Origin of the sequence: Psychrobacter sp. ASPA161_9 (assembly GCF_051970275.1) — a bacterium.
Taxonomy (GTDB): Bacteria; Pseudomonadota; Gammaproteobacteria; order Pseudomonadales; family Moraxellaceae; genus Psychrobacter.
In genome coordinates this window covers 57672-115342 of the sequence record NZ_JBEFNI010000007.1, presented here as the reverse complement: position 1 = coordinate 115342, position 57671 = coordinate 57672, and the positions used below count along the sequence as shown (strand labels likewise).

Annotated in this window: 54 protein-coding genes (1 of these 54 only partly in view); 17 read left to right on the top strand and 37 right to left on the bottom strand. The window is 42.0% G+C overall.

The window, feature by feature from the left end; all coding sequences use genetic code 11:
* Positions 1-359: 359 nt before the first annotated feature.
* The gene (locus ACTQ9S_RS09525; protein WP_440454806.1) at positions 360-1184 is read right to left on the bottom strand and encodes a hypothetical protein; all 825 of its coding nucleotides are present in this window, start codon (positions 1182-1184) and stop codon (positions 360-362) included.
* 523 nt (positions 1185-1707) lie between these two features.
* On the opposite strand from ACTQ9S_RS09525, the gene ACTQ9S_RS09520 reads away from it, so the two are divergent.
* Positions 1708-2880 carry a MalY/PatB family protein gene (locus tag ACTQ9S_RS09520; RefSeq protein ID WP_440454805.1) on the top strand — a complete coding sequence of 391 codons (1173 nt, stop codon included), beginning with the start codon at positions 1708-1710 and terminating at the stop codon, positions 2878-2880.
* Between the two features lie 190 nt (positions 2881-3070).
* On the opposite strand, the gene ACTQ9S_RS09515 is transcribed toward ACTQ9S_RS09520, so the two are convergent.
* The gene (locus ACTQ9S_RS09515; RefSeq protein WP_440454804.1) at positions 3071-3514 is read right to left on the bottom strand and encodes a BCCT family transporter; all 444 of its coding nucleotides are present in this window, start codon (positions 3512-3514) and stop codon (positions 3071-3073) included.
* Between the two features lie 31 nt (positions 3515-3545).
* On the bottom strand, positions 3546-4079 hold the full coding sequence (locus tag ACTQ9S_RS09510) for a cupin domain-containing protein (protein WP_440454803.1): 534 nt from the start codon (positions 4077-4079) through the stop codon (positions 3546-3548).
* Between the two features lie 281 nt (positions 4080-4360).
* On the opposite strand from ACTQ9S_RS09510, the gene guaA reads away from it, so the two are divergent.
* The 3 genes from guaA to ACTQ9S_RS09495 all read left to right on the top strand — a co-directional run bounded on the left by guaA (position 4361) and on the right by ACTQ9S_RS09495 (position 7755).
* A complete protein-coding gene (guaA, locus tag ACTQ9S_RS09505) occupies positions 4361-5980 on the top strand; it encodes a glutamine-hydrolyzing GMP synthase (RefSeq protein WP_440454802.1) in 1620 nt (539 codons plus the stop codon).
* 118 nt (positions 5981-6098) lie between these two features.
* Entirely contained in the window at positions 6099-7232 is a 1134-nt protein-coding gene (locus ACTQ9S_RS09500) for a DGQHR domain-containing protein (RefSeq protein WP_440454801.1), read from the top strand.
* A 4-nt stretch (positions 7233-7236) separates the two neighbouring features.
* Positions 7237-7755: an HNH endonuclease gene (locus ACTQ9S_RS09495; RefSeq protein ID WP_440454800.1), complete on the top strand. Its 519-nt coding sequence runs from the start codon at positions 7237-7239 to the stop codon at positions 7753-7755.
* Positions 7756-7984: 229 nt separating this feature from the next.
* On the opposite strand, the gene ACTQ9S_RS09490 is transcribed toward ACTQ9S_RS09495, so the two are convergent.
* The 6 genes from ACTQ9S_RS09490 to ACTQ9S_RS09465 all read right to left on the bottom strand — a co-directional run bounded on the left by ACTQ9S_RS09490 (position 7985) and on the right by ACTQ9S_RS09465 (position 13590).
* Complete coding sequence (locus ACTQ9S_RS09490) at positions 7985-8986, bottom strand: YhdH/YhfP family quinone oxidoreductase (protein ID WP_440454799.1); 1002 nt, start codon at positions 8984-8986, stop codon at positions 7985-7987.
* A 226-nt stretch (positions 8987-9212) separates the two neighbouring features.
* Positions 9213-10190 carry a zinc-binding dehydrogenase gene (locus tag ACTQ9S_RS09485; protein ID WP_440454798.1) on the bottom strand — a complete coding sequence of 326 codons (978 nt, stop codon included), beginning with the start codon at positions 10188-10190 and terminating at the stop codon, positions 9213-9215.
* Positions 10191-10361: 171 nt separating this feature from the next.
* Positions 10362-11000, bottom strand: a complete 639-nt coding sequence (locus tag ACTQ9S_RS09480) for a GDYXXLXY domain-containing protein (protein ID WP_440454797.1) — start codon at positions 10998-11000, stop codon at positions 10362-10364.
* Entirely contained in the window at positions 10997-12112 is a 1116-nt protein-coding gene (locus ACTQ9S_RS09475; RefSeq protein WP_440454796.1) for a DUF4401 domain-containing protein, read from the bottom strand. The genes ACTQ9S_RS09480 and ACTQ9S_RS09475 overlap by 4 nt, the downstream gene beginning before the upstream one ends.
* Positions 12105-13244 carry a DUF2157 domain-containing protein gene (locus ACTQ9S_RS09470; protein ID WP_440454795.1) on the bottom strand — a complete coding sequence of 380 codons (1140 nt, stop codon included), beginning with the start codon at positions 13242-13244 and terminating at the stop codon, positions 12105-12107. The genes ACTQ9S_RS09475 and ACTQ9S_RS09470 overlap by 8 nt, the downstream gene beginning before the upstream one ends.
* Before the next feature lie 91 nt (positions 13245-13335).
* A complete protein-coding gene (locus ACTQ9S_RS09465) occupies positions 13336-13590 on the bottom strand; it encodes a DUF2798 domain-containing protein (RefSeq protein WP_068033581.1) in 255 nt (84 codons plus the stop codon).
* A gap of 266 nt (positions 13591-13856) precedes the next feature.
* On the opposite strand from ACTQ9S_RS09465, the gene ACTQ9S_RS09460 reads away from it, so the two are divergent.
* Positions 13857-14597, top strand: a complete 741-nt coding sequence (locus ACTQ9S_RS09460; RefSeq protein ID WP_068033584.1) for an aspartate/glutamate racemase family protein — start codon at positions 13857-13859, stop codon at positions 14595-14597.
* A gap of 110 nt (positions 14598-14707) precedes the next feature.
* Here the strand turns inward: ACTQ9S_RS09460 and ACTQ9S_RS09455 are convergent, their stop codons facing one another.
* Positions 14708-16276, bottom strand: a complete 1569-nt coding sequence (locus tag ACTQ9S_RS09455; RefSeq protein ID WP_068033587.1) for an MATE family efflux transporter — start codon at positions 16274-16276, stop codon at positions 14708-14710.
* Between the two features lie 425 nt (positions 16277-16701).
* Here ACTQ9S_RS09455 and ACTQ9S_RS09450 point away from each other — a divergent pair, with 425 nt between their 5' ends.
* Positions 16702-17649 (top strand): alpha/beta fold hydrolase, encoded by a 948-nt coding sequence (locus ACTQ9S_RS09450; protein ID WP_440454794.1) that lies wholly within the window; start codon positions 16702-16704, stop codon positions 17647-17649.
* Between the two features lie 4 nt (positions 17650-17653).
* On the opposite strand, the gene ACTQ9S_RS09445 is transcribed toward ACTQ9S_RS09450, so the two are convergent.
* Positions 17654-18697: an NAD(P)H-dependent flavin oxidoreductase gene (locus tag ACTQ9S_RS09445; protein WP_440454793.1), complete on the bottom strand. Its 1044-nt coding sequence runs from the start codon at positions 18695-18697 to the stop codon at positions 17654-17656.
* Between the two features lie 224 nt (positions 18698-18921).
* Between ACTQ9S_RS09445 and ACTQ9S_RS09440 the strand changes: the two genes are divergently transcribed.
* Positions 18922-19830, top strand: a complete 909-nt coding sequence (locus tag ACTQ9S_RS09440) for an abortive infection family protein (protein WP_440454792.1) — start codon at positions 18922-18924, stop codon at positions 19828-19830.
* 109 nt (positions 19831-19939) lie between these two features.
* Here ACTQ9S_RS09440 and ACTQ9S_RS09435 read toward each other — a convergent pair whose 3' ends face one another.
* The 4 genes from ACTQ9S_RS09435 to ACTQ9S_RS09420 all read right to left on the bottom strand — a co-directional run bounded on the left by ACTQ9S_RS09435 (position 19940) and on the right by ACTQ9S_RS09420 (position 22954).
* On the bottom strand, positions 19940-20317 hold the full coding sequence (locus ACTQ9S_RS09435; RefSeq protein WP_068325313.1) for a DsrE family protein: 378 nt from the start codon (positions 20315-20317) through the stop codon (positions 19940-19942).
* A 168-nt stretch (positions 20318-20485) separates the two neighbouring features.
* A complete protein-coding gene (locus tag ACTQ9S_RS09430) occupies positions 20486-21028 on the bottom strand; it encodes an acyl-CoA thioesterase (RefSeq protein ID WP_440454791.1) in 543 nt (180 codons plus the stop codon).
* 48 nt (positions 21029-21076) lie between these two features.
* On the bottom strand, positions 21077-22246 hold the full coding sequence (locus tag ACTQ9S_RS09425; RefSeq protein ID WP_440454790.1) for a YheT family hydrolase: 1170 nt from the start codon (positions 22244-22246) through the stop codon (positions 21077-21079).
* 111 nt (positions 22247-22357) lie between these two features.
* The gene (locus ACTQ9S_RS09420) at positions 22358-22954 is read right to left on the bottom strand and encodes a YigZ family protein (RefSeq protein WP_440454789.1); all 597 of its coding nucleotides are present in this window, start codon (positions 22952-22954) and stop codon (positions 22358-22360) included.
* A 136-nt stretch (positions 22955-23090) separates the two neighbouring features.
* On the opposite strand from ACTQ9S_RS09420, the gene ACTQ9S_RS09415 reads away from it, so the two are divergent.
* Complete coding sequence (locus ACTQ9S_RS09415; RefSeq protein ID WP_068033601.1) at positions 23091-23795, top strand: pseudouridine synthase; 705 nt, start codon at positions 23091-23093, stop codon at positions 23793-23795.
* Positions 23796-24246: 451 nt separating this feature from the next.
* Positions 24247-25323 carry a disulfide isomerase DsbC N-terminal domain-containing protein gene (locus ACTQ9S_RS09410; RefSeq protein ID WP_440454788.1) on the top strand — a complete coding sequence of 359 codons (1077 nt, stop codon included), beginning with the start codon at positions 24247-24249 and terminating at the stop codon, positions 25321-25323.
* 136 nt (positions 25324-25459) lie between these two features.
* Here ACTQ9S_RS09410 and ACTQ9S_RS09405 read toward each other — a convergent pair whose 3' ends face one another.
* Positions 25460-26119 carry a DUF2939 domain-containing protein gene (locus tag ACTQ9S_RS09405; RefSeq protein WP_440454787.1) on the bottom strand — a complete coding sequence of 220 codons (660 nt, stop codon included), beginning with the start codon at positions 26117-26119 and terminating at the stop codon, positions 25460-25462.
* 502 nt (positions 26120-26621) lie between these two features.
* On the opposite strand from ACTQ9S_RS09405, the gene dnaJ reads away from it, so the two are divergent.
* From dnaJ to ACTQ9S_RS09390, 3 genes are all read left to right on the top strand, one after another.
* Positions 26622-27758: a molecular chaperone DnaJ gene (gene dnaJ / locus ACTQ9S_RS09400; protein ID WP_068033607.1), complete on the top strand. Its 1137-nt coding sequence runs from the start codon at positions 26622-26624 to the stop codon at positions 27756-27758.
* 183 nt (positions 27759-27941) lie between these two features.
* Positions 27942-28772, top strand: coding sequence for a 4-hydroxy-tetrahydrodipicolinate reductase (gene dapB, locus ACTQ9S_RS09395; protein ID WP_440454786.1), 831 nt, complete (start codon positions 27942-27944; stop codon positions 28770-28772).
* 72 nt (positions 28773-28844) lie between these two features.
* Positions 28845-29756, top strand: coding sequence for a hypothetical protein (locus ACTQ9S_RS09390; RefSeq protein ID WP_440454785.1), 912 nt, complete (start codon positions 28845-28847; stop codon positions 29754-29756).
* Between the two features lie 128 nt (positions 29757-29884).
* Here the strand turns inward: ACTQ9S_RS09390 and ACTQ9S_RS09385 are convergent, their stop codons facing one another.
* The 8 genes from ACTQ9S_RS09385 to erpA all read right to left on the bottom strand — a co-directional run bounded on the left by ACTQ9S_RS09385 (position 29885) and on the right by erpA (position 38580).
* On the bottom strand, positions 29885-31060 hold the full coding sequence (locus tag ACTQ9S_RS09385) for a type III PLP-dependent enzyme (protein WP_440454858.1): 1176 nt from the start codon (positions 31058-31060) through the stop codon (positions 29885-29887).
* Between the two features lie 94 nt (positions 31061-31154).
* On the bottom strand, positions 31155-31709 hold the full coding sequence (gene def / locus ACTQ9S_RS09380) for a peptide deformylase (protein WP_440454784.1): 555 nt from the start codon (positions 31707-31709) through the stop codon (positions 31155-31157).
* 220 nt (positions 31710-31929) lie between these two features.
* Positions 31930-32184, bottom strand: a complete 255-nt coding sequence (locus tag ACTQ9S_RS09375; protein ID WP_440454783.1) for a GlsB/YeaQ/YmgE family stress response membrane protein — start codon at positions 32182-32184, stop codon at positions 31930-31932.
* Between the two features lie 411 nt (positions 32185-32595).
* On the bottom strand, positions 32596-34128 hold the full coding sequence (gene mpl, locus ACTQ9S_RS09370) for a UDP-N-acetylmuramate:L-alanyl-gamma-D-glutamyl-meso-diaminopimelate ligase (protein WP_440454782.1): 1533 nt from the start codon (positions 34126-34128) through the stop codon (positions 32596-32598).
* A gap of 268 nt (positions 34129-34396) precedes the next feature.
* Positions 34397-35032, bottom strand: coding sequence for a copper resistance protein NlpE N-terminal domain-containing protein (locus ACTQ9S_RS09365; RefSeq protein ID WP_440454781.1), 636 nt, complete (start codon positions 35030-35032; stop codon positions 34397-34399).
* 614 nt (positions 35033-35646) lie between these two features.
* Entirely contained in the window at positions 35647-36168 is a 522-nt protein-coding gene (locus ACTQ9S_RS09360) for a disulfide bond formation protein B (protein WP_440454780.1), read from the bottom strand.
* A gap of 66 nt (positions 36169-36234) precedes the next feature.
* Positions 36235-37809: a glutamate--cysteine ligase gene (gene gshA, locus ACTQ9S_RS09355; RefSeq protein WP_440454779.1), complete on the bottom strand. Its 1575-nt coding sequence runs from the start codon at positions 37807-37809 to the stop codon at positions 36235-36237.
* Positions 37810-38199: 390 nt separating this feature from the next.
* Positions 38200-38580 carry an iron-sulfur cluster insertion protein ErpA gene (erpA, locus tag ACTQ9S_RS09350; RefSeq protein WP_021813277.1) on the bottom strand — a complete coding sequence of 127 codons (381 nt, stop codon included), beginning with the start codon at positions 38578-38580 and terminating at the stop codon, positions 38200-38202.
* A gap of 575 nt (positions 38581-39155) precedes the next feature.
* Here erpA and ACTQ9S_RS09345 point away from each other — a divergent pair.
* Complete coding sequence (locus ACTQ9S_RS09345) at positions 39156-41189, top strand: ATP-binding cassette domain-containing protein (RefSeq protein ID WP_350657152.1); 2034 nt, start codon at positions 39156-39158, stop codon at positions 41187-41189.
* A gap of 103 nt (positions 41190-41292) precedes the next feature.
* Here ACTQ9S_RS09345 and ACTQ9S_RS09340 read toward each other — a convergent pair whose 3' ends face one another.
* Complete coding sequence (locus tag ACTQ9S_RS09340) at positions 41293-41655, bottom strand: septal ring lytic transglycosylase RlpA family protein (RefSeq protein ID WP_068033623.1); 363 nt, start codon at positions 41653-41655, stop codon at positions 41293-41295.
* Between the two features lie 713 nt (positions 41656-42368).
* On the opposite strand from ACTQ9S_RS09340, the gene ACTQ9S_RS09335 reads away from it, so the two are divergent.
* Positions 42369-43391 carry a DnaJ C-terminal domain-containing protein gene (locus ACTQ9S_RS09335; protein ID WP_440454778.1) on the top strand — a complete coding sequence of 341 codons (1023 nt, stop codon included), beginning with the start codon at positions 42369-42371 and terminating at the stop codon, positions 43389-43391.
* Positions 43392-43452: 61 nt separating this feature from the next.
* Complete coding sequence (locus ACTQ9S_RS09330; RefSeq protein WP_440454777.1) at positions 43453-43776, top strand: chaperone modulator CbpM; 324 nt, start codon at positions 43453-43455, stop codon at positions 43774-43776.
* Between the two features lie 102 nt (positions 43777-43878).
* Here ACTQ9S_RS09330 and sstT read toward each other — a convergent pair whose 3' ends face one another.
* The 4 genes from sstT to ACTQ9S_RS09310 all read right to left on the bottom strand — a co-directional run bounded on the left by sstT (position 43879) and on the right by ACTQ9S_RS09310 (position 48506).
* Positions 43879-45081 carry a serine/threonine transporter SstT gene (gene sstT / locus ACTQ9S_RS09325; RefSeq protein ID WP_068033629.1) on the bottom strand — a complete coding sequence of 401 codons (1203 nt, stop codon included), beginning with the start codon at positions 45079-45081 and terminating at the stop codon, positions 43879-43881.
* 312 nt (positions 45082-45393) lie between these two features.
* Positions 45394-45867, bottom strand: coding sequence for a DNA polymerase III subunit chi (locus tag ACTQ9S_RS09320; RefSeq protein WP_440454776.1), 474 nt, complete (start codon positions 45865-45867; stop codon positions 45394-45396).
* Between the two features lie 7 nt (positions 45868-45874).
* Positions 45875-47545 (bottom strand): leucyl aminopeptidase, encoded by a 1671-nt coding sequence (locus ACTQ9S_RS09315; protein ID WP_440454775.1) that lies wholly within the window; start codon positions 47543-47545, stop codon positions 45875-45877.
* Positions 47546-47900: 355 nt separating this feature from the next.
* A complete protein-coding gene (locus ACTQ9S_RS09310; protein ID WP_350657156.1) occupies positions 47901-48506 on the bottom strand; it encodes a cysteine hydrolase family protein in 606 nt (201 codons plus the stop codon).
* Positions 48507-49035: 529 nt separating this feature from the next.
* Here ACTQ9S_RS09310 and ACTQ9S_RS09305 point away from each other — a divergent pair.
* On the top strand, positions 49036-50325 hold the full coding sequence (locus ACTQ9S_RS09305) for an LPS export ABC transporter permease LptF (protein ID WP_440454774.1): 1290 nt from the start codon (positions 49036-49038) through the stop codon (positions 50323-50325).
* Positions 50325-51524: an LPS export ABC transporter permease LptG gene (gene lptG, locus ACTQ9S_RS09300; protein WP_068325348.1), complete on the top strand. Its 1200-nt coding sequence runs from the start codon at positions 50325-50327 to the stop codon at positions 51522-51524. Before ACTQ9S_RS09305 ends, lptG begins: the two co-directional genes overlap by 1 nt.
* 176 nt (positions 51525-51700) lie before the next feature.
* On the opposite strand, the gene ACTQ9S_RS09295 is transcribed toward lptG, so the two are convergent.
* The 8 genes from ACTQ9S_RS09295 to ACTQ9S_RS09260 all read right to left on the bottom strand — a co-directional run.
* A complete protein-coding gene (locus ACTQ9S_RS09295) occupies positions 51701-52309 on the bottom strand; it encodes a class I SAM-dependent methyltransferase (RefSeq protein WP_068325351.1) in 609 nt (202 codons plus the stop codon).
* 217 nt (positions 52310-52526) lie between these two features.
* Positions 52527-53663: a YecA family protein gene (locus ACTQ9S_RS09290; RefSeq protein ID WP_440454773.1), complete on the bottom strand. Its 1137-nt coding sequence runs from the start codon at positions 53661-53663 to the stop codon at positions 52527-52529.
* Positions 53664-53665: 2 nt separating this feature from the next.
* The gene (gene xerD, locus ACTQ9S_RS09285) at positions 53666-54604 is read right to left on the bottom strand and encodes a site-specific tyrosine recombinase XerD (RefSeq protein WP_440454772.1); all 939 of its coding nucleotides are present in this window, start codon (positions 54602-54604) and stop codon (positions 53666-53668) included.
* 24 nt (positions 54605-54628) lie between these two features.
* Complete coding sequence (locus ACTQ9S_RS09280) at positions 54629-55831, bottom strand: methyltransferase (protein WP_440454771.1); 1203 nt, start codon at positions 55829-55831, stop codon at positions 54629-54631.
* A gap of 106 nt (positions 55832-55937) precedes the next feature.
* A complete protein-coding gene (gene tusA, locus ACTQ9S_RS09275) occupies positions 55938-56264 on the bottom strand; it encodes a sulfurtransferase TusA (protein ID WP_440454770.1) in 327 nt (108 codons plus the stop codon).
* Between the two features lie 29 nt (positions 56265-56293).
* Positions 56294-56824 (bottom strand): hypothetical protein, encoded by a 531-nt coding sequence (locus ACTQ9S_RS09270; protein WP_440454769.1) that lies wholly within the window; start codon positions 56822-56824, stop codon positions 56294-56296.
* A 91-nt stretch (positions 56825-56915) separates the two neighbouring features.
* Positions 56916-57437 (bottom strand): Holliday junction resolvase RuvX, encoded by a 522-nt coding sequence (gene ruvX / locus ACTQ9S_RS09265; protein ID WP_068033660.1) that lies wholly within the window; start codon positions 57435-57437, stop codon positions 56916-56918.
* A 92-nt stretch (positions 57438-57529) separates the two neighbouring features.
* A protein-coding gene (locus ACTQ9S_RS09260) for a YqgE/AlgH family protein (protein ID WP_068033662.1) crosses the window boundary here: on the bottom strand, positions 57530-57671 show its end. 422 nt of this gene lie beyond the right edge of the window; 142 of the gene's 564 nt are visible here — the last part of the coding sequence; its start codon lies beyond the right edge, outside the window; the stop codon is at positions 57530-57532.

The following is a 57671-nucleotide window of genomic DNA, read 5'->3' as shown; positions in this document are numbered from 1 at the left end:
CAACGCTAAATAGTTTATGAAAATTTGGTTTCTATGTATAAGTAGAATGGCGATACTGTTAACTTGAATATAGGTAATAATGACATGATGACTATGAGGCAATGACAAAAATCTGTAGTCTGAAGTTATTTAATTAGAGTCTGTTGAACATTCATGGCTATTTTCTATCTTTGTTTTATTTATGAGTTGTTGAGAGGTCTACAGTTGAAAGATATAGTATTGAGTTTAGAAAGAAGTGTTTTTTGAAGGAAGTTCGTAATCAATTATTTCATGTTAAAAAACCCCGCAATAGCGAGGTCTTATTATCTTATCGAGTATTACTGGTTATATTTGTGCCAGCGTTAGCAGTTTGACTATGACTATTTAGCTGATTTATAGTAATCAACGAGCATAGTGCCTAAAGTGCCGTTATCATCGATAGTGACTATTCTGACGGTACCTGACTGTGACGCAGTACTTGATTGAACTTGTCCGGCATTGCCTAAGACGACTTGGTTGTTTTTAGTCGCCTTTGCTTCGTTACCGATAGCGATGCTGTTCATGCCGCCTGCCATAGATTTATTGCCTACGGCTACCGAATTTGCACCTTGTGCTGCTGCCGCCTCACCCACTGCGGTAGAACGTACCCCACTAGCGTTGGCTATGTGACCAAAAGCTTGCGCACGTTCGGCAGTGGCTTTAGATTGCCAACCGATAGACGTCGAGCCTAGACCTGCGGCATTAGCTTCACCACCAACGGCGGTTGCTGAGTTCAGACCTGCATTGGCTTTATTACCGACAGCGACCGTGTCATTTGTGCCACCAGCCATGGCCGCTTCACCCACTGCGGTAGAGCGAACGCCACCAGCATTGGCTAGATGACCAAAAGCTTGCGCACGTTCAGCGGTGGCTTTGGATTGCCAACCGATAGACGTTGATCCTAGACCTGCAGCGTTGGCTTGACCACCAACAGCGGTTGCTGAATTAAGTCCTGCATTGGCTTGATTACCGATAGCAACGGTATCATTCGTACCGCCAGCAGTTGCGGTATTGCCAAGAGCGAGGGCAGTACTGCTAGTAGCATTTGCATTCATTGGTTGAGGCTCAGTGCTTGTTGCCATAGTCGTGCATGAAGCGACGCCTACGATTGCTAAAGTAAGGGCACTAATTTTGAGTGCTAAGTTTGGTAAAAAGTCCATTTTCATAATGCTAAATCCTTTTAGAAAAGCCATCTTGGCTTAGTAGGTGGTTTGGGTGGATGCTTATAGAGCATAATCCATGCAATATCAGCGCACTCTGGCATAAATAACTCAATTATATGTAGAATTCGCAATATTAATGTAACACTAATTTTTAACCATTATTCAAATAATGATAGTGTTATATTTTTAAAGGTTATTTAAGCTGATGAATGAACAGTTATAGTCTATAAACACGCTAGCTTATTAGCTTATTAAATTAAGCAGCAAAAATATACTTATTGCGCAGTGATATTGTGAGTCAGGTATTGGTAGATGCTATGACCAGTGCCACCAATAAGCAGTAGCGTCACTTAAGAAAAATTGATTTTTCTTAAGTGACGCTACTAAAGATTGAAGTAACAGTAGTCGCAGTAATGATAAATCCTTGTATATATTACCTCTCGAATCATTATGCTATGAGTGGCTTAGAGCATAAAAACCACTGTAATATTTGGACTATAATAAATTAAAGCTACCGTAAAGGAGAATGCTGGTGTTATACAACTTTGATGAGATAATTGATAGGCGTGATACGGGGTCACTCAAATGGCATTATAGCGATGACACAATTCCGCTGTGGGTGGCGGATATGGACTTTAAAGCCGCCCAGCCTATCTTGGACACGATTGAACAAGTAGCGCAGCACGGTGTATTGGGTTATACCAAACCTACTGCGGCTTTGTATGAGTCAATTATTGAGTGGCATGGCAGTCGTTATGATTTGCGGCTGGATAAGCAAAATATCTTGTTTTCTCCGGGTGTTGTGCCAAGCTTGGCACTAATGATGAATATATTTACCGAAGTAGGTGCGGCGGTACTGGTCAATGATCCTATTTATACGCCTTTTATGACCAAGGTTGAGCAAAATGGTCGTAAGCTTGTGACCTCTGCACTAAAGGAGGTCGAAGGACAGTATCATTTAGATTTGGCTGATATCGAAGCCAAGATAGTCGAGCATGAGGTAAAGCTTTATTTGTTATGCAATCCGCACAATCCTGGCGGACGCGTGTGGACGAGGGATGAGCTTGAGGCGTTGCTGTCGATTTGCAAAAAGCATAATGTGGCGATTGTCAGCGATGAGATTCATCAAGATTTGACCTTGAGCGGTCATACGTTTACCTCTTTTTTAACGCTAGCAGAAGGTTACGCGCATAAAGTAGTCAGCCTGACCTCAATGACCAAAACCTTTAACGTAGCAGGTATTAAAGGCTCGATGATATTTGCTAAGGATGAAGCATTAATCAAAAAAATTAGTCAGCAGCAGCACTTAAATGACGAGTACGAGTTGAATTTGTTTGCTTATGAGGTGATTCGTAGTGCTTATAAAGAGGGCGATGAATGGTTGGAGCAGGCACTGGTTTATATTGAAAAAAATATCGAATTAACGCTAGACTTTTTAGCAGGGCATTTGCCTGATATCAAGGTCATGCGCCCAGAGGCGTCGTATTTGATATGGCTGGATTGCTCGGCGTATGGGCAAGATGATCAAATGCTGTATGACAAGTTGAGAGAGGCCAAAGTTGAGCTGAGTGCAGGGATTAAATATGGCGCGGAAGGGCATCTTAAAATGCGCCTCAATGTGGCGTGTCCTGAAGCGCTATTGCGAGAAGGGTTGAATCGTATTTATAGGGCTTTTAGTGATGTCGTTAAGGACTCATAAAGCTGGCAAAAAATTCATTCCATTGGCACTGTTTCTGTTTCTACCTTTATATCTAGCTCTGTTGCTAGCCCATTTTTAAAGTAGATTAATTATCATAGATAAAAACAGCAAAAAGGCTGGGCTACCAACGTAGCCCAGCCTTTTAATTTGATTTTTTAGAAAAAGCTTAAATACAGTCACTTTTCATAAGCTACTTCTCACTTCCATTGTTTTCAGTATCCTCGCGCATTTGCTCCCATTCCTCATGCTGATGCATGATTGAGCCTTCAAGTGATACTGAGGTTTCGCCTACTTCCCACGGCGCATTATCGGGCAGCTCTTCGATATGAATGGTTTTTATATTGTAATCAGGCTGATAAGCGAGATCATAACGCGCAGCTTTAATTACCGAGACCATCATCATGGAGAGAATGATAATGAGCGGCGCACCAGCGATGATAGAAGCGGTCTGCAAGGTTTGCAGGTCTCCTAAGAACATCAAAATAGCGGGCAACAAACACAACGTGAATGCCCAAAATAGGCGATTCCAACGGTGCGGCTCATCGTCTACTTCTACTTGCACGACGGACGCCAAGATATAAGAGATGGAGTCAAAGGTCGTGGCGGTAAAAATGGTGGCTAAAGAGTTACCCATGTTGTTTTCTCTTTATATTGAACGTTATATTTTATACCCCACCTAGATTTTCTAAGTCTACAAATTCCTTTTTACCGTGGATAGTATACATTTTGCGATTGATGTCTGGATAATTGCAAATATCAATCGGCGGTCTGTTGCCACCCATAAGATAGACTGCGTCTGTATCGCTATCATTAAGCATAGAATGCGCGTCGCCATGCGCTGGGAAACCTACGAAATCGCCGGCAGTTAACTGATAACTGTCATCTCCATAACGCAGTGAAAGCTGGCCAGATAGCACATAAACGAACTCGTCTGACTCTTCATGATAGTGATGCTGCGTGGTCTCATCACCCGGCTCAACGCGTACAAGGTGTAAGCCAAATTTGGTCAGACCAGTGATGTCGCTCAATGAAACCATATGCCGAATGGCCTGCTCATTGAACTGGTGAATATGCTTGGTCTCAGGTGTATTTTCGATATCAGACTTGCTTAGGACATAGCTTTGAGTGTCTTTCGGCAGCTCGTGGGATTGCTCTTTGGTTGGCCTTTTCAATGGCCCTTTCAATGACTTAGTCATCATCTATCTCCGTTACTTTTATTTTGCGCTAGGCCTATATTAGCTATAAATGCATGGTTTTATTTACTTAATTATGTATAAAAGATGATTAGCGGGCTTTTATTCTTCTAATTATTGACCTTACCGCGTCTTCTTTTGTCGCTTTTACTCTCGTCAAATTCGAATAACTGGCAATAACTACTAATAATCGTCAATAACTGCGAATAATTAATCATCTAATAGCCATTAATGTGCTCAAACTTGTTAAAATAGGCCACTAATTTTTTCTTGATGGACATTGATTTATGACCACTGCCGCTGCCACTCCTGCACTACCTACTATCAAAGAAGACCGCATCCTCATTCTCGATTTTGGCTCACAGTACAGCCAGCTTATCGCTCGCCGTGTGCGCGATTCTGGGGTATTTTGTGAGATGTTCCCTTACGATATCGACGCTCAGCGCATCCATGACTTTGGCGCAAAAGGTATTATCTTATCGGGTGGCCCTGAGAGCGTACATGCTGAGAACAGCCCGCGTATCAATGATGCGGTGTTTGATTTGGGCGTGCCAGTACTAGGCATTTGCTACGGTATGCAAGCGATGGCAGATCGTTTCGGCGGGCAGGTCCATGCCAGTGATATCCATGAATTTGGTGCAGCAACGATTGACGTTAATGGGCATTCGCAGCTGACTGAAGGCATTGAAGACAGCAGCACGGAAGGGAAGTCAGCCAAGCTGAATGTATGGATGAGTCATGGCGACAAAGTGATTGAAGCGCCAGCAGGCTTCGATATTGTTGCTAGCACCTCAAGCTGTCCGATTGCGATTATGGCTGATGATACGCGCCATTATTACGGTCTCCAGTTCCATCCTGAAGTGACTCATACCTTACAAGGTGAGGCGTTACTTGGTCGTTTTGTGCATCAGATTTGTGATTGTGCTGGTGATTGGACGCCCGATAATATTATCGACATGCGTATTGAACAATTACAAAAGCAAATCGGTGATAAGCAAGTATTGCTTGGTCTATCAGGCGGCGTAGATAGCTCAGTCGTAGCAGCGCTATTGCATAAAGCCATTGGCGATCAGCTGACTTGTGTGTTCGTCGATACCGGTCTCTTGCGTTTGCATGAAGGCGATCAAGTGATGCAAATCTTCGCTGAAAATATGGGTGTAAAAGTCATCCGTGTCGATGCCGAAGATTTATTCTTAAATGCATTGGCAGGCGAGTCTGATCCAGAAGCCAAACGTAAAATCATTGGTAAAACCTTTATCGATGTCTTCGCTGATAGCGCGCGTCAAGTGAGCGAGCAAGGCGATGGCAAAGTCGTTGAGTTCTTAGCGCAGGGTACAATTTATCCGGACGTGATTGAATCAGCTAAATCGCATCAAGGCAAAGCACACGTCATTAAGAGTCATCATAATGTTGGCGGTCTGCCAGATGACTTGGCATTTGAGCTGGTTGAGCCATTACGTGATTTGTTTAAAGATGAAGTGCGTAAATTGGGTATCACGCTTGGCCTACCTGCAAAAATGATCTATCGTCATCCGTTCCCAGGTCCAGGTTTGGGCGTGCGTATCTTGGGCGAAGTCAAAAAAGAATATGCCGATATCCTGCGTCAAGCCGATGCAATATTTATGCAAGAGCTTGAGCGTTCAGGCTGGTATGACAAGACTGCGCAAGCATTTGCGGTATTCCAACCGATCAAATCAGTCGGCGTGGTCGGTGATGGTCGCCGCTATGCGTGGGTCATCGCGCTACGTGCCGTTGAAACTGTAGACTTTATGACGGCACGCTTTGCCCATCTACCTTATGATTTGATTGAGACAGTATCGAATCGCATCATGAATGAAATCGCTGAAGTATCACGCGTGACTTATGATGTGTCGAGCAAGCCACCTGCGACGATTGAGTGGGAATAATTTTCTATTTAGTCTTTAGCTGACATAAAAAAACACTCAACTTGGTTGGGTGTTTTTTTATGGCCTTCTAATAATAGATCTAATAATAGATCTAAAATTAAAATAATGGAGATATATCATGAAGAAAGTACATTTAACAAAGGTCACACAAAAGAACAAAGAATTTTTTGTGATGGTTTTAGATCCCAGAATAATGATAGAGCTGCTAGAAAGAGTTAAGCCTGGGACAAGCCAAGAGGCACAGAGACCTTGGGTAGTTCCAAAAGTGAAAGAAATTAGCAGATATGTAGCGGGTAAGATCAAAATCAGTGATGATTACAAAGCCATGGGATTGATACCAAATGCACCAATTCTGAGTATTACTAAAAAACTAAAAATAGAAAAAGAAACAGTTAGTTTTTTGGAAAAAGGTAGCACTGTGAAAAGGGATAATTATTTCATAATGATTCCAGAAGAATTTGAGTATGAAAAATACCTTGATTCATTTGTCACTATTGATGGTCAGCATCGGATTAGAGGATTTGATAAAGAATACAGAGATCCACTCTTCGAAAATAGTATAGAGTATGAAATGGTATTCTGTATATTTGAGGAGTTAACGAAAAATGAAAGACGTGAACTATTTTGGGTAACAAATGCTAAGCAAGATAAAGTAACTTCAAATCTATTACGTTTAATTAAAAATTACTTAGGTTTATTAGGAACTTCAGAATTAGTATTTGATGTATGTAACCTATTAAATGACGAAGATATTTCCCCTTTAAAAGGTCGTATTATGATTGGTTCTGAAAAAGTTACTAAAGGCTATAAGGAAGCACAACTATCTAAGGTATTAGAAAAATCACAAGTCTTCAGCACTCTTAATTCTTTAACGAAAGGTGACTCAGAATTAATATGCAAGGTTTATTCATCTTACTTAAAATCTTGGGAAAATGTTTATAAAGTTTCGTTCGAATCACCGGACAATACACCTTTAACAAAAATCTCTGGTATAAGGTATATAACATTCATTATGCCAAGTGTTATTAGAATTCTACAATCAAAAAAACTACAGTTTACAACAAAAAGCTTTCAAGAAATTATTAAGCACTTAGATGAAGTAGTAGGAACAAATGTATTTGAGGACGACAATGTAAGTTTAGCTTTTAGGGGAGAAGGAGCTACCGTAAAAATGGCTAAAGATCATGGTACAAGTTTAGAAGCATATCATAGTACATTAGGAAGTGACTATAATCCATTGGAAGGGATATAATGCCATGATAAGGATAGATGGGTTTAATAGTAGAAATAATATATCCAATAGCGAATTTGACGTAGCAATTCATAATCAAATTTTATTAATTGTTTTCAAAGAAATTGTTTCTATTCTTGAGAGCAAAAAAGACCTAAAAATAGATATTTTAGATGGTTATAGATCGGTAATTGATAAGCAATTATATACAATGAGATTTATAAAAAAACACATTTCTATAGAATTTAGTGGAGAAGAGCTGGATACACTTAGTAATTGGATATTTGCATACTTTAGGAAGTCAACTATTAGAGAGAAAATAACTGATGATAAAAAAGAGATATTGCTTAGTAGTCAAAGATATAAGTGCTTCTATTGTAAAAAAGATATATTGATTAGTAACCTTGAAGTAGACCACAAAGTTCCTTTTTCACTAGTGGGTGAGGAACTAGACAATAATCTTGTAGCAACTTGTTTTTCTTGTAATCGAGAGAAAAAAGACAAAATAGATTTAGGTTTAAAATGGTTAATTATGAAAAAATAATAATCATAAGATAAAAAAGCACTCAAATTGTTTGAGTGCTTTTTTATAAGAGAAACCTAGCCTAGCTTCGTACTTAATATACACTAAGGCTTCAACAATACATTACCTTTCTTCTTAGCCTGCATTTTGCCATCAACCGTTTTTAACATACCTACCAAATCAAAAACTACTTCAAATGAACTTAACGCCGCAGAATTTCTTTAAAACAGCTTGATTAAAGTCTTAAACCCTAACCCCGAACATTCACCACATAACGCCCAACCGTTTTACTCGCCATAAAGCGATCTAAGTACTCAGGCGTTTGCTCTAGGGTAATTTCTTCGGCATAACTCTCAAGGTTGGGCAGTTTCATATCGGTCGAGACGCGCTGCCAAATGGCCTTTTTATCGTCCAGTGGAATATAGACCGAATCGATACCGAGTAGGGACACTGCTCTGGTGATAAAAGGTATGACCGTCATAGAAAACTCAGGTGACGCCGCCAAACCACAAGAGGTTACAGCACCGCCAGCTTTGGTCTGTTTGAGTAAGTTGGCTAGATAATCGCCGCCGATAGTATCAATGGCGTTGGCCCACAGCTCGCGACCGACAGGTTTATCTCCAATCTCATTGATAGTATCACGATGACGGACTTCGCTCGCGCCAAGCTCTTTTAGATAATCGCTTTGCTCAGGCTTACCAGAGAAGGCAATGACCTCATAGCCCAATTGACTCAAAATCGCGATACTGATACTACCGACACCGCCCGTTGCACCAGTGACGGCGACTGGGCCATCACTTGGTTTTGCGCCCATTTTCTCTAATTTCTGGATACTTAAAGCAGCCGTTAAGCCGCCCGTACCGTAAATCATGGCTTCTTTTAGCGATAAAGATTCTGGACAGGATACCGCCCAATCAGCAGGGATAGAGATCATTTGGCTTAAGCCGCCATCCGTATCCATGCCCAAATCATAACCGAATACTACGACTTCTTGCCCTTCTTTAAAAGTGCCAGACTTGTCACTGACTACGACACCTGCGGCATCAATACCAGGGGTATGCGGATAGTTTCTAGTGATTCTTTTATTGCCCGATGCTGACATGGCGTCTTTAAAATTTAATGACGAATAATGCACTTCGATAAGCAGATCATTCTCAGGTAAATCACTGACGTTGCGCTGTTGAATGCTTTTTTTAAATTCACCGTCGCTGGTTTCTTCGACGACTAAGGCTTTAAAAGTTTGGTTAGACATGGTGATATTCCTTATGGATTGCTAGTGAGGTTTATCTTTATAATCACTTTCACATGGGCATAGATGTCTATATCTAATCTATAGTCAATACTAAATAAAGTAGATACGTTATATTTTGACGCGAGAATGGTATAAATTTTTCTTGCTTGCTGTGCCTACGCAGACAGAGGCTGCAAAAAATAAATACCAGTCTCACTGTATCTTTTTTTATATCGGACTCCCTTGATTAAGGCTTCAAAAGTACCTTGCCTTTTTTGCCTGACTGCAACTTACCATCGACCGCTTTAACAATGTCAGCCAGATCAAAAGTTGCTTCAACCGGTAGTTTTAACTTGCCATCAACCGCGCGTTCTATTAACTCATCAACCAAACGCTGCTTGTTTTCCACGCTCATTTCTTGACTAATCTTACTACCCCAAAAGCCTTTGATAGTGGCTTGTTTGAAGATAATATGCGTCGGGTTAAGCGTCATTGGCTGACCTGACATGATACCGAACGATGCTAAGGTGCCATAATGACCTAACAATGATAGTAAATCACCACTGGCCTCACCACCGACAGAGTCCACTGCAGCGCTGATGCTGTCATCGCCTACGATATTGCGGACTTGATCTTTCCAGTCTTCGTCTGAGTTGTTGATATTATTTTTGATACCGAGCGCTTCTAATTCTTCTAACGCATCTGCACTGCGTACGATGTTGATTGTATTGATACCGCGCGCAGCAGCAAGCATAGCGAGTGATTTACCAACTGCGCCGTTGGCAGCATTATGGATAATCCATTGACCACTCTCTACTTCTAAGAACTCAAGCAGCATCAATGCACTAAGCGGCATAGCAATCAATTGTGCAGCCAGCTCATCTTCTAAGCTGTCCGGTACTGGGAATATCATGCTGGCAGGCGCGGTAAAGTATTCAGCCCACGTCGCTTGGACGCTAGCTGCCGCAATACGCTGACCGACTTTTAGGTCTTTGACGTCACTACCAACGGCATCGATGATACCCAAGGCCTCAGAACCACCGATCGCTGGCAGTTCAGGTTTAAAGCCGTATTTGCCGCGAATGGTTAATAGATCATGGTTATGAATGGAGGCGAGTATGGTTTTGACTCGCACTTCATCTGCTTTTGGCTCTGGAATAGGGTTATCACCTAAGCTAAGTACTTCAGTCGGTTTGCCAAAAGTGTCATAAGTTGCGCTACGCATAATAAATCCTTTATTTGTTTTTGATTAATTAAGTATGATTAAGTGTAATAGGTGCTCTTAATAGAAAGAGCTTAATCAGCCATCAACAGTAACAAGTCTGGCTCATAAATCGCAATATTACTTTCGTTAAGTAACGTTGTCGCTTGCTCGCCATAGTGAAATCCTAACCATCTAGTTCGGTGTCTCATTAACCTGCGCTTTATCAACTTCTGTGTTCTTTATTTCAATTGCCTTAAACTTCACATCCACCATATTTGTTAATAGCGGCTCACCTTTGTCATTAATACGAAACAGTCCATACTCTGCTGCTTCATAAGCCTCAGCATGACCTTCTTGAAAGAAAAAAGCATTGGTCGCAAGCTTTAGCGAACCGTTACGAATGCGGTAATGAATTGCCATTTCATTAGCAGCCAAGGTGTCGCGTTGATTACTGTTAGCTAAGCGCACAAACTGTCCGACATTATTTTTATCTAACGTTACGATGACATAGCCGTCACGTGAAGTAGTGCCATATAAATTTTCTTCTGGATGATTCTCTAACGCATTGAATACTTTACGCTCGATAGCATAGCTGAGCGTCATATAATCACCCTGCATAAACCCGCGTGGATCGACAGGAGCCAGCTCAAGTAAGACGGTATCACCAGTGGCAAGATGGGTTTCGTATTTCGCTACATTAATAGTCATCATAACAATGATAAGTAGCAATCCTAATAATGAAACGCTAATGCTAAAAAGTCGCTTTTGCCACCATGGTAAAGGTTTTGCCAAGGGTCTTTGTACTATCAAATTATCATTTATGTCATTCATAGCGTGCGCTCCTTACTAACAGAAAAGTAGCGCTTAACCAGCAGCCAACGCATCATTAGCATACCGATTCCAATAATAAGCATAGAGACAGATTTGAGCAGCAACGAAGTATCGAGCTGATAGTAATACCAAAATATATAACCCACCAATGCGCAGACACCAAGACCTAATAACACGCGCTGACTATTGGCAGTCGCGATAATAATGATAAGGCTAGTCGCTAATAAGCCTGATACGTAGACTGACATGATGCCTAAAATGATAATAGCGCTGGCGATTATAAGGCTTGCTGCTGATAGTAGTTTGATCTGATAGTGTCTAAGGATAAGGTAGGCAGCATAGAGACTCGCGAGGGTCAGCAGCCCTTGCGCTAGGAAGTAGTTATAGCTAGAGGTTTCATTACTATTTATAAAGTTATTGCCGTATTCAGCGGCGATAAAATAAACCGATATGCTGAGCAACATAATAGCGCTGGCATAGGCGACAGCTTTAGTAATAGCAAAAGCACTGGAGCGCCACTTAGTAGGTATGCGCTGCAACAAACTATAGCGTTGTAAATGATTGACGACAGTAATAAGTGCTAAGAGTCCTAAGCTAACTTCAGATATGGAATAAAAATTAAGTAGAGAGACCATGCAACCCAATGCTACGGTAGCGCTTAACAAGCGATAGAGAAAGTTTGGCATGACAATGGTCATTATTAGCTGAATCAATAAAAACAACCAAACACTGAATGGTTGCTCAAGCTCGTTACTGAGTAAAGCAAACATGATATATATCTGACCGACGATACTAATGGCAAACGCTAAACTGTTCATAAAAGTACTACGATAGCTATGTTTGCTTTTAAATAATACCAGCCCCGCCGCACTTAATAATGTACCGATGATAAAAAGCGCAATAGCGCTATCTAACACCCCTGTTTGTTCCAATATTAAGGTTAAAAATCCAATGAAGAACAGACTGGCAAGTAAACCACTCAAACCAAAAAACAGATGGATAAACCATGGTGTATCATCGTAAGGTTCAGTTTTATTCTCAACAGAAGTGGCATTAATTAACCCACGTTGTTGCAATTGTACAAAGATAGCGTTCGAGTGATTGCTATTCATGACCGCCTCCTTTTAATGAGTGAGGCGCAGGGTTTTTGCTGCCTAAATTTGCCACCTTACGCAGCCACATTATCGTCATAGAACTCATCCCGATTAGCAATAACGCTAAAACTAAAAAGCCACCAGCATCAAAATCATCTAGCACCAGCTTAGCTGTCCAAAACATCACTACAACGATGATAGAAAAACAAAGATAAGTCAGCATCAGCAAGTCAGTACGACGCTTACAAAACCGCCAATAGATAAATCCGCACCAGCTTGCCCATAACAGTAAAGATATGAGCGTGGTCAGAATACGAGTACTTTTAACATAACCATCGTCAAAGACCGTAACAATCGCTAGATGGGTTATAAAATAAGTATTGAGAAAACCGACAATATAGGTGCTCCAATGCAGCTTAGATTGGGTTTCGGTGTTGTCTTTAGAGTTGGCGAGTTCTAAGTCGTTTGTGCTAACGATGGCAGCGTGAGTAGTGGATTTATTAATAGAGATTTTATTGACAGGGAGTTTATTTCCAACACAGACTAGCCATAATTTAAATGCTATAAAGTTCACTAGCGCCAATATTGCTAACTGAAAAATACTTTGATAGTTGTAGTCGATAAATAGGAAATTTGCGATATCTAAGTAGAGGATTAGAGAGGCATTAATTAACCCTAGCCATAGTAGCCACAGCGCAGGCAAGCGTGCGATAAGAACCCACGGAATAATCAATAATGCCCAGCTAAAAAACAGCTGCCACGTATCTGCGCCCGTCTGATACACCTGCCCAAATAGTGCCAGCAAACTGCCAGTAATCACGCTAGCAATAAGCAGTAATAACTGCCTGATAAACGTAAACCTGTGCCTAAAAGAGAGTAGGACGTAGAGCGTGATAGTAATAACCAATGCGCCTTCGACTAGGGCAAATTTACCCATCTTGCCCATATGTAGCCAGTTATAGGCGATAAAAAACACTAGTGACAATAAGAGTGCCACGACGCCGATAACTAATAGAGTCTTATCAAAAAAAGCCAGCCACGAGCGTTTGGTTGGAAATACTTCTAGATGAGTCGCTGCTGTATCTGCATGCTCTAGGGGAAGGCTACCTTGATTGAGCAAGTGCTCGATGGTACGCCGCAATTGAGTCATAGCGCTCTCTACATAAAAACAGTATGTAGTCTATCTTAGCTGTTTTTATCAGGTGAGAGTACGTTTAGTAGAGTTAAGAATGGGAGATAGCTCAATAAAACTCAATCCGACTAAGTACATGCTCCTGCACAAAGTATGCGCAGACGTACGCACTGGGCCACGCAAATACAAAGGCCAATCCCCACGAGTGCATTAGCTCTGTAAAGAAACCATCTATAAAGCCTACTTTGACCAATATCAACGCAGTCGAGATAATGAGCGACATCATCAGTGCCATAAGACCAGTAAAGATTAGCCGATAGTATTTGCGGCGAGTACGTATTCTAATAGTAGGTAGTTTTGCCATAATATTATCTAGTCCTACATGAAAAAGTCACGCTCAAATAATAATATCAGCATGACTTTGTCATTCAGTAAATGGTTGAGTAAAGCATTATTCTTAATCTTATTAGCGGCTATGATATAGAGTATAGAGCTATTGATAAAACGATTATTAGCAATTATAAGTTTTGCTATATCTTAATAATAATGACCATCTCTTTAAAAAGCTCAATTTAGGCAGTCGGTTTTGCTACGATAAACAAGGTTATAACAAACAAATAAGGCAATGACATGGATGCTCAACAGCAACGAGATTCTCTACAAAAAACATTAGGCATCATCGGCGGTATGAGCTGGGAGAGTACCGAAAGCTATTATCGCTTGATTAATGAAGGTATAAAAGCTGAGTTGGGTAACCTACATTCAGCAGATTTACTGATTCATAGTGTCGACTTTGCACCAATTAATAAGTTGCAGGCGCAAGGTGCATGGGATGAAATGGGCGCGATAATAGCGAGTAGCGCTAAGCGCTTGCAAGCAGCTGGCGCACAAGGGTTGCTTATCGCCACGAATACCATGCATAAAGTAGTGGATGAGGTACAAGCTGCAACTGGCTTACCTATTATTCATATTGCAGATGTCACGGCTACTGCAATTAAACTAAAAGGTCTGACCAAGATAGCGCTATTGGGTACGCAATTTACGATGACGCAGGACTTTTACAAGCAGCGCCTTATTGATGCTGGCTTGCAAGTTTTGATACCAGATAAAGATGCGCAGCAAGAGATTCACAGAGTCATCAATGAGGAGCTATGCCAAGGGCAATTTCTTGATAGCTCACGTCAGTATTATAGCCAAGTGATTCAAGACTTAGCGAATGAAGGAGCAGAGGGTGTGATATTAGGCTGTACCGAAATTGGACTACTGATTAAGCAAGAAGACAGCTCAATTCCAGTATTTGATACCACCGCTATTCATGCAGCGGCGGCGGTAGAATTTTTATTGGATAATGCAAAGTCTAGTCCAAGATAGCACTAGGTTAGGTATTCGCATAATAGGTAAGTATTATGAACAATTTACTCGCCATACCAATGAGCGAAAGCCGCCAAGCTAAGTTAAGTTAAGATTGTATATAAACCAAGCTATGATCGTTTATTCTTTCTTATCATACGGTGTCTATGAAGTCGCCTCTGCAATCGTCGATGCAACCTTGCGATACGGCGTAAAGGTGACAGTTTCCACACAGTCGTTGGTACAATATCACGAAACGACGCACTAGTGCTCGAATGCGCGCGAAACTCCTCAGACCTTTGTGCGGCCTCTTCTGCGGTCAAGTGTTTACCTTTGCGCCATCCGCCATACAGATATAGTCCTGCACCCATCACAGCAGTGGCTACCATGCCCGCTGGAAACGATAACCAAAGTGCATCGGTGCCGAGTAGGGGATAAAGCCCGAAAGCAAATCCAAGACGCACTGGGTACATGGAAATCACCATGACGATCAGCGGCCAAATTACATAGCCGTTAGCACGCATGGTGCCGAACAGCACTTGCGCTATCCCAAAAAATACAAAACCCCATGTCGCCATTAACTGAATATGCCGCCCAATCGGCACCGCTTCACTGTCACTACCAAGGAACAGGCTCAAAATAGTTTCATCAAAAATGCTCAGCACCCCGATGATCGCTCCCGTCAGCATCACGTTAAAGATGAGTCCCCAGCGGGTGATTCCTGCAACTCTACTCCATTGGTTGGCACCGATGTTCTGTGCGACCATCGCACTGGCTGCGGCACTTAGCGCCATTGCAGGCATCTGCACGTAGGTCCAAAGCTGTTGGGTCGCGCTATAAGCCGCTGTCGTCTGTACCCCCTCGCGGTTGATCAGTGACAGCATAGTTAATGCCGCCGAAGAGATAACGATCATCTGAGTGCCCATCGGCAACCCCTTCGAGAACATCGACTTCAGGATTTCTCGGTCTGCGCGCAAAAAGCGTAGCTCTGGCAACCTAAGTGTCAGCACAGAGCCACGCCAGTACAGGGTTACGACCATGCCAATAAGCGCTAGTGTGTTTGCGACGGCAGTTGCGAATGCCGAGCCAAATATACCCCATTCGGGAAAGGGTCCTAGACCCAAAATCAGCGTCGGCGTCAAAATCAGGTCAATAACGACTGATATAATGATAAACCAAAGCGGCGTCGTAGAATCGCCCGTTCCGCGCAGTGCCATCATCATTAGCGTAAAGGTCAGTGTGACGGGCATCGCAATGAAAATCATCCGCAGATAAGTCAGGGCAAGGCTCACCGCACTTGATGGCGTACCCAGCAGTTCAAGTAGCATTGGGGCAAATATCCACCCTATTGCCGATACCAATATACTTATCGGAATAATGCTACCCAGCGCCGTTCCCATGGTTTTCTTGACCATGGTGTCGTCACGGCGGCCCATTGCCTGACCAATCAAGATAGTAGAAGCCATGCCGAAACCGAAAACGAAGGATATCAGTATAAACATCAAGATGTTGCCGTTCGCCGTCGCTGCCAACGCCTCTTCACCTAAAAATCGACCCACCCAGACGGCATTGATCGAGCCGTTTAACGACTGTAATGCCGATGATCCAAGTGTTGGCAATGCAAACAGGAGCATCGTTTTGGCAATCGACCCTTCGGTGAGGTCACGTTGTTTACCAATGGCGGTATTTGTTTTACTCAATGTTTATCCTTTTGCGCTAGACCTTTAATTTGGGGCTGATTAAACGAAAGCGCTTATCATAAACCAGAAAGCTTGTGCCGTCTTTATTAGAGCTGTAAACCCTTAACGAGCTTTATGATTATTTGACTATCATTTTTGGTGGTGTTCTAAAAAGTATGCTGGCGATAAAAGTCAATAAGAAATCTATGCTAAGTTCTCTGATTGTATAGGGCTTTCAAGGCTTCAAGAATTGTTCAAATTTTAATCAGCATACTTTTTGACACACTACCTCATTTTTTATGTGATTGTCATACCGTTTAGACGGGAGGATACTTGCTATGATTGACAAAAATCTATCTCATTTTCATCACCATTATCAAAATGAGGACACGCCCTAGAGTTATGTTTTTCAATTCATTCTGCCAGCTGCTAACAAGGAAGTATCGATGCTATTAAAACGCTTATGCCTTGCCGCACTATTCAGTTTTTCAGTCGTCGGCTGTACCACCGCGCCCAATACCTTAGCCATAACTACCACACAAAAGCTTATCCAGTATGAACGCTCAAAATCAGACCTAACGACTAAATCATTTATGCTATCCTCAGGCGATAAAATGGTCTATGCAGAAAACGGCAACGTCGCTGGCGAGCCTTTGTTGCTCATTCACGGCTTTGGCGGCAACAAAGACAATTTTACCCGTATCGCTGATGAGTTGGAGGGTTATCATCTACTTATCCCAGACTTGCTAGGTTTTGGCGACTCTAGCAAACCAATGACGGCTGATTACCGCGCAGACACACAAGCCGCGCGCTTACATGAGCTCATGCAAGCCAAAGGTGTGGCTTCGAATATTCATGTCGGCGGTAATTCGATGGGCGGCGCTATCAGTGTCGCTTACGCCGCGAAGTATCCTAATGAGGTCAAAAGCTTATGGTTGGTCGATAGTGCAGGGTTTTGGTCAGCAGGCGTGCCTAAATCGCTTGAAAGCGCTACTCTTGAGAACAACCCTTTGCTGATTAATAGCAAAGAAGATTTTTACAATATGTATAACTTTGTCATGTATAAGCCGCCTTATATTCCAAAATCAGTCAAAGCGGTCTTTGCACAAGAGCGCCTTGCTAATAAAGCGCTGCACGCCAATATCTTAGAGCAAATAGTCACCGACAATGTCGAAGAACGCGCCAAAGTCATCGCTGAATATAACATTCCGACCTTGATCGTTTGGGGCGAAGAGGACAACGTCATAAAGCCTGAAACCGCTGAGCTAATGATTGATATCATGCCGCAAGCCAAAGTGATTATGATGCCAAAAGTTGGTCATGTGCCGATGGTAGAAGCGGTAAAAGAAACGGCGAAGGATTATAAAGAGTTTCGTGCAAAGCTTCACGATTAATAAGTTATAGTTCCTTTACCAGTCGCTCTAGCAATTCAATCGTACTCTCTTGTCTGACCAAAGTTACTCCTTGTCCTGCCCATAAAGACTGATGTTCTGCATCGAAGTTTTTAGTCGCATGAGCACGTAAAACTTTGGTCATAGCATTTAATTGTGGATAGGGTGGTAGCTTATGAGCACTCTCAAATTGGCCAAAATCACGCAAATAATCATTTAATAAACCGCGTGCCTGCTTACCTGAAAACAGCCGCGTTAAGCGCGTCTCAGCACTACGCTTGCCGTGACTGGCATCGAGTAGCGCTTGTTTATAAATGTCATTAATACTGCATTTATCTGTAGTCAAAAATGCAGTCCCTATTTGCGCAAGCTCAGCACCTGCTGTTTGAATTGCTTTGATGGCTTGCCCAGTCATAATCCCACCCGCAGCGATTAACGGAATATCGGTACAAGCGCGCGTTTGGCTAATCAAGGTCAATAATCCCATTGGATCGCTTGCGCTTTGTGGCAACCAACCACCGCGATGGCCACCAGCTTCTACCCCTTGTACGCATACTGCATCTGCGCCAATCTCTGCCCATGCTTTCGCTTCCAATGGATGATTGGCAGTACCGATGACGCGTGTACCTAGACTCTGTAAATGCTGAACTTGCTCAGCGCTAATAATGCCAAAGGTGAAACTACCGACAGGAACTGGATTGTCATAGAGCACTTGTAGCTGGTCTGCGAACCTAAGCGCTGGGCGTGCAGGTAACTCTATTTCAATATTTTGCTGTTGATAATACTGGTTTAGCCAAGCAGGAATGGATGTATCAAAGGTATTGGAGTCATGCTCCGACAACACCATCAGATTGATCATAAAAGGGCGGTCGGTAAGCGATTTAATGGTGTTAATTTGCTTATCCAAAACATCTGGCGCCGTCGTGCCAGACCCCAATGACCCCAATGCACCGAAGTTACTAACCGTCGCCGCCAGCTCAGGCGTGGTTGCTCCTGCCATAGGTGCTTGTACGATAGGGTAGGTTAAATTAAGGGTGTTTAGTAAGGTCATGACGGGCGTCCTTGTTATTTTATTAGGCATTTTACATGACTTACTTTAGCAAAGCTGGACGGCTTACGTGTTAGATAATTTTTATTTAGTTGATAAATATGAGGGATGGTTTTTGACTACGAAGTTGTAGTTAAAGGAACTGACTATAAAACTGTAGTTAAGAGCTATTAACTCATATACTTGATGTTGTTAAAGTATCTAACCAAAGAAAGTTGAAGTAAATAATGAATAAAATCTCTCAAATTACTCGGCGTGACATATTTGATATCTTAAGAATAGAAGATATATGGTGGGCAGGAAAGCTAGATGAAACGGAATTCTTATCTAGGCTTTATGATTTAGAAAGTATGCCTTCGACAGACCCTAGATTTTCGAACGCAGCAGATGATATTTGGCAACACAGGTTCAATAACAATGATTGGGAAGACAGTTGGATCTTTAGTGATGAGAGGTTTAATTTATTAAAATGTGAAGATGTATTTTTCCTAAACTTTCTGTGCGAAATGATACATCCCGTAGTAAGGGGACACTCACATGAAGTGGATAAACTTCACAATATATTCAATGAGAGTCTAAGCGATGATGGGTTTGAAATCGTTGAGAGAACACGTATCTCTAATAAACCAGTTTTTAGTGGCAGAATGAAGTATACGGGTAAAGCATCAATCGAAAGAAAAGGTAACGAAATAAAGATTATTTTTAATGCTGAGTATGTTTCTCAGCAGATTAATCTAATGGAATCATCAATAGAAACATCTCCTTATCAAGCTATAGGAGTAGCGAAAGAGTTGATTGAAACGGCCTGTAAATCAATATTTAAAAGTAGGCAAGAAGAATACAATAAAAACTGGGACTTATCTAAGTTGATGAGAGAGACCACTAAGCTGCTTAAAATTACGCCTGATGATATATCTAACGAAGCGAAAGCAGCAAAATCGATACGACAAATCTTAGGTAGTTTATCATCTGTAGTACAAGGAATTGCAGAGGTCAGAAATGAATATGGGAGTGGTCATGGAAAAGACAGTGGATTTAAAGGTTTACAACCTAGACACGCTAAGTTAGCAGTCGGAGCAGCCTCTACTTTAGCTATATATTTACTGGAAACACATGAAATTAGAAAAGATAATTAAAACTTAGCCGCTAAAGTAATTGTGCTTATTCAAAAGAAAAAAATAGGTCAGCCTCCAAACCATCAAAAAGATGCTAAAGAAAACTGACCCATTCTTATAAAGCTAAAGTTTAATTCAACTGCAATGAACCTTTCGCATTCATTAGCAGCTCAACCACGTCATCACCACTGATGACGGTAAAGCGCTTATCAATGGCTGACTCTTCCACACCGCTGTGCTTCATACATGCACTGCAGACCAATACTTGTCCACCTTTTTCAATGAAGGCTTCTAGTAACTCGCCAGCAGGTTCAAATGGCGCGCCAATATCGACGTTATCTAATGCGTTCGGCAATGCCAAATGTACCGCGTCTACCATCAATATAACTGATGCAGAGTGACCTTTTTTAAGCGCGACACCTGCCATGGTAAAGGCTAAAGTGATTTTGCTTGGGTTTGATTCACTATTGTCAAATAGCGTGCCAACGTAATCCGTATTATTAACCATTTTATTTTCCTTATTAGACTGTATTTAGTTAAATAATATTCAATTGAATATTCTACTCACTAATATCCTAACACTTATTATACGTATTTGTATAATGTAATGTTGTGGAATGGTAGTCTTAAGGTTAACTGGCTGTGACAGATTATCAAAAATAAATTTACAGTTAGTCTAACCTAAAGGCGGCCACGGACGGTCATTATCACTCTCAATCCACTCGGCTACATAGCCGGTCGGCGGCATATTCCAATCAGATTTACCCATCGCATCCAGCACTTCTTGAGTTTCAATCACGCGTCCTTTGCTAGTGACGCCTGTCCGTAGTAGAGCAGACGAGCAGGGCTTGCCTTTGACCCACATTGATTGTTCCACGTAGATCCAACGCTCATCAATAGCAGCCACGTGCGTCTTAATCGTAACCCTATCAAAGGCGCGAATGCGTTTGCGATATTGTACTGTGCTGCCAGCTACAACCAGCCCCCAGCGCTTATGCAGCAATTGTTTGCCAAGACCAGTACGAATGGCAAAGTCAGTACGTCCCAAATCGAATAACGTCAGCACGCGACCATTATTCATCTCTAAAAAATTATCAATGTCCGTCAAGCTACAGCGAATCTCAATCTCGCTGGTATCTGCTAAGTCTAGTTGATCGCCTTTCCTGTTAGCGATGACAGCCTTAGTGATAGATTTAGCGTAACGAAAAAATGGATACATGACAGACTCTCAATAGTTTAAGGATTAGGGTTATGGTTTATTAGATTATTATTCATTGGAAGCATTGTTAGGTGAAGCGTTTTCAGGTGAAACATTATCAAGTGAAATATCGTTAGACGGAATGCCAATTGAGTGAAAAAAGGCGCTAACAGTTTCAGGTATCCAATTGATATCGAATTTTGAGGTTCTGGTTTTTTTACCGTTCTTTTTCGATTGCTTAGAGCTGGATTTCACGGTGTCAGCCTGTTTGCTAGCTGAGCGATAACGCAGGTAACCAATATGCCCACCATGATCAGTATCAAGGATAGTGACGCTATCAGAGACATCGCCTTGAGTGGCGGTAAAGCCAATAAAAGGATCATCTTTGGCACTAATCAGCAGTAGCGGATGGGTGACATTTATTAAATAAGGTAGAGCTGATGAGGAGTGGTAATAGTCGTTTTTGGAGCGATAGCCATGACGCGGCGCGGTAAAGATATTATCAAAGTCACTGATACGATTGACCGACTTGATAGAGGCAATTTCCTCTTCGGTGATATCATTTGCCAGTGCTTTCTTGATAATTGGATTGAGCAAATACGGTGTATAAATACGATGACTCAAGAAACTATGCATACTTAGAGCAGCTGACGACATATCGACAGGAGCGGAGATGACCACGGCACCCTCGCATAGCGCTTCATCACCATATTCACCCATGTATTTTGCCAACGCATTACCGCCTAGCGAGACGCCTACCGCATAGATATGAGCATATTGCTCACGTAAATTCTGGAGCATGTGATGCACCTCTTCGGTGTCACCGGCATTATAAAAGACGCGTCCATTAGCCGGAATACCGCCACAACTGCGAAAGTGTGCCACTACAAAGTGCCAGCCATCACTATGCATTTGATACGCCAATGCGCGCGCATAATGGCTATCACTACTACCTTCCATTCCGTGAAATAGCACGACTAAAGGTGTTTGCTCAAGCGTACCATCGTCAGTTGCCTCTATTGGATGCGCATCGTAGAAGTCATAAGCAATGTCCGTCTCACACAACGAGTCTTGCTTGAGTGCTCGGCGATAATTTGGCACTTCTGGTGCAAAAAACTTAGGCAAAATACTTTGCAGGTGTGGATTAGTCAGCCAAAATGGTGGCTTAAAAGGAGTGGGTGCAAACGGTTTTGGGGTGTTTGAAGACTTTGCGGTGTTTGAAGGTTTTGAAGTTGTCATAAATTAATCTTATTAGGTCATGATTATTAAACAGTGTTTTATCATACCGATAGGTCAGGTTAAATCCAATGATTTACAGTGAACGCATGATTACTCAAAATTGTTCATGTTCTATGATTTATCTAGCACCCGTCCATCCATTGCCAGACGCTCTTTTAAAGTCTCAATATCAGCTTCCGCAATAGTCACGGTTAACGTAACCTGCTTACTATAATTTACGTCATCAATACTGCCATTTAGACTTTCTACTACATAACGGCATTGGGCTTCAGTAGCGAACTCCGCTAATATTTGTACTTGAGCCATTGGCACATAGGGGAGCAATATCATCTCATCGACAGCCGCTTGCGCAGAGCCTGCATAGGCACGAGTTAGGCCGCCAGCACCCAGTTTAATACCACCAAAATAACGCACCACAATAATAATAACGTTACCGATAGACTTGTGCTGTAGGACGTTTAGAATTGGCCGACCTGCTGTACCGTTAGGTTCGCCATCATCATCAAAGCCTGCGCTCGTTGTATTATCAGGATCGCCAATGATGTACGCCCAGCAGTGATGACGTGCATCAGCATATTTTTCACGCAGCTGTTCCACGTGAAACATTGCTTGTTCACGTGAAGTGACCGGATAAGCATAAGTAATGAATTCAGATTTCTTGATTTCAAGACGAGCAGTGACGGCACGTTGTAAGGTTTGATAGCTCATATTCTAATGGATGATACGCCTAGGTTTGTGTTGAATATGGTAAACTTGCATGATAAACACTGCTGTCGTTTAAATCATTATTTGACGCAGTGTACTTTTATTATTCACTATAACAAAACTGATGGTAGCAAATAGCATGCGTTTAGATAAATTTATTAGTAAAGCCACTGAACTGTCGCGTAAAGAGTCCAAAAGAATCTTGCACGCAGGCGAAGTCACTGTAAACGATGAAGTCATTAAAGACCCTGGTGTACATGTCGATATCGTCAATGATGAAGTCCTATGGGCAGGCGAGTCGCTATCGGTCGCTGCTGGCAATCGTTATATTTTATTGCATAAGCCAGAAGGCTTTGAATGTACGCTCAAAGTAAAAGAATATCCTATCGTCACCGAGCTAATTGCAGTGCCAGAATTGGGTAGCCTGCGTATTGCTGGACGCCTCGATGTCGATACCACTGGTGCATTACTCATTAGTGATGATGGCGGCTGGCTACACCGTGTCACCAGTCCTAAGCATGAGCACGCAAAAGTCTATGAGCTGACTTTGGCTGAGCCAATGGATAGTGACGCGCAGGCCAATGCAGTGAAGGAAGTCAGTGAAGGCATCTTGCTCGATGGCGACCATGAAGAAACCAAACCTGCTATCCTTGAGTTTATCGACGAGACTCACGCACGTCTGACGTTAGAGCAAGGTAAATACCATCAAGTTAAACGCATGATGGGCTACTTCGGTAATAGAGTCACTGAGCTACATCGCGCTAGTATCGGTCATATCACTTTAGAAGGTTTGGATAAAGGTGACAGTCGCTTTTTAACAGAGGAAGAAGTCGCAAAATTCTAAGAGTGGCGATGCCTTAAGCTTATTTATCAGCTGACTTCACCAAAGTTAACTTCGTAATATTCTTCCAAAAAACCAAGGCGCAAAAAATCAATTATCCAAAATATCTATTGGCAGCAGACACCGTATCGGTGGACTGCTTGCTGATGTTGCCTGTCTCTTAAAGCTGAGTAGCAGTTTTGCAAAATAAATCGCCTAGCTCTTATCAAAACCCGCCAATGTGCTACAGTCTCAGTAGCTTACTTAATCTACTTTTTTGCATAATGTTTCTGTTTTATGTTTCAAAAAATGTCTCTAATAATGTCGCTGTTTTAGATGATGTAGCTACATTAGATTATTCCAGCCCCTTTATTTCAATATCGTAGTCGTTATTGTTCCATAATTTGCTTTAAGAACTCCATTGATAAGAGCTTTATCTCAGTAATCTACTATTCATTTTGATAGGACAACGCTTGTGAAACAACCTGTATTTAAATTCTCCAGTCTAATTAGTGCCATGTTATTAGCGACGACCGCTTGCGCCGAGCCATCCGTTTCTAACTCCGTAAGCAAAAGTGCCAGCCAAAACACTAGCCAAAATGCACAGAATACGTCAACAGCTGGAGATGTTAATGCAGCTGTTGATAGTCAGCTACGCCAAGTACTGACCCAAGCTGGTATCAAGACGCAAATCACTTCTATTACGCCATCTAACTTACCTAATATGTATCAAGTTGATCTCGCTGGCCAACTGCCACTACATATTACTGCTGATGGCGAATACGTTATCCAAGGCGAGCTACAAAAGAACCCAAGCAAGCGTGTCGTGACTAAAACCCTAGCGCGTAGCAATAGTGCGCAAGCGGGTATGCCAGTAAGCGCTGCAGTCAAATCTGCTGTACTTGCCAATATGAGCGAGCTTAAAAACATGAGCGCCAAAACACCGTTCTTTTATACAGCTGTACCGGGCGTGCTTTGGGGTGCAACATTAGAGGGTGTACCGTTTTTATTATCGGATGACGCGCAATATATTACAGATGGCGAGATATCAGTCATTGAAAACGGTCAGTTCATGGGGCTGGATGAAGAGTTTGAAAAACGCAAAAACCAGTCCGTATTTAAAACCTTAGATGAGAAACAATTAATAACCTATCCGGCAACTAGCGCTGAGAGAGCCGTTATCTATGTGGCCGACGACGTCAACTGTCCTTATTGTCGCAGACTGCATAAACAACTACCGATGCTCAATGCAAAAGGCGTGACAGTGAAAATCATCGGCTATCCGATATATGAGCAGTCACCAGCGCAAATGCGTGGTATTTGGTGTCAAGCAGATGATAGCAGTCGTCGCAAAGCGTTTGATAAAGCAATGTTAGCGGGTGAGATGACACCTGCATCAGCTAACTGTAGTACAGATCATGTGACACCGAATCGTGAAAAGGCGGCTGGACTGGCTGTCATGGCCACACCTGCTATTTACCGCGATGATGGAGTGCTATACCAAGCGAGTTTTGAGAGCCCTGAGTTTTTAGAGTTCTTGGGAGTGAAGTAACTAGCTGTGTCATTCTTCTTAAAGAAGATCGGCAATAAAAAACCGCCCTATGAACATAGCTCATAGGGCGGTTTTTTATGATGTATTTTTAATTAAAATGTCTTGTTAATCGAAGCTTACGGCAGGACTATATCGTTTATGGCAAGACTACATCAACGATTTTCCACTCAATGAAGCCTTCACGTTGCATCTCTATAGTAATAGGATAGCCTTTGACTTGACCGCTAATGGTAAAGCAATTGATACCGCAATAGCTTAATTTTGGCTTGTCACTATCGGTCCCTTGGGTTGCTTGCTGCTCTAACTGGGCAGCTTGCTGACTCATCATTTGCTGAACTTGTTGTTTGACTACCGCATCGACATCACCGCGATGAATAATCAAATCTTGAATTAGGTTTTTGAGGTCGACTTGATTGCTGGATATTGCCCAAGCAGCCGCAAGCTCTTTGGTAGCCGTATTAGCCTGACCCTGAGTATTGATAAGTTTTTCGATATTTTCTGGAGTCACAGCCCTATCTACCGCCTGCACCGTAAAGCTATTAGCAGCTTTCGCAAGAGGCTCTCCACCAAGCTCTGCAACTAGCGGATATTGCTCCATCGTATTGGCAAACCTGCTGGTCAATTGGGTCTTCATACTCGGTCGTACTTGCTCGTAATTGATAGCAGCAGCGATAGTGGCACCGTCTTTGGCATCATAGGCCTTCTTAAGCTGATACGCACTGTAATAAGGCGAACCAGCATAAATAGCTACTGCAATGACCAACAATAACATCAGCAATGTCATTAGCTTTTTCATAATTTGGGTGACCTTATCGCGGACTTAATACAATCAATATGGCGATAAATACTAGCATGACTCTAACTAATAAAGGTATGAAAATGTTACGTAGATTTGCTGGGCTAGCAACGATTTATAATAGTTATTAGATTCCTTACTGATAATAGCTATTATAGATAGCATATTATCAAGCTACTCATTTCACTCCATACCCATGTAAATTATCGCTAGGAGCTTTTCATATTTTTTATAAACTTTAATAGACTAATTAAGAATTTAATGATTTAGGAGCTTGATAAATCAATTTAAGGTCTCCATTAATAGCGCAAACTTATATTAATTGATTTGGTTAAACAGCATCTCGCCGTTTTAGCTCGCAATCTTCATATGCTTCTCGTATTTTCACGCTCATACACCCTATGTTTCATGTGAAACATCTGCGTGTTTTCAGTCGTAAAAATCAATGAGCTAAAAAATGAGATTGCCAGTTGGCGTTACTGTGATGACGAGAGGAGAGCCCATGAGTAAGCGCGATTTTTATGAAATATTAGGCGTTAGTAAGACTGCAGACAGTAAAGAGATCAAACGTTCATACCGCAAGCTGGCGATGAAATATCATCCCGACCGCAATTCTGACGACCCTGATGCTGAAGATAAATTCAAAGAAGCGTCAATGGCTTACGAAGTGCTTAGCGATGAAGATAAGCGCTCAGCCTATGACCGTATGGGCCATGCAGCCTTCGAAAATGGAATGGGCGGTGGCGGCTTTGGTGGTGCAGGCGCGGGCAACTTCCAAGATATCTTCGGTGATATCTTTGGTAACTTTGGTGATATCTTTGGTCAGTCGCGCGGTGGCGGCGGTGGACGTTCGCGTCGTGGTTCTGACTTACGTTATGTAATCGAGCTGACATTAGAAGAAGCAGTACGCGGTTGCAAAAAAGAGATTAGCTTTACCGCACCTGCGCCTTGTGATACTTGTGATGGTAAAGGCGCAAAAGATGCCTCTGATGTAGTTACTTGTCAGACCTGTCATGGTCAAGGTCAGGTTCGTATGCAGCAAGGCTTCTTTGCTGTGCAGCAAGCTTGCCCGCATTGTGGTGGTACAGGTAAACAAATCAAAAACCCATGCCCTGATTGTCATGGCGACGGGGTAAAAGATAAGTCACGCACGCTAGAAGTTTCTATCCCAGCTGGGGTTGATGACGGCGATCGTGTACGTCTGGCTGGTGAAGGTGAAGCGGGCGGAGCAGGTGTGCAAAATGGCGACTTATATGTTGAAGTTCGAGTCAAACCGCACAATGTATTTACTCGTCAAGGTGCGGATCTCTATATGGATGTGCCTGTTAGCATTACCGATGCAGCACTGGGTAAAGAAGTCGAAATTCCAACCTTAGATGGCAAAGTAAAAATTAAAGTCGCAGAAGGTACGCAAAGTGGCAAATTATTGCGTGTGCGTGGAAAAGGCGTCACGCCAGTACGTACGACGATGAAAGGTGATTTGATTTGCCGTGTCGTTATTGAGACGCCAGTGAACTTAACTCGTGAACAAAAAGACTTGTTACGTCAGTTCCAAGATACACTCGATGGTGATAGCAAACATCAACAGTCGCCACATAAAAAGTCATTCTTTAAGAAAATTGGCGAATTGTTCGACTGATAGATTGTTCAACTGATAGTTTGACTTGATAATCGATTTGATTATTTTAGCCCAATAGTTTCACGTGAAACTATTGGGCTTTTTAGTGGCTGTATAAAAAATAATTCATGCTATGATATTTAGTATAGGCTATATATAACCTCAAAAATAACCGTATTAAATCATAAGACTTTAGGAAAAAATATGACTAAACAAGTAAGTACACAACTTATCAATGTCGGTGTTATCGGGGCTGGCGGTCGTATGGGGCGTATGCTAATCGAAGCAGTGCAGGACAATCCGCAAACGACATTAAGCGCCGCTATTGAGCGTCAAGGCTCAAGCCTAGTTGGTGCTGATGCGGGCGAAGTAGCGGCTATAGGACGTTTAAATATAAAAATTGTGGATGACCTAACTGCTGTAATTGATGACATAGACGTCCTAATAGACTTTAGCTTACCGGATGCCACTGAACAAAACATGCAAACTTGTGCTGAGTATAAGGTAGCGATGGTCATTGGCACTACCGGCTTTAGCACACAGCAAGAGCAAGTGCTGACCGAAGCCAGTAAGCATACTGCTATTGTTTACGCTGGTAACTATTCTACTGGTGTTAACTTGTCATTGAAGCTGTTGAATATGGCAGCAAAAGCATTCGGCACAGATGCGGATGTTGAAATTATCGAAGCGCATCATAAGCATAAGATTGACGCACCGTCGGGCACGGCTTATATGATGGCAGAGGCAGTCGCAGAAGCACGCGGACAGAATCTAAAAGACGTGGTCGTATATGGTCGTGAAGGCCAGACGGGTGCACGTGAAGCGGGCACAATCGGCATTCATGCTATTCGCGGCGGTGAAATAGTCGGTGATCATACTGTGATGTTTATCGCGGATGGTGAAGTCGTTGAAATTACCCATCGTGCACGCGCGCGCATGACCTTTGCCGCTGGAGCAGTACGTGCGGCTACTTGGATTATTCAGCAAAAAGCTGGGCAATATAATATGCAGGATGTGTTGGGTTTAAATGACTAGTTATCAGTAGCTATCATTAATGTTATAGGATAAATCAGATAGATAGGTGCTACGGATAATAAGGAGCTGAATGTGCGCATAAATAACGATAATTTAAAGTTCATTATCAATGATATTGTTCTTTACGCACGCAACATAATCCTTGCTCTAAGTTTGGGTGTATTGCCAATAGTAGTGCAAGCAGCACCTTATCAAACCTACGTTATTCATACTTACGGCGGTGAAGCGTTACTGCCTGCTGTACGCCAGCAACTGGGTACCAGCACTGATGGTGGAACGGTTGCGACCTATCAAGATAAATTGGTATTACGAACGACGGCTACCAATTATCAAGCGGTACAACAATTACTAACGCAGATTGATGGTCAACCGCAAGCACTGACGGTTGCGGTGCGTGTTGGTAATAATGCCACTAGCCAAAGCAGTATTCAGCAAGGTCGGGTTATTATTTCTAACCGCAGTATCCAAGGTGCAGCAATCATTAATCAGCGTGATAGTCAGCAGCAGAATAATAGTATGTATCAAGTACAGACACTGTCAGGTAGCGCGGCAAGCATCAGTACAGGCACGCTCTATTCGCTAACGCAAAGTTATCAGGCGAATATTTATCCTACCTACAATCGCCCAGCGGGGCAGATTGTTATTCAGCAGCAAATGTTGTTACCAACCACTCAAGGCATTCAAGTCACCCCAAGATTATTGCCAAACGGTCAAGTGGAAGTTAATCTGTCTCAAACTGAAGAGAAACTGGTAATTGCTAATAACTCTAATAATCAAAGCTTTCATAATCAGAACCAGAACATCTATAACGGAAGTAACGCTGTTAAACGTCAAGGTCTCAACAGCACCATTATTGTGCCACGTGGACAATGGGTCGACATCGGACAAATCACGCAAAGTAGTCAAAATCAAAGCTCAAGTTATGGTAATAGTCGCAATAGTAACAGCAGCAACAGTGCGCCTATTTCGCTTTTAGTACAGTAGTTTATTTCAATTTTAAATGACACAAAAAAGCGCGGTACTGCTAATTACAGTACCGCGCTTTTATTTTATCACTTACTTATCTGCTAATTTATGTTGTTAGCTAACACAAGATGTAATCAACAGAAAATTTAATCAATATAGACCACTTCTAACGGAGGAAAGCCATTAAACTCGATAGATGAGTAAGAGTTGGTATAAGCGCCAGTGGTCAGCCAGTAGATCTTATCACCAATTTCCAGCTCTTCTGGCAATTGATAACCTGCTTCTTCATACATGATATCGGTCGAATCACACGTTGGACCGGCCAGCACTACTGTCCCTTCGCTGGTCGACGTTTCCATTTTCGGTGTATAGACTGGATATTTAATCGCTTCACCTAAGGTTTCTATCAAACCTTGAAACAGGCCTACATCGGTATATACCCAGCGGGTCAGATCAGTATGCGACTTACGTGAAATCAATACCACATCACTGACTAGGACGCCTGAACCACCAACCAACGAGCGCCCAGGCTCAAGGATAATCTCAGGCATATCTTCAGCACTATAATCATCGTTTAGATAGCTATTAATCTCTTCAGCATAAACCTGTACTGGATTCACTTCACTGATGTAGTTGGCTGGAAACCCGCCACCTAAATTAATCATTTGCAGCTTAATGCCTTCTTCGTTTTTCATCCAGTCAAACATATATTTGACTTTGGCAAGTGCATCATCCCACGCGGCTACGTCTTTTTGCTGGCTACCTACATGGAAGGAGATGCCATAAGGTACTAAGCCCAAATCACGCGCCTGAATCAATAAATCAATCGCCATATTAGGATGGCAACCGAACTTACGTGATAATGGCCATTCAGCAGTATCTGAACCTTGTACCAAGATACGCACAAACACTTTAGAGCCTGGCGCCTGCTTGGCGATGTTCTTTAAGTCAGCTTCTGAATCAGTAGCATAAAGCTGTACGCCTTTATCATAAGCGTATTTGACGTGTTCAGCTTTTTTGATCGTATTACCGTAAGAGATACGCGACGCATCGACACCGCAGTCAAGGACACGATCGAGCTCGTAGACTGAGGCACAATCGAAGTTTGAGCCAAGATCAGCCAATAAGTTGATCACTTCCACAGCAGGACTGGCTTTCATTGCATAATGAATTTTAGCAGTAGGAAATAAGTTAGCCATTTCAGCGTATTTAGTTTTGATACGACTTAAATCAACTACTAATAAGGGTGTCTCACGACCTTCAGCAGCTTTAGTGAACTTTTTCCAGCCAGTAGAGTCAAAATATTGGTCAATTTTAATCATGGTCATGATAAGAAGCCCTTAATAGAAACAATAGATTACCTAGACTATAAATGCTAAATAGCCTTTGAATAAAAGTAACGTAAAAAATAAAAAATTAAGCGTTGGTTGGCTGCGTCTCTTTATCCGCTTGTTTCTCGCCTTGCTTTTCACGTATTTTGAGTACTTTACGAACTTTATCACGTGCGCGAGTCTGTTTTAATTTTGATAAATAATCTACAAAGATGACACCGTTGAGATGATCCATCTCATGCTGAATGCAGACAGCCAATAAACCTTCAACTTCTTTATCGATGGCTTGGCCATCTTGATCCATTGCTTCGATACGTACTTTATTAGGACGCTCAACTTTGTCGTAGACATCAGGAACAGACAGACAGCCTTCTTCATACGGCTGTTTTTCTTCTACCAGCGGTGTTACTTTTGGATTAATAAACACCATAGGGGTGTCTTTATTTTCAGACAAGTCCATGACAATCAACTGAATATGCTGGTCAACTTGTGAAGCTGCTAACCCGATTCCGTCCGCATCGTACATGGTCTCGATCATGTCAGTGATTAAGGTTTTAATCTCATCATTGACTTCTTTAACTGGCTTAGCAATCGTACGCAAGCGCGGATCAGGATAGCTTAAAATAGGGAGTAATGCCATGACGGAGCACCTCGATAATAGCGGGTAGAATGGGCGGTTTATTATAAGTTAAATGAGGGCAAAAGTAACAATAATCAATGCATAACCGTGCAAATTCGTAGACTACAGTGTCACATTTCGCTTATCTAGAACACTTCCAAGAAATATATAGCACCAAGACTAAAAATAAAAAAAGACCTTACATGATGTAAAGTCTTCTTTATCGAGATATATAAAATGACTATACGCGGCGTTTGTTCATAATCATCTCATATAGGAACAATAATATGATTGCGCCAATTACTGAGAATAATAGACCGGTGAATCCACCATCGGCGTTAATACCGATAAGACCAGCGACAAAACCACCAAGCATCGCACCAACGATACCTAATACGATAGTCATAATCCAGCCCATAGGGTCATTACCAGGCTTAATAGCGCGCGCCAATAAACCTGCAACCAAACCTACAATAATCATCCAAATAAAGCTCATTGTTATTCTCCTAATTTATTACAATTGATAAAATCTTTCTATTAATATTATTGCTTAAGATATTTCTCTTAAGGTCTTTCTAATGTTGATAGCAATATTGTAAACACTCATAGTTGTGAAAAGTAAGCATAAAGTGTTACCAGTGTAGGGGCTATGTGAGAAAAAACGACAAATTGCTATCTTGCAGAAGAAATTGGTAAATGAAAGGTTACAAAGGTAATCAGAGTGATAATGAAGAGACGTTATTCAGTATTTTACTCTTGGTTAGAAAATGTACAGTTCTGAGTTGACATTAGGCACTAAGCATAAAATAGCGCTATCCTTTATGACAAGAATAGCGCTATTTTATTTAATAAGTTATATACATGGTATCGATAATCTACGCGAATAGTAGATAAGTAGTGAAACGCCTTAAGTTTGAGCGGTCAATGCGCGTAGTGCTGTCAATAAGCGTTCATGAATACCTTCAAAGCCACCATTAGACATAATAATGACTGCATCGCCTGCTCGTGCGTGCGTCGTAATATGATCAATAATAGCTTCTACACTGCATACAACTTGCTGTTTGCCATTATGCTCAACACGATCGATGACTTCTTTTAATCCCCACTCAAGACCAGCTGGTTCATACCAAAGTGTATGATCTGCTAGTACCGCTGATTGGGCTAGACTGTCTTGGTGAATGCCCATTTTCATAGTATTGCTACGTGGCTCAATAACTGCCCATAAACGTCTGCCAGCCAGCTTCTTTTTGGCACCATCTAAAGTGGTCATAATCGCAGTAGGATGATGAGCAAAATCATCGAAGACTAAGATGTTATTAATATCACCGATTAGCTCCATTCGACGCTTAATACCAGCAAAAGCGGATAGCGCTGCACATGCAGTAGTGACATCTACCCCAACATTGTAAGCTGCTGCTACTGCAACCAGAGCGTTGTTGACATTGTGCATGCCGCTCATTGTCCAATCGACGATGGCAGTCGCTGATGGGTCTGCCTTAAAGCTTACTTTGAACTGACTACCATCCTCTGTAATCAATGCGGCTTGCCAGTCGCAAGTAGTCGCCTCGTGCTTCATACTTTCTGTATCAGCCTCTTGTCTGTTCGTCAACTTCTCGTCTGTCACTGCGGTACGCCAAACAGGAGTCCATACCCCTTTAGCTAGCGTGTCTTCTAAACTAGTAGTTGCTGTTGGCATAATGATTTTGCCAGTGCTTGGAATCATGCGCACCATATGATGGAACTGAGTCTGAATAGCGTTTAGGTCAGCAAAAATATCAGCATGATCGAACTCAAGATTGTTTAAAATAGCAGTGCGCGGACGATAATGGACGAACTTTGAGCGTTTATCAAAAAATGCAGAATCATACTCATCAGCTTCTATCACAAAATAACCCGATGTTGATGATGTTGTGCCGTCATTCGTTGTAGAGTTTGATTTTTCGTTACGTGTAACGTCTGCACCTAAATAACTGCTATGTGCAAACACGCTTTGCAAACGCTCATCCTTAGTATCCACTAATGGCACACCACCAATCAAAAACCCAGTATCAATACCAGCGTAGTGTAATATCCATGCCAACATAGTCGTCGTCGTTGTCTTGCCATGAGTACCGGCCACTGCTAATACATGACGTGACTGCAAAACCTCTTCAGAGAGGAACTGCGGCCCTGAGGTGTATCTCATACCTTGATTAAGCATATACTCAATGACATCCATACCGCGCTTCATGGCGTTGCCCACCACTACCAAATCAGGCGTTGGTTGCAAATGCTCCACAAGATAACCTTCTTGAATTATGACACCAGCGCTTTCAAGCTGAGTGGACATAGGAGGATAAACACTAGCATCTGAGCCTGTGACCTTATGTCCAAGCTCTCGCGCTAATAAGGCTAACGAGCCCATAAAAGTGCCACAAATACCAAGAATATGAATGTGCATAGATGTTCCACGCTATGATAAATAAGAAGTTGAATGAAGTAATACAGACGAGAACGAAAAGGTTAGTGAATAGAAAGTAGCAGATATTTAACGGCTACCAACATTCTTATTTACGCTATCAGCGCTCATTGTAAAGTAAACACTAATAGATAACCAATAAAAAACGCCTAACAAGGTAGGCGTAAACAATATACTTAAAGGACTTTAATAGAAGTTATTTCTCATGCATTTATAAAAATAAAATTGGGCTTATATCATACATTATTGGTTATTTACGCGATAAGGTAAGGTCAGCATTTAAGGTATTGTCATCATTCATCATTACAAGATGATTGTCTTGGATAGTATAACTTTCAATACTTTCGTTCTGATAGACAATGGTAATCATTGTATTGTCTTGACGATAAACACCCGACTCAACGAGTGGTACTTTAGGTGTCTTTGGATTCTCATAAATGCTGGTCTTTAGTACTGAACCATCAGCAAACAAGTTTAGCGTAACTGAAACACTGTCACAAAAAGGGCAGGGCAAAATTCCTACATAATCACCGATTAGCGTTGCCTGTAACTCACTACCTGCGCTGAGGTCTGAAATCATCGGCGCGCGGCGGGTCTGTAAGTTATCATCAGGCTTGGCTGCTGCAATCAACGACTCACCTTCACTAGCGACATCGTCTGCTACAGCAAGGCTATCATCATTCATCTGTGCAGAATCATATTGGTTATTATGCACTTTACTATCAGTCAACGATTGCTTCATAGTTGGATTATGAGCAACAGACGTCGTGGTTGATTGACGGTCACAACTAATCAGAATAATACTAAAAGTCAGCGTCAATAACAGACTACCAAAGCGCTTGATAGGAGAGGTTTTAGCAGGGATAGTAGGTGCGAAGTATTTCATCATTATACCAAAAACAAGCAAGCGTCTTGTAAACAAAAATAGGGCTTATAAAGCATTAACAAATATCCATACTAATAGTAGCGTTAATACAGAAGGAGAACGTTGTAAAAACGTCAACGCCTTTCAATACTTACATTTATCATTCTTTGCATCTTAATACCAATTAACTAACCACTTATCCAAAGTAAATACTACTTTTAGAGAAAACTTAATTAATAATAATTAGATACAAAGAATGAACGGCTATATAAGAGGATGAACGGTGCACACCATAACAAACGATCATTGCTCTTATGTAGAGTTTTTGTTATAGACGAGTAAGTTTAGATGAGAGTGATTTTTAATCAAATAATTGATATAAATTATACCTAACAAAAGATAGGTTTTAGCTCAAAAAGAGTATAGATAATACAAAGGTGGTATATGAAATTTGAGATATAACAGAGGTGTAAATGAGAGATATTTAGCAGCTACTTAAAATAAATAACTGCTAATAAGTTAGAAGATTATAGGTCAAAAGATATAAGCAAAATTATAATAAAACGCATGTCATGACATAGGTAGTTTATCGTTGAAGCAATTATTTAAGTAATTATAAATTTTATCTAGCATTATTAACGAATAGTTAAAACAGGACGCAAAATACGCCACAATATTAGTCCATGTATCAGGAGCAATACACTAAAGAATATCAATGACTGCTCAGGAATGCTAAGGCCCAAAAAACGCCAAGAAACGGAGGCACATTCTCCAGAGCCTGCAAAGACTTCTTTAAACACTTGTAAAATAGGTAAAGTATCGAGCCAATAGTCTAAGCCTGGGCCACATGAAGGTACTTGATCAGCAGGTAAATGCTGAAGCCAAACATGACGCGCCGCCACGACTGTTGCCCAGCCAATGCCCGCCAAACTACCAACCCACAGTAATATTTTAAGAGCGATTGACTTGGGGTTCACTAACGCAGCGATTAAGGCGAATCCGCCCATTACCATTAATCCGATACGCTGAAATATACATAGTGGACAAGGCATTAATCCCATATAACGCTGTAAAAAGAATATTGCATAACTCATGCCGAGCACGGTCATAATAACCAACAACACTTGTAAACTACGATAATTGGTCAGTCTTTGCATCAGGTACGTACTCTTATGGAATGGTTTATCTATAAAGGTTAAATATCAACAGTCGTTAGCCATTTGCTAGCGGTACTGCTGTAAAAACTCCATAAAGTCTTCAGTCTCAGCTTCTTCGATTTCAGCTTGTTGTAACACTGATTTTTCGGCAAGTACTTCATATTTAGCTTGTGCGTTAGGACTTAGAGTTTGCTGCAATAAAGAGTCACGATGCTGCTGTGCTAAAGTGAAGCCTAGCTGCCACATGCTACCCAAACGCTCACTATCAGCGTTGACCTGAGCTGAGATAGTCGATTCAGAGTGACCAGCTTTGCCTTGCATAAGCGCTAATGCGGCACGATAGTCGTTGCCACCATAATGGGCATCAAAGAGGGCTGCTAACGGTAACATGTTGTTTAAATGCTCAAGCATCCAGCTTTCTAATGGTACTTCTACACCATCATTGACGATATGGAGGTTGTCACGGCGACCTTCATTGACCACGCGTTCAATGTTAATTGCTAGCTCATCTTCTTCATCAGGCATTAAATCAGGTGACTCGTTAAGCAGACAATATAATGCCATGATTTCTAAGAAGCAAGCACTAGACAGGCGAATACCGACATCGCTATAAGGGTCAAGATCAATCGCGCGGAATTCAACATAAGCGATACCACGACGCTCTAAAGCCTCAGTCGGTGTCTCACCACGGTTAGCAATTTGTTTTGGACGAATAGGACTATAATATTCATTTTCTATTTGTAGAATATGATCATTAATCTGAATTGGATTGCCATCAGCATCGTTTAAGCCCAATTTTTTGAAGCTCTCATGCGGTGTTTGGATGGCACGGCGCAGCCCCGAAATGTATTCAGGTAAATCATTGTAGCGAATATCGAGATGCTCTTGCACACTATTGGTATAGCCAAGTTTGCCCATACGTAAGCTGGTTGCGGTAGGCTTATAGTAAGTTGAATTATTTTGTAGAATCAAGTCATGCTCACGTCCTGCCAAAAAACAAGGACAAACATTTGGACTTGCACCTAGCAGATAAAGAACAATGCTGGTTAGGCGTTTAAAATTACGGATCAGGCCTAGATATTTATCGTTTTTGAACTCTGTCAGCGTTTGATTACTTGCTTCGGGCGTTTGTGCCTGCCAGTTTTCAAATAGTCCATCACCGAATGACAAGTTATAATGCAAGCCAGCAATGGTCTGCATACGGCGACCATAACGCACACCAAGACCACTACGATATAACGTTTTAAGTTGGCCAGTGTTAGAGCTACCATAATCTGCCAAAGGAATATCTTCATCATCAGACGAGAGCATGCATGGCATAGATAATGGCCACATTAGCTCGTCTTTAGCCAATGCTTGATAAACTAGCACATGTAATTGGCGCAACATTGAGAGCGTGTCTTTGGGTGTATCTTTGGGATCAGTGATGAGCTCAAGTAGGCTTTCTGAATAATCTGTAGTAATAAAAGGATGTGTCAGCTTTGACCCAAGCTTTTCTGGATGTGGTGTTTGGGTCAGATAACCATCAGTTTTGATTCGTAGACCTTCTTTTTCGATACCACGGAGCATTCCAATTAAATGCTGACTGTCAAACCAATCTGGGATTTCAAAGTTAACAAAGCTGCTCGCAAAATTACTCATAATAGTCATCTATTGTTATTTATTATGGCAGATCAAAACACAACTGGCGTTTGACCATAAAAGAGGTAGATATTAGGTTAAGAATCCCGTCAGTTTAGCTCAAAGCTGTCATGAAAACCACGGACAATTACAAATACGATAAGCTTTATCCAAGGCTGATCCGACCGATTTTGACGGGAAAACTAACTAGAAAATAGTAGCAAAAAACTAAGATAATCGGTGCTATTCACGCGTATTTACCTTCATTTTTTCGTTACTTGTACCATGTAATTACAGCTTTATCCATACCAAGACACTTAGGATAAAGTTATTAGACTAAAAAGCACCTAACAATCAGATAGGTGCCTTAGCAAAACAAATAATTTAAACAATCAATATTAAAGCAGTCATTTAGATAGAGAATGACGAACCACAACCACAAGTGGTAGTCGCATTTGGATTGGTCACGATAAAGCGCGCGCCCTCTAACCCTTCGGTATAATCAACAGTAGAGCCTTGTAAGTACTGATAACTAAGCGAATCTACAACTAAAGTCACATCACCGTTATCAAAGTTGGCATCGTCTTCATTTAAGTCATTGGCAAAGTTAAAACCATAAGAGAAACCTGAACAGCCGCCACCAGTTACATAGACACGTAACATAAGGTCGCTATCACCTTCTTCTTCACGTAAGCGACGTACTTTTTGTGCCGCGCTATCAGTTAAACTTAATATGGTTGGGTCTACTGGTTGGCTTGAGCTTGGGCTAAATTGGTTGGCTGATTCGTTCATATCTACCTCAGTTGCTAGGATCAAATGCTGTCGTCGTCCTGTTTGGGTTTGCAGTTAAATAGTTGCAAATAAAGATACGCACGGCGTTTGATTCGATTGGGTGCTGTGATTATGGCGATGTTATCGGTGTGACTAATGGAGCATTATAAATATAGTATTTGTGCCATCATAACTATTTAGTTGAAGGCCGGTACTTATCTTATAGCAGTATATCATAATGGGGGTAACGATTAGTTTGTCAAGAGTGACTCTATATAGTCAATCCACTATAAAAGAGTGACGGTGTTAACCTCGTTTGAAGTATCACCTATACATCTGCATTCGGTTGCCTTGACCCTCTTTTAAATTGAATCAACTATAATGACATTCAATTAGTCAAAGCTAAGCATTTATTATGCCTATAATTGCCAATCAAACCTCAAGTTACTTCTTATAATAAATGCTTGGTTTTAAAATAGTTATTTAATCGTTTGCCTATGGGGCAAGCGTTTGAAATAATAGCCGCCAGTTAACATGCCAGATGTGTGTTTCTTATTGCCTTATATTTTATATTACTGTTGAGATGAAGAAATTATATGATCGAATTTAAAGACGTTGGTGTTCGCCGTGATGGTCGTGAATTGTTTGCAGGGGCAAGCTTTCAGCTACATCCGGGCCACAAAGTTGGCTTGACGGGCAACAACGGCACTGGTAAATCGACCTTGTTTGCCTTATTACTGACGCGGATGGGCACTGGTGATACCGAGGTTACCCTTGATAGGGGCGAAGTGAGCATTCCTGATAGCTGGCATGTGGCGCATATGGCGCAGGAAGTGGGCGCGAGTGCACAAACGGCGATTGATTATGTATTAAGTGGTGACGAGCAGTGGTATGAGATTAACGCTGCTTTAAACGATTTGAGCAGTGTCAGTGATGAGCAGATTGGAGTGTTGCATCAGCAGTTTGATGAGATCGATGGCTATCGCACCCCAACCAAAGCCGCACAAATCATGGCGGGATTAGGTTTTAACACCAATCAGCATGAGCTGCCCGTAGAAGGGTTTTCGGGTGGTTGGCGTATGCGTTTAAACCTCGCCAAAACCTTGATGAGCCGTGCAGACTTAATGCTACTCGATGAGCCAACCAACCATTTGGACTTGGATGCCATTCTGTGGCTTGAGACTTGGATTAATGCCTTTACCGGTCTGGTCATCGTTATCTCACATGATCAAACCTTCTTGGACAATACTGTCGGTCATATCTTGCACGTTGAGCAGCAAAAAATCACCCTTTATACGGGTAACTATCAGCAGTTTATCCGTACTCGTCATGAGCGTATGGCGCAGCAGCAACAAGCGTTTGAGAAGCAAGAAGCAACCAAAGCACATTTGGATGACTTTATTCGTCGCTTCCGTGCTAAGGCCAGTAAAGCCAAGCAAGCACAGAGCCGTATCAAGCAGCTTGAGCGTATGGCAGAGCTATCACCGATGATGGCGGATAATCCATTTTCGTTCCGCTTTTACGAGCCAGCGAATATGAGCTCGCCATTGATTGAGCTAACCGATGCCGATATTGGTTATAGCGATACGCCACTACTTTATAATGCCAATGTGCAAGTGACCCCTGATACGCGTATCGGACTATTAGGCATGAATGGCGCGGGTAAATCGACTTTGGTTAAAGCCTTGGTCGGTGAGCTGGGTGTATTAAAAGGCAGTTATAACGTTTCAGATACGCTGAAACTTGGCTACTTTAATCAGCATCAAATGGATATCCTTGACCCTAAGGCAACCCCAATCGAGATGTTACGTCGTTTAGCAGGTAAAACGTCCGATGCGATGCTGCGCTCGTTTTTAGGTAGCTTTGATTTCCGTGGCGACCGTATCGATACCATCAGTGAGCTATTTTCAGGTGGCGAGCGCGCCCGTCTGACACTGGCTTTGATTGTCTGGCAACGTCCGAACGTCCTGGTACTTGATGAGCCAACCAACCATTTAGACTTACAAATGCGCCAAGCATTGACCATTGCCTTGCAAGGCTTTGAAGGGGCAGTGGTACTGGTCTCGCATGATCGCGAGTTGATTGCTAACGTCTGTGATGAGTTATATCTGGTCCATGATGGTCAAATCGATGAATTCGATGGTGATATTAGTGATTATGGTAAGTGGTTAGCAGAAAAACGCAAACAAGAAAATTCGTCAGATAAAGGCAGTAGTAAGAAAAAGAACAAAAAAGCCAATAAGAAGTTTGTTTCACGTGAAACGAACGACAGTCAAGCAACGAGCCAAGTAAACAATAAAACATCTACTGCGCCAGCAAATAACAAAGCTGTTCAGCCTGCGCTTAGTAAAGATGCGCAGCGCAAGATGGCAGCTGAGCAACGCAAGCTAACGGCACCGATTCGCCGTGAGATTGAAAATACAGAAAAAGCATTAGCTAAGATTGATGGACAGCTAGTTATGCTCGAAGAAAAGCTTGCTGACACCACCCTTTATGAAGAAAGTCGCAAGTCTGATTTGCTTGTTTTACTGAATGAGCAGACTGCGCTACAGCAGCAGCATAGCGATAATGAAGAAAAGTTATTGCTGTCGATGACGACGCTAGAAGAGATGGAAGCCAGTTTTGACTAGACAGCTCTAATAAGTGCGATGCGGTTGTGCACTTAAAGCTATTATTTACTTAAAATAGCAGACATAAAAAAAGGGAGAGCGTTAGCTCTCCCTTTTTATTACATTATTGTCTACGGTATTTGCCATCACCATAAGATAGTATCTTCATAGTGGTCGTACAAAGTTGACAGTTTATTTTACCAGCAGCGCCTTTAGACAAATCAAGGATTCGTCCTTTCGTAAAAGGTCCTCTATCCGTGATTTTTACTATTACGCTCTGCTTTGTCTTTTTGTTGGTCACTTCTACCTTCGTACCAAAAGGCAGCGTTTTATGCGCGGCAGTCATAGCATTCATATTAAAGATGCTTCCACTAGCGGTACGTTTACCATGAAACTTATTACCATAATAACTGGTGTTGCCAGCAAAGACTGTGGTAGTAAGTAATAGTGATAATGTGACAACTAAAGACTTGATTAAATAAGACATTTAATACCTTTATGCAGTTTATAAGATAGACAGATATTTTTGCCTACGTATTTATACTCCCTATGAGTATGAATAATAGGGAGATTTTACAAGAGTGAGCTTGTCATATTATTACTGCTGTGTAAAAAACTCATGAGGTCAAATACCTGTTTTTTAAGAAGAAAAAGATATTTTTCAGTTAAAAAAATGATGATATAAGTACTGAAAGTAGCCTTATAAAGATTGATTCTCATAAAGAAGTCAACAAAATACTGGAAATATAACAATACAATGTAACTAGGTAATATATAAAGACCAGAACTATCGATATAGCATAATTAACGTCATAAAAACCTAATTAGAAATAGCTAACATAATGTAAAAAAACCTTGCTATATTCTTACTTATTATTACAAACAAAGTGCTGAGTTGTCTTATATTGCTTCTAAACGAGAGGGACGTGCATCCATTGCCCTCACCAAACTGACACTACGCCAACAGTTGTCAAAGAACAATGATGCCAGAATCATAGTGACGCACGCTAATATAGTGACACACGCTAATAATGATGTTTTAAGTGATTCAGATAATACAAATGCTAGTGTCGCTTGGCATCATTACTGGTAAGAATTTGTTAGCTATGGCCGCAGGCGAAAAAATGAAATACTGACTCAGTATCCCCATATTATCTATTAACTGGATTGTTAGCAAAAAATACGATAAGGAAAAACAACATGGCAGAGAAAAACTACTATGACATTTTAGGGGTCAAAAAAGACGCCTCAGACGCTGATATCAAGAAAAAGTACCGTAAGCTCGTTCGACAATTTCATCCAGATGTCAGTGACGATCCAGATGCTGACAATAAGATTGCTGAGATTAACAATGCTTACGAGACGCTTAGGGACAAGGACAAGCGTAGCGAGTATGACGCGATGCTAAATAATCCATTCGCTGGACGAGGTAGTGCTGGCGGCTTCGGTGGTCAATCGGCTGGCGGTGGGCAGGGTGGTTTCCGCTGGGAAGATATGAAAGATCAGTTCGGAGAGGGCGAAGCCTTCGGTGGTGGCGGTTTTCGCTTCGATGATATATTTTCGGCATTTGGACGTGGGGCACGTGGCTCAGCTGGTGGACAGACAGGTAGCCGCTCTCAAAGTAGTGGCTTTGATCAATTTGGTGGTGGTTTTGGGTCGCAAGATAGCAAGGGTCAAGACCAACATGCAGAGATTACTGTGGATTTAACCTCGGTCTATAGCGGAGACGATTATAGTATTAAGTTAAATGTCCCTGTCCGTCAGCCCAATGGCAGTGTAGATTATGAGAATAAAACCCTTAAGATTAAGATTCCTAAAGGCATCACTGATGGCAAGCAAATTCGCTTAGCAGGGCAAGGTGCTGCTGGTGGCGGTAATGGCAAAAATGGTGATTTATTCTTGAAGGTCAAAATCAATCACGCAGCTAACATTCGTATCGAAGGCGCGGACGTTTATCAAACAGTCAATATAGCGCCATGGGAAGCGGCATTGGGAGACAAAATCAACGTCAGTACGCCAGCAGGTACACTTGGCGTGACGGTTCCTAAAAACAGCAAATCTGGTAGCAGTTTACGTCTAAAGGGTAAAGGAATTCCTGCTAAGCAAGCGGGTGATTTATATTTAACCTTAAATATCGTCAACCCTGATATCAGTAGCGAGACTGCAACCCAAGCTTATGAGCAATTAAAGCAAGCGTTTGCCGGCACCTCAATCAGCCGTTGATAGAGAGATAGGATGCTCAATTGAAGACGATGAAAATAAAGAGATAACGAGGATGATAATTATGAAAAACTCGCCCGAATTAAACGATATTGTATTGAGCTTAGATGAGCTAGTGTCTGCCTGTGGTCAAGACCATCAATGGGTACTGGCGTTGATTGAAGAAAATGTCATTGAATATGATGTACCAGAGCACCAGCAATTTACCGGCTATCAGCTGACGACGGTACGCCGCGCCTCACGTCTGAGTCGTGACTTTGAAGCCAGTGTGCCGGCGATTGGTTTGATACTTGAGCTGCTAGATGAAGTCGAACAATTACGTCAATTAAAACGTCAGTTAGAAGGGCAAGCACCAATCATTGAAGTAGATATTGAACATTTAAAATAGTTAGTTTGATAGTAAAAAGTAGACATACAAAAAGGGCCTCAATGATGAATTGGACCCTTTTCTGTTTGTGAAGCTTAATTTATAAATCTGAATATCTATCAATTAACGTGAATATTTAGGATCAGCTGCTGCGGTAAATAGTACGTCAGTTGAAGAGTTTAGTGCTGTTTCTGCAGAGTCTTGAATGACACCAATGATAAAGCCAATCGCAACCACTTGCATTGCAATGTCATTTGGAATACTAAATAGGCTCGCAGCCAATGGAATCAATAATAAAGAACCACCAGCGACACCAGATGCACCGCAAGCACTAACGGTTGCAACTAGGCTTAGTAGCAGCGCTGACGCAAACGTTACTTCGATACCCAAAGTATGCGCAGCAGCAAGTGTTAAAACGTTAATTGTAATCGCCGCGCCTGCCATATTAATAGTCGCACCCAGTGGAATAGTTACTGAATAAGTATCTTCGTGCAGACCTAGTTTACGGGCAAGGTTCATGTTGACGGGAATGTTGGCCGCCGAACTACGCGTAAAGAATGCCGTAATCCCTGACTCGCGCAGGCAAGTAAACACTAGTGGATAAGGATTTTTGCCAGTCTTAATGAGGACGATGATAGGGTTGGCCACTAGAGCGATAAACAGCATACAACCGACCAGCACCATCAAAATACGCGCATAACCTGCTAAAGAAGCAAAACCTGTCTCGGCGACGGTATTGGCAACCAAGCCTAAGATACCAAAAGGCGCTAGGGCAATAACCCACTTCACGACTTGAGAGATGGCATCAGCAAAATCGCCGACAACGGTACGAGCAGTATCGCTGGCTTGACGCAGGGCAAAGCCGATGATAATTGCCCATGCTAAGATACCGATATAGTTGGCTTCCGCAATAGCATTAACAGGGTTTGCGACTAGATTCATAAGAAGATTGGTTAATACTTCTTTGAGGTTAGCAGGTGGGACTTGCTCGATGGTAGCATTTACTAAAACCAATTCGGTCGGGAATAAAAAGCTGGCGCCCACTGCCGTCAATGCCGCCAAAAATGTGCCAAACATATACATGATAAGTACGGGTTTAACGTAGACTTCATTACCACTGCGATGTTGACTAATCGCTGCCATGACCAAAATAAATACCAATATCGGGGCAACTGCTTTTAGCGCACCCACAAATAACGTACCTAATAATCCTAATGCAATCCCAATATTTGGTGCCAACCAACCAATTAATACTCCTAATATTAAACCAATAATAATGAGCGGCACCAGCCCTATACGCTGGTACATCGCAGTCAATGAACGCATCTATACACCCTTTAGTTAGTCAGTAAAAAGTAAGTTAATAATGGAAGTAAAAAACTAATCGACGGATGGTAGCATTTTTTCAGATATTCGCATACCAGTCATACTAGAGGTGGGTAGATATCAAAGTGATAAAGAGAGATAAGAAGAAGATGAAAAAAGAAAAAGTGTAATGAATAAAATAAAATTCGCAGGCGAGTATAGGCAATAACTAGTTTGTAAAAAACTGGCCTATCTATAAGGTCTAATAGGTGAGGAAGGTTGCATAGATAATAACAGTCGAAGCATCATAGCTTCATAAGAGAAATGAGCCAACTACACTTTAAAGTGAGTAAGCTCATAGCCTAATTGTTGGTAGATCTTGTATTTGTGACGACCTTCTTGAACGCTGATGGCGTCAGGTTTTATTAGCTCAAGGACGCGAGAAGGTTTAGCATTGCTGGTCGCTGCCATGAAATCATTGACCGGATGTATCGTAGTATTGAGTACGATACCATTAAAATCTGCTGGCATATAAGCACCAAGCAATACCGGTGCTAAAGGGTTGCTAGTAGCAACATCAATATCAGCACCTTTAGTATCAACATTGGATAGGCGTTGATGCGGTATAAAGCTGGCAGCATCTTGTGCCCATAGCGCCTCATCAAGCGTTGATAGCAACGCGTCATCTTTAATAAGAATCAGTATTGACTGAGTACTTTTATTGAGCGCCGTTTGAGTCAACTGACAAATAAAGCCCAAGAAATCTTGGGCTTTACTCTCACTTAAAACATAAAAACTGATTTTCATAAATCGATTAGGCCATATTTGCGCTGTTTTTTAAGTATTGCATAAATAACGGCACAGGGCGACCAGTTGCCGCTTTATCTTTGCCTGAGTTCCACGCCGTGCCAGCAATGTCTAAATGCGCCCATGCTTGACCTTCTTCAACGAAGCGCGATAAGAAGCATGCGGCAGTTACTGCCCCTGCACCTTTACCACCGATATTTTGCATATCAGCGATTGGCGAATCGAGCTGCGCTTGATATTCGTCATCCATCGGCATATGCCAAATGAGATCACCCGATAAGTTACTAGCATTTTCTAAGTCGAATAATACGTCTTCATCATTACTAAAGACTGCTGAGCGCACATGACCTAAAGCAACCACGCAAGCACCAGTCAATGTTGCTACATCGATGATGGCTGTTGGCTGATAGCGTTGTACGTAGCATAAAGTATCTGCTAACACTAAACGGCCTTCAGCATCGGTATTTAAGATTTCAACTGACTTGCCATTCATGGCTTTAACGATATCGCCAGGGCGGGTTGCATCACCTGATGGCATGTTTTCTGCGCAAGCTAAAGCACCAACGACGTTAATCGGCAGACGCGCTTCACATAGAGCTTTAATCGTCCCCAGTACTGCTGCTGAGCCGCCCATGTCAAACTTCATCTCATCCATTGCCGCACCTGGCTTAATTGAGATACCACCTGAATCAAAGGTTACGCCTTTACCGACTAGTACGATAGGAGCATCGTCGTTGACAGCTTGTGCATTATTATCACTACTTGTCACTGCATTTTTAGCAGATTTCTTGTTAGAAGTTTTGGTCGGTAATTTATCAGCCAATGCTTTTAGACCACCAGAAACTTTCGCACTGCTAGTCGTTTCTTTGGTAGAGCCCGCATTCGCACTGAAGTTAGATTTACCGCGATACTCCATAAGCACGAGCTTGCCTTCTTTAGTAGAGCCTTGTGCTACCGCTAAGAAGCAGTTCATACCCAATGCTGACATCTCGTCTTCACCTAGTACCGTCACTTTTAACAAGTCAGGATAGGTTGTTGCAAGGGTTTCGGCTTGTTCTGCCATATACGCTGGGAAACAGATATTACCTGGCTCATTAGCCACGTCACGAGTTAAGCTTTGACCAGCAAACACGGATTTTGCGAATTCTAGCGCAGGCTGTAATGACTCGTCAGCTACTAGATAGATATCGTTAAGTACTGGCGTAGTCTGCTCAGACTTATATTTATCAAAACGATAAGTCGCCGCTAACAGATTAAGAGCGAATTGACTGAATTGATTCTCATCTAAGGCATCACCCAACGCGACAGTAATAGATGCTACACGCTTTTGAGTACTGGTATAGATGGTCTTAGCAATTTTCTGTAGTACGTTTTCATTAAGTTTATCAACGTTACCTACACCGACTAATAACACTTGGACAGGATTTTGCTTGGTGGTTTTTTTGTCACCTGCTAAGGCATAATCAGCAACCGTTTCACAGGCTTTACCGTTAAAGTGTGAGACTTCAATCAACTGCTCGATACGTGCGGTATAATCAGTTAACGCTGATGCAGCAAGAATGTTTTTCTTGTCATCAACCAAGACCACTAGGCAAGCTTCGTCTTTACTCTTCGCTTCTTTTTTTAGAATCTTTTGTGTATGAGTTTTAGGCAGGTGCTGAGATAATTTAATATTCATATAGTTATCCTTATTAGAGTGGTAAAACTAGAATCGTAAACAAATGATGCAAGTAATATTGGTGATTAAGTCTACAATTAATGCAAATATTTCACATCAAATTTTTAAAATAAAAAAATGTCACGCATAGCTTATTTATCACTCATTCGAGATTGGTGAATCCTGCACCTAGAGTGATAAAAGCGTTCTTACCATGACTGCATAGAGTTAAGTTGGTTAGCATGTTTAGCTATCTTTATAGTGTAGCATATCAGCTACTCAGTGCGCAGATGGCAGGGATTAGGTAATGTTTTCATACAATTTTCTGCGCTATTTTACTTAACTTGTCATCTATGAGCGATCAACTTATTGGCGATTAAGCATTGACCAGTTCATCAGTCGAGACTAAGGCTGCAAATCTATCTTGCAAAGCTGCCATAGCAGTATCATGCATGATGTCAGCACTTATCGTCTCTCTTTTGTCACTAGGAAGGTCACGAGTGGCACAAGCATCATGGCAGACGAAATTCTGAAAGCCTAAATCAAAAGCAGCCCTTACGCTTGAGCTGACACACATATGACTCATAAAACCAGCAAAAATAATCTGCTGTTTTTGAGTAGATGAGATAAGTTCTTTAAGGTCAGTGTTGTAAAAAGCATTAGGGTGCTTCTTGGTGATAGTTTTTTCGCCATCCATCGGTTTTAGATCGTCAACAATAGCGACGTTAGAGGATAATGGATCAAAGACATTGCCATTATCTGCACCATGATGAGCGATATGAAAGATAGGGATATCTTCTTTACGGGCTTTATCAAGCAGCAGGCTTGCGTTTGCAATCGCCTTGCTACCTAATTGACCTAGCGGCATAGCACCGTTCACGTATTCGTTTTGATAATCAATAAAGACGACAGCGCAATTTGACCAATCGAGCTTATCAAATTCACCACCAGCTAACTCAAGTAGGGTAGAAGGATTAGACATTTTATTCTCCATTGTGCGTTATAAGTATGAATTCTGACTATTGGCAATTTCTGGGTAGTAAGTTCTGAACATTGATATTAATAAGTGCTGACAGCTAACGAGTTTAGCAATTAATACTGGCAATATTCGGTGAGTGATACGAATGACAAACAAACCTTTCTAAATTAAATAAACCAAAGACTTCATATTATTAAACTCGCTTATCCTCAGCTGTTGTTAAGCTTTATTGTTTCTTTATCATATCGTCTGTCAACTCACAAAAAAACGTACAAATACGTAACTAGCAAGGGTTAGGTAATGTTTTCAAACACATTTCACCGCTATTTTTTGCCAAAACATGCTAGCATTAGCGGTTATCTTAATCGCTAATTTTTATACGGTATAGCTAATAAGTGACTTAGTTACGTTTACAGCTATTTAAGTATTCGTATGAAAAGCGCTACGCCTACAATATCTAGATACCACGCTGAAATTTGTCAATAAGCACGCGCCAAATCGCGCGAATACCAACTGTTTAAGAGTACCTATTGTGATATTACGCCGCTACATGACCCGTCAGGTTGCCTCCACTACCGCTTTAGTATTGGGGTTTTTGGTGGTGATGATGCTCGGTGGACGCCTGATTCGTTACTTTGGAATTGCCGCTGAAGGCAACTTAGATGTCAGCCTGTTATTTATCATTATTGGTTATAACTTGCCGTATTTCTTAGAGCTTATTTTACCACTGGCATTTTTTATTGCATTAATGCTGGTGTTCGGACGCTTGTATGTCGATCAAGAGATGGCGGTTATTAATGCCAGTGGGGTCTCACGTGGTAAGCTTGCCCGATTGATGACGCCATTAATCTTGGCGTTGTTTGTGGGTGAGGCGGCACTATCGATTGTCGGCAAACCGTGGGGCGTGCGCTCATCTGAGACTGTTTGGCAGCAGCAAGCATTAACCAGCGCTTTTGATTTGATTCGACCTAATGAGTTTATCAGTAGTGGTAATTATCATCTGTATGTAGGCAGTCTCAGTGACGATAAAAAGCAACTGCAAGATGTGGTACTTATCCAGTCTGAGCCTATCAAAAAAGGCAGCTCTACTAAAAACCTATCTGCCCCAGATATAAATACGGCAAATACTGTAAACAGCCCTGAGTTACCCAAAGAGTTGATTGATACTATGAAGAATAGTAATCAGTCTATTAGCAAAGATACCATTACTTTGGCTAAACGCGCTGAGCAAGTAGACAGTGCAAGTAGCGGCGTGACGCAGCTAGATTTATTTCAAGGTCGCCGCTATGAAGTGGGCGCAGGAAGTCTTAAATATAATCAAGTGGGCTTTGATCGTTACCGTATTACTTTGACTGAATCCTCTAAAGAGATAGTGACTGAGAATAATATCGAAACCCAAAAAATTGGGCAGTTATGGCAAGCGGCAACTGGTGGCGCGCAAGTTGGTAGTGTTAACGCATTACGTGCGGCACAAGGTGAGCTTGGCTATCGCTTTGCCTTACCTTGGCTGATGATTATCGCTCCTATGTTGGCAGTGCCACTTGCGCAAGTACGTCCGCGTCAAGGTCGCTGGTTACGCCTGTTCCCCTCTATTTTATTATTTGTCAGCTGTGCACTAGGTATCATATCTTTGAAGAATGCCGTGGGTAAAGGCAGTGTGAGCGTATGGGCATATGCATGGTTGGTATTAGGGTTTATGGCATTGGCGCTTTATATGAACTGGGGTAGCCGATTCCAGCATCGATTGCGTGTGCGTTTAGAAGATAAGTCATTAGGCTCTGTCGATAATTTAAGAAAAGACTCTAATGGAGGGCAACTATAATGCGCTCCTTGTTATCTAAAGCTCAAGTCTCTCAAAGCCCGTCTTCTAACTTAAAAGTGCTGGGACGTTATGTCAAAACCAATGCACTTCTCGCGATTATCGCCGCAGTAGTTGGGCTATGGGCGTTACAAGTCCTATTTACCTACTTGTCTGAGCTTGAGGATCTGACCGATAGCTACACTATGTCTGATGCGCTCAGATATATTTTTTACCGCTCACCCTATTTCTTAGAGCAATTCATGCCGACTGGTGCGCTACTTGGTGCCGTGGTAGGTTTAGGGTTACTAGCCAGTAAGAGTGAGCTGGTGGTCATGCGCGCCGCTGGTGTCAGTATTTATCGTATCGTCGGTTGGGTACTGCAACCGGCTTTGATTTTTGTCATACTCGCACTGGCTATCAATCAGTTCGTACTGCCGCATTCGAATCAATTGGCAAAAGAGATTAATAACGAAGACAGTAGTTCGCTGGTCACTTCTGTACGCGGCTATTGGACGATGCAGCCACGCTTTGCCAGTAATAATGATGGTGACGCACAGCCTGATGGTAGTGATATTTTGTATATTGATTATGCGGATGTACAAGGCAACATCGGAGAGGTCAAGCGTTGGCATTTGGATAATGATGGCAATTTGCAAACAGCTACTCATGCTGAGGGCGGACGTTATAGTGGACGTATACCAGCGCCTACTGCCAGTACCGAACCGAGCGAGCAATATCGTTATGAGTGGCAGCTGAACAATATGACTGAGCTGACTATTAATCAAGGCTTCGAGAGCAGTCAGTCTAGAGCCCCATTGAATACTTTAAGCCTGCCCTTTGCACCCGAATCTGTTTATTTACTGACACGTGAAGCAGAAGACTTATCGCTCACTCAGCTCTATAAACATCGACAATTTATGCAGCAGCAAGGCAAACGTTCCTTAGATCATGAGCTATCATTTTGGCAGAAGCTGCTGTCACCTTTGTCCATCTTGTCACTGGTGATTGTCGCTTGCTCCTTTGTCTTTGGCTCGCTGCGCACCCATAGCTTAGGCTTGCGTATTGTGGTGGCTTTACTCTTTGGTTTGCTGTTTAGTTACGTTCAGGATTTAGTGGGCTTTGTCTCATTGGCGACTGGCTTTTCACCTTTATTAATGGTGTTGTTACCGATTATCGGTAGTGCGGCGTTGGGTTTTTATCTCATAAAACGACAGATGTAGCTAAAAGCATTCAGACACAAAAAACACGCTAAAGCCGATAACTTTAGCGTGTTTTTTAATGCTTGATAAGTGATAGTCAAATCTAGATAGCTGCGATACAAGGAAACCGACTGCAGACTATACCGTAGTATGTCAAAAGAGATTGACGCTGTAGCGCGCTTATATCGATTTGCCTATTAGTCTTTGGTTGCCATAGTAATTGTATAAGTCTTACCTTGTTTAATTTTTTCGCTATTACCGAACACTTCAGTAAATGAGCGCTTCATAAACTGGCGCAAGCCATTAATCGTCACCACATAGAAACGCCCACCTTTACGCATGCGCGCATAGGCATCGAGGAAATATAGATAATGCTGCTCTTTTCCTACCTTGGCTGGCAAGTTGGACATTACGAGGCTAAAGTCTTTGTCTTTTGCCACATGATTAAAGCCGTTTGATAAATGTACATCAACATTTTTTAGACCATTTTTCTCACAGTTCAGACGCGCATATTCCACTGCCATAAAGTCTTTATCAATTAAAGTATGCAGACCATTCGGACATTCACGCGCTGCCGTCATGCCGAGTACGCCATAGCCACAGCCTAAATCTATCGAATCATCATCCGCTTGAAAATCAACGTAATCAAGCAGCATCAAACTGCCATCATCTAGCTTTTGCGGTGAAAAAATGCCCCACGTGGTCGCAAAATCAAACGGCTTGCCCAGCACATCTTGGCGAAAATTAATATCTTCACGCCAGTGTTGGGCGTTTTTCAATAGGTCAGCAGGGGGTCTATGGCTCATGGGATTCTCGGATAATAGATAAGTAAAAGGGGGTGTGCGGCTTAATCAGACGGCCTACACATTGTGACGAGTATTGTAACGAGAAAAGGGCAGGTTTGCAGCACGGATTAGTGGAGTTTGTGATTGGGTTTTAGTTTTAGAGTGCGTTCTTAACCCAGTTTATACTTTATAAAGATTTTAAATCTGGGTTAGAAATCCAGCTAATACTCGCTAATGGCTATACCCTATAAATATTATCAATATACCAACCTGTAAATTTGACATTATTATCAGCAAGAACATTTCTAGGTACATCTACAAACGAATCTGAGCCTATGTTGAAGAGTTCTTCGATTTTGCTACGCTGTATATCGCTCAAATATTCCCACCAACTAGGAGAAATAAAAGAGTTCTCAGCAGAGCTAAAAAAGAAATTAACTAAATAACTATACATTTCACTATTATCAATACTTAATAAAGATTGGATAAATCTATCTATTATCTTTGCTTTCTTTAACCAACTAAAGACTACAAAACCTTTTCCAGCACTTGAAAAAGCATTGAATACCAAGTATTCAGGCTTTACGCTTAAATCTGACAAATCTTGTATGGGTTTTCCATTGAAGTCTTGTGTAGGATTAATTACTGATGAAACTACAACTGGTATCGGCGATGAGGACTCTATAACTAAGAAGTTATAAGAGCTATTGCCTTTACTTAAAAGCTCAGAATCTACATCATTTTTAATTGTATATAATTCATTAATTGCTGCTTCTAAGCCTAACTGATAAAAGAAATTATGTTCTTGAATATTTATTTGAAATATAAGGGGTTTTCCTTGATCCATTTTTTTGATGAAACCTGAGACATCCAATGCATTTTCTTTAGCATAAATTTCTTTAGCGACTGATCTATAAGTCAGAGCTGTACACTGTTCTTGTGTACCTATAAATGGTATATCCTCAAAGCATGAAAATAACTGTTTATCATGCTTTGCACAAAAGCCCCTAAAAGTAGAAGCTTTATTTATACCAACTCTTTCAAATCTTAGTTTACCTTTGCTTTTTTGAAAACTTACTAAATTTTGTTTCAATCCTAAAACATGGTTGGTATTATCTGCTATATCGGATAAGCCACTAGATTTAGAGACAGTATGAGCTTTTATTATATTTGTACATTCTGATTTTAGTTCTTGAGGTGCATAGCAAGCCTCTCTTTTTGATATATTTTGTTCATACTGTATAACTTCGCCTTTAGAAATGGGCTGTTCACGTTCGCGATCTTTATGGCAACGTTTAAACTTTAAATTCGAACCACACCAACATTTGTCATTACGACCTAGTTTACGTATTTCATTAATATCAAATGTAAACATTACTAACCTCTCGGATGATGCTCGGCATGCAATTTCTGCAATCTCGCTGTCGCCACATGAGTATAAATCTGTGTCGTTGATAGATCACTATGCCCCAATAACAACTGCACGCTACGCAAGTCTGCCCCATTATTAAGTAGATGGGTAGCAAAGGCGTGACGAAGGGTATGCGGTGATAACTCTTTATCAATACTGGCGACCTTTGCGTACTTCTTTAATAAATACCAAAAATTCTGCCGCGTCATATAACCACCTTGCGCGGTCAAAAACACTGCTTGGCAATTCCCCGATTTCAAATGCGCAATCAAATCGCCGCGCCCATGAGACAGATAATCTTCCAGCGCATCTGCCGCATACTCACCTAATGGCACTAGACGTGTTTTATTACCTTTCCCCGTAATTTGTAGCCAACCAGAATTGAGATTTACTTGTTCAAGCGACAGATTAATCAATTCGCTGACTCGTAGACCGCAGGCATAGAGCACTTCTAGCATGGCTTTATCACGCAGTCCAAGCGCTGTGCTAGTGTCAGGCGCAGCAAGGAGATTATCGACATCCGCTTCTGCCAAGTCTTTGGGCAGTGGACGACCCAATTTGGGGCTTTTGATACGCTCGCAAGGATTGTCTTCACGCAGATTACTGGCAATCATCCAAAGGTAGAACTGCCGCAAGCTTGAGAGCATACGTGCTTGCGTGCGTGGGGTTTTGCCATCTTGAGTAAGGGTAGATAAGCAGTGCAGCACGTCATCCGCTTGCCATTTCGTCAGGGCAATAGGATTGGTGAGCTCGCAAGAGCGAAGGTCGCGGACATAAGCGTTACGCGTGCGTGTTGCAAGCCCACGTGCCAGCATCGCTTGACGAAACTCAGTGATATAAGCGGGTTCATCATCGACAGCTAGTGCTTTTGGTTGGCGCTGTTGTACGGCACGGTCGCGGCTCATGAGACAATACTCGACGGTTGAATGTTAAGCACGCTGCAAGCACCATAATGAGGTAACTTCCGCACTTCGCGCCGCAAAAAGTGGATCAGTCTCATCTTGGCTGCGACCATGCTTAGGTTTTGTATCTAGACGGTATTTCACTGCTAATCCAGCATTGGCAAACCAGTCCAATAATTCTTCACGAGTACGCAGCTGCAAATGTTCAGCCAAATCGGACAATATTAACCAAATCTCTCCTTGCTCCGCTAAGTGCTGTTTTGCGCCCTGCAAAAACCCACGCAGCATTGTGCTATTGGCATCATAAACGGCGTATTCGAGTGGTGAGCTGGGCTTAGCGGGCAGCCAAGGTGGATTACAGACAATCAGATTGGCCAGCGGCGCATCAGTCGGATACAAATCCGCTTGTTGCAACTTTACGTTAGCTAATTCTAATCGTGTAAAGTTCTCGCTGGCACAGTCCAAAGCACGTGGATTTAAGTCTGTTGCAATCACCTGTTTCACACCGCGCTGCGCTAAAATTATGGCTAGCAACCCAGTGCCAGTACCGATATCGTAGGCGACATTATTTACAGTCGGCAGCGGCGCATCAAGTAATAGCTGTACATACTCGTGACGAGTGGGCGCAAAGACGCCATAATGCGGGTAAATCGACACACCTAAGCTTTCAATCGACACACCTTTTTCGCGCCACTGCGCTGCACCTAACGCCCCTTGCAGGTCACGAAACGACAGTACGCAGGATTCATCAGCCGCTTTATCTAACTGGCCAAAAGCTGCTGTACAAGCGGTACTCACATCGGGCGCACGCCGTAAGTGGCTAACATAGTCAGTATCCAGCTCTAATAGCAAACGGCTCAATATGCGCGAGCGCTGGGCTTGAATTTGACGCTGCTGATGAAATAGGTTAGGTATGTCTTTGGGTGTCTCTGAGGATTCAGCTACAGTTTTATTAGCTGCTTTCTTTATTTTGCGCTGCTCAGAGCGTTCATTGGTACGCTCGATACGCCGTTTGAGGGCTTGTAGTAATTGCCGCGCATTATGAAAGTCACCGTGCCACAGTAGTGATGTGCCTTCGCACGCTAAGCGATAAGCTTCATCCGCCGTCGTTTTGTCATCGACTAATACAATACGCGCAGGCGGCAGATGATTGCTTTCAGATAACCAGCGGGCATGACGTAAGGTTTCGTTCTCAAACCACTGTACATACTGCTTTTGAGTTGCTAACACGCTATCTACCTTTAATTTGTGAATGATATATTTCGTACAAAGCAAAGATATCCTTATGTTATTAATGCTCTTATGTTATTAGTGCTATAGGTTCTATCGAACGTATTCAAGCATCCTTTTTCTTAACTAAATAACGATAAAGCGTGGCGCTTATAGGCGCGTTATCATCGCCATCGACAGTTATTTCATCAGGATCGACGTTTAAGCTCACATTTTCAGCAAGCGTCTCTTGATGCACAAGCGTATGTCCCAAATGACGGCAAAAATTAGGAATGTCACGAGTCGTCGCTGGGTCAGTGGCGAGTATTTCAATGACTTCACCAGCATCCGCTTTACGAATGGTTCGATGTAGCATCATTACTGGCTCAGGGCAGATTAACCCTTGGGTATCCAGATGATGATTAATAGTGGTGTTAGATATTGAAGTAGTCATAGTAGTTATATTATAAATGAGTAGTGAATTTAGGGATTGCTATCGATTGAAGATTCTTTAGGAGCTTGTTGCAATGCTTCAGCAGTGGCAGGTTCGTTAGTCAGATCCTCTTCAGCTTCTGTTTCGGCTTCTAAAAAATTAAAGAAGCGCTTAAAGTTAGCTCTGAATAAAAACGCCACGCCTAGCCATGAGGCCAGTCCCAACCATGCGGTATCGGCAAATAATAATCCACCAACCAGTATGATGGTGGATACTCCAATACTTAGCGCAATCATCGAAGGTTGGCTCAACCGATAGCGATAGATGACGAGACCATCATAAATAGTGATGGGGATGGTCAGGGCTATCAGCGCATAGGGTAGATTAAAAAACAACCGATAGAGTAGTTGATTGTCATGGAACGCTTTGATACTGGCAATAGTGCCAAAGACCATAAAAGCGATGATAGCGGCATAGATTAGATAGATCGCTATCTGGTTTGCGCGCTGTGCACCTTTAATACGTGCGATAGCGAGCGGCGCAAAGCCATGTTGCGTGGATTGGTCTGAGACAATGGGCATAATAATCAGGCATTTATCCATGTAGAGTGACGATATGTCAGAAATTAGCGGTATTTAAACAGAAAAACTGTCGCTTACTTAGTCCGCTTAATTAATCAGCTTTGATGGCGTCGATGGCGATACTGCTACTAGGATCAGCAAAATAAGTCGACATTAGGATACAGGCAGAAATATCATCGATTGGGTCGCGCTCATGCTTAATCCAACCATTCTCCCACGCAATTTCTCGCGCTGCGACTGAAGTCAGGCGCTCGTCACAAAGGGTCACTACCACTGGTAGATGCTGCTCCATAATTCTATGCGCTAGGCGACGAGAAAATTTATGCGCACGCTTTGACAGCATCGAGCTGCTCCCATCCATGTTAAGTGGTAACCCGACCACAACCTTTGCCACGCCCCACACCTTGATAATGCCTAACAAATTATCCCAATCTGGCTGACCATTATCCATCGCCAAAATATCGAACGCACGTGCAGTTTCGGTAATCGTATTGCCCAGCGCCATGCCCATCTTTTTAACCCCATAATCTAAAGCTAAGATAAGATGCGGCTTAATGGCTGGTTCGGCGACAGTAGTGTCGGTCGCTTCAAGGGTAGTATCAGGATCTACCATAATTATGCGTACTTCCTATTTCTATTAAGCTCAACTCGTTTAGTTTAACTGCTTTAACTTAGATGTTACTTTTGGCTGTCATAGCAAATATACTATGCATGACCGATATCGCTACTGAGATAATCAAAGTTAACCCCGATTTTTTCAGCGGCAAGCTGCCAACGTTCTTCAAAAGGCGTATCAAACAATAAAGTTAAATCAGCAGGACATACTAGCCAATCGCCGCTTTCAAGC

Excerpts from the sequence above, each read along its gene's own strand:
- ACTQ9S_RS09525 (WP_440454806.1), bottom strand. The coding sequence starts at position 1,184 with ATGAAAATGGACTTTTTACCAAACTTAGCACTCAAAATTAGTGCCCTT.
- ACTQ9S_RS09520 (WP_440454805.1), top strand. The coding sequence starts at position 1,708 with ATGCTGGTGTTATACAACTTTGATGAGATAATTGATAGGCGTGATACG.
- ACTQ9S_RS09515 (WP_440454804.1), bottom strand. The coding sequence starts at position 3,514 with ATGGGTAACTCTTTAGCCACCATTTTTACCGCCACGACCTTTGACTCC.
- ACTQ9S_RS09510 (WP_440454803.1), bottom strand. The coding sequence starts at position 4,079 with ATGATGACTAAGTCATTGAAAGGGCCATTGAAAAGGCCAACCAAAGAG.
- guaA (WP_440454802.1), top strand. The coding sequence starts at position 4,361 with ATGACCACTGCCGCTGCCACTCCTGCACTACCTACTATCAAAGAAGAC.
- ACTQ9S_RS09500 (WP_440454801.1), top strand. The coding sequence starts at position 6,099 with ATGAAGAAAGTACATTTAACAAAGGTCACACAAAAGAACAAAGAATTT.
- ACTQ9S_RS09495 (WP_440454800.1), top strand. The coding sequence starts at position 7,237 with ATGATAAGGATAGATGGGTTTAATAGTAGAAATAATATATCCAATAGC.
- ACTQ9S_RS09490 (WP_440454799.1), bottom strand. The coding sequence starts at position 8,986 with ATGTCTAACCAAACTTTTAAAGCCTTAGTCGTCGAAGAAACCAGCGAC.
- ACTQ9S_RS09485 (WP_440454798.1), bottom strand. The coding sequence starts at position 10,190 with ATGCGTAGCGCAACTTATGACACTTTTGGCAAACCGACTGAAGTACTT.
- ACTQ9S_RS09480 (WP_440454797.1), bottom strand. The coding sequence starts at position 11,000 with ATGAATGACATAAATGATAATTTGATAGTACAAAGACCCTTGGCAAAA.
- ACTQ9S_RS09475 (WP_440454796.1), bottom strand. The coding sequence starts at position 12,112 with ATGAATAGCAATCACTCGAACGCTATCTTTGTACAATTGCAACAACGT.
- ACTQ9S_RS09470 (WP_440454795.1), bottom strand. The coding sequence starts at position 13,244 with ATGACTCAATTGCGGCGTACCATCGAGCACTTGCTCAATCAAGGTAGC.
- ACTQ9S_RS09465 (WP_068033581.1), bottom strand. The coding sequence starts at position 13,590 with ATGGCAAAACTACCTACTATTAGAATACGTACTCGCCGCAAATACTAT.
- ACTQ9S_RS09460 (WP_068033584.1), top strand. The coding sequence starts at position 13,857 with ATGGATGCTCAACAGCAACGAGATTCTCTACAAAAAACATTAGGCATC.
- ACTQ9S_RS09450 (WP_440454794.1), top strand. The coding sequence starts at position 16,702 with ATGCTATTAAAACGCTTATGCCTTGCCGCACTATTCAGTTTTTCAGTC.
- ACTQ9S_RS09445 (WP_440454793.1), bottom strand. The coding sequence starts at position 18,697 with ATGACCTTACTAAACACCCTTAATTTAACCTACCCTATCGTACAAGCA.
- ACTQ9S_RS09440 (WP_440454792.1), top strand. The coding sequence starts at position 18,922 with ATGAATAAAATCTCTCAAATTACTCGGCGTGACATATTTGATATCTTA.
- ACTQ9S_RS09435 (WP_068325313.1), bottom strand. The coding sequence starts at position 20,317 with ATGGTTAATAATACGGATTACGTTGGCACGCTATTTGACAATAGTGAA.
- ACTQ9S_RS09430 (WP_440454791.1), bottom strand. The coding sequence starts at position 21,028 with ATGTATCCATTTTTTCGTTACGCTAAATCTATCACTAAGGCTGTCATC.
- ACTQ9S_RS09425 (WP_440454790.1), bottom strand. The coding sequence starts at position 22,246 with ATGACAACTTCAAAACCTTCAAACACCGCAAAGTCTTCAAACACCCCA.
- ACTQ9S_RS09420 (WP_440454789.1), bottom strand. The coding sequence starts at position 22,954 with ATGAGCTATCAAACCTTACAACGTGCCGTCACTGCTCGTCTTGAAATC.
- ACTQ9S_RS09415 (WP_068033601.1), top strand. The coding sequence starts at position 23,091 with ATGCGTTTAGATAAATTTATTAGTAAAGCCACTGAACTGTCGCGTAAA.
- ACTQ9S_RS09405 (WP_440454787.1), bottom strand. The coding sequence starts at position 26,119 with ATGAAAAAGCTAATGACATTGCTGATGTTATTGTTGGTCATTGCAGTA.
- dnaJ (WP_068033607.1), top strand. The coding sequence starts at position 26,622 with ATGAGTAAGCGCGATTTTTATGAAATATTAGGCGTTAGTAAGACTGCA.
- dapB (WP_440454786.1), top strand. The coding sequence starts at position 27,942 with ATGACTAAACAAGTAAGTACACAACTTATCAATGTCGGTGTTATCGGG.
- ACTQ9S_RS09385 (WP_440454858.1), bottom strand. The coding sequence starts at position 31,060 with ATGATTAAAATTGACCAATATTTTGACTCTACTGGCTGGAAAAAGTTC.
- def (WP_440454784.1), bottom strand. The coding sequence starts at position 31,709 with ATGGCATTACTCCCTATTTTAAGCTATCCTGATCCGCGCTTGCGTACG.
- ACTQ9S_RS09375 (WP_440454783.1), bottom strand. The coding sequence starts at position 32,184 with ATGAGCTTTATTTGGATGATTATTGTAGGTTTGGTTGCAGGTTTATTG.
- mpl (WP_440454782.1), bottom strand. The coding sequence starts at position 34,128 with ATGCACATTCATATTCTTGGTATTTGTGGCACTTTTATGGGCTCGTTA.
- ACTQ9S_RS09365 (WP_440454781.1), bottom strand. The coding sequence starts at position 35,032 with ATGAAATACTTCGCACCTACTATCCCTGCTAAAACCTCTCCTATCAAG.
- ACTQ9S_RS09360 (WP_440454780.1), bottom strand. The coding sequence starts at position 36,168 with ATGCAAAGACTGACCAATTATCGTAGTTTACAAGTGTTGTTGGTTATT.
- gshA (WP_440454779.1), bottom strand. The coding sequence starts at position 37,809 with ATGAGTAATTTTGCGAGCAGCTTTGTTAACTTTGAAATCCCAGATTGG.
- erpA (WP_021813277.1), bottom strand. The coding sequence starts at position 38,580 with ATGAACGAATCAGCCAACCAATTTAGCCCAAGCTCAAGCCAACCAGTA.
- ACTQ9S_RS09345 (WP_350657152.1), top strand. The coding sequence starts at position 39,156 with ATGATCGAATTTAAAGACGTTGGTGTTCGCCGTGATGGTCGTGAATTG.
- ACTQ9S_RS09340 (WP_068033623.1), bottom strand. The coding sequence starts at position 41,655 with ATGTCTTATTTAATCAAGTCTTTAGTTGTCACATTATCACTATTACTT.
- ACTQ9S_RS09335 (WP_440454778.1), top strand. The coding sequence starts at position 42,369 with ATGGCAGAGAAAAACTACTATGACATTTTAGGGGTCAAAAAAGACGCC.
- ACTQ9S_RS09330 (WP_440454777.1), top strand. The coding sequence starts at position 43,453 with ATGAAAAACTCGCCCGAATTAAACGATATTGTATTGAGCTTAGATGAG.
- sstT (WP_068033629.1), bottom strand. The coding sequence starts at position 45,081 with ATGCGTTCATTGACTGCGATGTACCAGCGTATAGGGCTGGTGCCGCTC.
- ACTQ9S_RS09320 (WP_440454776.1), bottom strand. The coding sequence starts at position 45,867 with ATGAAAATCAGTTTTTATGTTTTAAGTGAGAGTAAAGCCCAAGATTTC.
- ACTQ9S_RS09315 (WP_440454775.1), bottom strand. The coding sequence starts at position 47,545 with ATGAATATTAAATTATCTCAGCACCTGCCTAAAACTCATACACAAAAG.
- ACTQ9S_RS09310 (WP_350657156.1), bottom strand. The coding sequence starts at position 48,506 with ATGTCTAATCCTTCTACCCTACTTGAGTTAGCTGGTGGTGAATTTGAT.
- lptG (WP_068325348.1), top strand. The coding sequence starts at position 50,325 with ATGCGCTCCTTGTTATCTAAAGCTCAAGTCTCTCAAAGCCCGTCTTCT.
- ACTQ9S_RS09295 (WP_068325351.1), bottom strand. The coding sequence starts at position 52,309 with ATGAGCCATAGACCCCCTGCTGACCTATTGAAAAACGCCCAACACTGG.
- ACTQ9S_RS09290 (WP_440454773.1), bottom strand. The coding sequence starts at position 53,663 with ATGTTTACATTTGATATTAATGAAATACGTAAACTAGGTCGTAATGAC.
- xerD (WP_440454772.1), bottom strand. The coding sequence starts at position 54,604 with ATGAGCCGCGACCGTGCCGTACAACAGCGCCAACCAAAAGCACTAGCT.
- tusA (WP_440454770.1), bottom strand. The coding sequence starts at position 56,264 with ATGACTACTTCAATATCTAACACCACTATTAATCATCATCTGGATACC.
- ACTQ9S_RS09270 (WP_440454769.1), bottom strand. The coding sequence starts at position 56,824 with ATGCCCATTGTCTCAGACCAATCCACGCAACATGGCTTTGCGCCGCTC.
- ruvX (WP_068033660.1), bottom strand. The coding sequence starts at position 57,437 with ATGGTAGATCCTGATACTACCCTTGAAGCGACCGACACTACTGTCGCC.